This window comes from Crossiella sp. NPDC003009, assembly GCF_053591555.1.
Genome location: NZ_JBSFUA010000001.1, coordinates 165,909 through 219,647 on the forward strand (window position 1 = coordinate 165,909; position 53,739 = coordinate 219,647).

Genomic DNA, 53,739 nt, shown 5'->3' on the forward strand with positions numbered 1-53,739 from the left:
TGCGTGGCCTACCGGGAACGGGACCTGGCGGTCAGCCGCGCGCTCGGCGACGACAGCGCCATCGGCACCTCGCTGCTGCACCGCATGGTCACCAGCTGCCTGATCCAGCTCAGCCAGGCCCGCCGCGCCGCAGGCGATATCGAGCAGGCGAACCGGGAGCTGCACGAGGGCCTGACCAGCCTGACCGAGGAGCTGGCCGAGGTCTACCGCACCATCGGCCGCTACCACGAGCGCCGCCAGCGCCTGCACGACACGGTCCGCACGCTGGCGGAGTTCCTGCGCGAACCCCTCACCGGCGCGGACTGGCCCGACCGCGCCACCAGGGTGCTCGACACCTCGGTGACCGCGGCCGTGCAGATGGGATTCGGGGCCTACATCCTGGAGTACTGAACTACTCCGCGAGCACCTCGTCGGCGAACCGGTTCAAATTGGCCAGCATCCGCTCCGCGCGTTCCTCGGTGCTCAGCGACTCCTTCGGATTCGGCACCGAGGGCTTGCGCCGTCCGCGCACGTACAGCGAGCAGGCCAGGTCCGCGCACAGGTAGGTGCCGACGGTGTTGCCCAGCTTCCCGGCCGCCCCGGCCCGGCGCGCGGCGAACAGCGCCACATCGCCGGTGCCGTGCGTGGTGAGGCAGAACGCGCACATGGACTGCTTGATCCGGCCCGGCGTGGCCGCCAGCGCCAGCCCGACCACCTCGCCGGCGCGCGGGAAGACGACATAGCCGTTGTTGGTGGCCTTCGGATCCCGCCAGCCGAGGAAGTCCAGCTCGGTCCAGTCGATCTCGGTCAGCTTCCCGGGCAGCGCGAGCCGCTTGGCCTCGCCCTTGGAGCAGTTGGCGAAGGACGCCCGGATGGTGTTCTCAGCTAGCGGTTCCACCGCCCGATCATCAGCGCGCGGCCGGAGCCCGGCAACTCATTAACCCGCCAGCTCGCTGCCCCAGTCGTGCAGCGCGACCAGTACCGGCCACAGCGCCCTGCCCCGTTCGGTGAGCTCGTACTCCACCCTCGGCGGGATCTCCGGGTACAGCGTGCGGGTCAGCACGCCCTCGTACTCCAGCGCCCGCAACCGGTCGGTGAGCGTCTTGGCGCTCGGACTGCCCAGCGCGGTCCGCAGCTCGCCGAAGCGCAGCGGCCCGCACATCAGCTCGCGCACCAGCAACGTGGTCCACTTCCCGGTGAGCACCCCCAGCGCCCGCTCCACCGCCCCCGGCTGGGCCTGCCCGCAAACTCCCTGCTCAACCCCAGTTGCCATACCGAAACTATGCCACTTGCTGGGTACCGTTGGCCGCCCGCGCCTAGCGTCCCCGGCATGATCATCGCAGTGCACGGGGCCACCGGCCTCCAGGGCGCACCGGTCGTCCGCCAGCTCCTCGCCCAGGGCCACGAAGTCCGCGCCCTCGCCCGCAATCCGCACCGCGCGCCCGCCGGTGCGCACCCCACTCCCGTCGACCTGGCCGACCCCGGATCCCTCGCCGCCGCCTACCGCGGGGCCGACGCGGTGGTCGTGCAGTTCCCGGTCATCTTCAGCGAGGTGATCCTCGCCCAGGCTGACGCCATCCTGGAAGCCTTGTCCGGCAACAAGGTTGAGCATGTCATCTTCAACACCAGCGCCGGCATCCAGCGCACCGAGACCGGACATCCCTTCCTGGACGCCAGGTACCGCCTCATCCGCGACCTGCCCAAGCTCGCCCCCACGGTCTCCGTCCTCGGCCCCGCCGCCCTGTACAACGAGGTCCTCGCCGACCCGTGGACGTTGGCGGGCAACGAGATCCGGCATCCGCTGCCACCCGAGCTGGCCCTGCCGTGGGTGGCGGCCGAGGACGTGGCCACCGCGATCGGCGAACTGCTCACCGAACCCGTGCCCGCCCAGCTGATCGGCGGCCCGGAAGACCTCACCGGCTTCCAGGTCGAGCAGGTGCTCTCGGCAGTGCTGGGCCGCGAGCTGCGCTGGCGCACAACGGAGATCGAGGAGTTCCGGGAGCTGATGACCCCGCACCTGGGCGCGGAGGTGGCGGCTGGGGTGGCCGGGTCCTACACGGTGGTGACCGCCGACTCCATGGACCCGTCGCTGATCCGGCGCGGCACCACGACACTCCGCGACTGGGCCGGTCGGTGGCCCTGGACGGCCGTTTGACCCAATTTGGCTCCGCGCGGTGCTTGACCGGATACCCTCGGTCACCATGTCGGAGAACGAGGTTGTCGGTTTGGCCGGGCCGGTGGTCCAGGCCGGCATGGTGACCAGCTCGGTCGTGATCACCCAGGCCCCCGGCAACCTGCCGCCGCCGCCGGCCCCCATGGTCAACCGGACCGCGGAACTCGCCACCCTCTCGGAGCTGGCCGGTCCGCGGCCCCTGGTGATCGGCGGCGCGGTGGGCGTCGGCAAGACCAGCCTGGTCCTGCACTGGGCCGAGCGGCACGCGCACCGGTTCCCCGACGGCCGGTTCTACTTCCGCTCGGCCCGGCTGCCGCTGCGCCGGCTGCTCGTCCAGCTCGGGGTGGACCACGCGGCAGTGCCCGAGGGGCTGGACGCGCAACTGGCGGTGCTGCGGCGCACGACAGAGCGGCAGCGGATCCTGCTGGTGCTGGACGAGATCGAGGACCCGGCTCCGGTTCGCGAACTGCTGGACGGTGTGCCCGGCCTGACCACGCTGATCATCAGCCGGACCGAGCTGGATGCCGCGCTGGTGCTGCCGCCGACCGGCCTGCCCTTCGCGGTCGAGGAGGCATGGCAGGAGCTGACCGAGGCAGGCCGGGAGGCGCTGTACCTGATCGCCCACCTGCCCGGAACCGACCTCAGCGAGGAGACGTTCCGGGAACTCACTGGCGACCCGAGCACCGATCTCCGGATGGAGGAGCTGGTGCGGGCGCGGTTGCTGGAGCGGCACGGCCGACGGCTCCGGATCCCGTCGGCGGTCCGTCGCCACCTGCCGTCGCTGGACCAGCGGACTGAGGCCGACTACTACCTGCGCCACGCTCTCGCGGCCGACCAGGAACTGGCCCCGCACCGCCCATCACCGCGGCGCGAAAGCAGAAGAACCGCGCTTTTCACCAGCGCGGAAGCCGCACTCGCCTGGCTCGACGAGGAGCACCACAACCTGCTCGCCGCCCAGCACCGCTACCTCGCGCTCCATCTGCACACCGAGGCCTGGCGACTGGCCTGGGCGCTGGCGACCTACCACCGCCGCCGAGGCTTACTGGGCGAGCCGATGACGCAGTGGCTCGCCGCGCCGCCGACCTGGACCACCCGGTCGAACGCACGCCGGAAGCGGCGGCCCTGGAAGGCATCGCCGCCGTGCACGCCGAACTCGGCGACTACCCCGCCGCCAAGCTCAACTGGGACCGCGCCCAGGACCTGAGCCGCGGTCCGGCCACCGAGGTCACCGTCTACACCACCTCCGACAACGGGGAGCAGCTGTGCCAAGCGGTGGCCGAGCTGCTCCAGGTCGCCGGGTTCGAGTTCGCTGGGGCCGAGCCGCCGGTGCGCGGGTCCTGGTTCCAGCGGTTCCGGGTGCGCGGGGACAGCAAGGCCGTCGACAAGCTCGGTGAGCTGGCCGGGAAGCTGGAGCGGGCCGCGGAGCTGAAGTACATCGCCACCCCGCGCTCCGAGAACGACGAGCGGGAGGCCGGCGCGATAGCCAAGCTGGCCGAGGCGATGAAGGAGGTGGACGAGGTGGTGATCCGGACGTCCTCCGTGCTGTTCGTCAAGACCGGCGGCTGTGTCATGTCCATCGTGCTCAGCGAGGACCAGATCCGCTGCCTCGACCGCAACCCCCAGCTGATGCGCGCCCCGGGTCAGGTGCTGGACGCGCTCGCCGAGCTGGTGCGCGCCGAGCCGGTGCCGCTGGCGGTGGAGGGACAGACCGGGTAGGGGCGGCCCGGATGGGGTAGACCGGTGGTATGCCGAGACGAATCCTGCCGGTTGTGGGGCTGGCGGTGCTGCTCGCGGGCTGTGGCGGCAACCCGACCGCACCCGGTGGCAGCACCCCAGCGCCCACCAGCAACCCGGCCTCCGCGACCAGCGCGCCGCCGCCGACCTCCGAGCCGGGGGAGCTGACATTGCACGGCAAAGTCAGCGCGGGGGTGGAGGCGAACTGCCTGGTCATGGAGTCCGGCGGCAAGCAGTACCTGCTGGTCGGCGGGGACCCCTCGGTGGTCAAGCCCGGCGCGGAGGTCGAGGTGCGCGGGGTGGTCAAGCCGGACCTGGTCTCCACCTGCCAGCAGGGCGAGCCGCTGGAGATCAGCTCCGCGAAGGCGCGCTGAGCCTCACTCCTCGATCGCGCCACCCACCGCGCGCAGGTGCTCGCGGAAGGTCAGCGCCGGGTTGTCCCGCCGCGCCGCCAGGTAGCCGTCGAAGCCGACCTGGGCGCGCAGCGACACCCCGGCGCGGATCCGCTCGGCCTGCTGCCGCTCGGTGTCCCGGATGCCCTCGGCCAGCGCCAGCAGTTCCCCGGCCCGCTCGGCCGGCGCGAACAGCACCCCGTCCTCGTCGCCGAAGACCAGGTCCGCGGTGGTCACGGTGCACTCTCCGACCCTGGCGGCGGTCAGCGCGTCGGCCGGGCGCGGGTCCAGGCGCAGCGGGCCGGTGGCCAGGCTGCCCTGGCTGAACAGCGGCAGGCCGATCGCGCGCAGGTCCGCGGTGTCCCGGTGCAGGCCCCAGATCACCACGCCCTGGACTCCGGCCAGCTGTGCCTCCAGTGCGGCCAGGTCGCCGACGCAGGCCTCGTCGGTGCGGCCGCCGTTGTCCACCACCAGCACGTCACCGGGCTCGGCCCGTTCGTAGGCCTCCAGGAAGATGTCCACGCTGCCCACGTGCCGGGCGGGCAGCGCGCGGCCGGCCACCCGTGCGCCGGGGAACAGCGGGAGCATCGGCGCGGGGGCGCAGCGCACCGGGACCCCGGCCCGCACGCAGGCGTCGGCCAGGTGCGCGGTGGTCAGTGTGGCGAATCGGCGAACCAGCTCATGAGTGTCCATGGTTTCCTTTTCCAGCAAGGGTTTTCTCGAACCAGTGGTGGGCGTAGGGCTCCTCGTTGAACGCCGGGACCTCGCGGTAACCGGCCGCCCGGTACAGCCCGATCGCCTCGGTCAGCGCCCGGTTGGTCTCCAGCCGCACCGCCCGCGCCCCGTGCGCGAGGGCCCTGGCCTCCAGCTCTGCCAGCAGCCGCCGCCCCAGGCCGAGACCGCGGACCGACGGGGAGACCCACATGCGTTTGATCTCCGCGTACTCCGGCGGGTGCGGCTTCAGCGCGCCGCAGCCCACCGGCTCCCCGTGCAGCGTGGCCACCAGCAGCAGCCCGTGCGGCGGGGTCAGCTCCGCGTCCTCGGCCGGGATGCTGCGTGCCGGGTCGAACCCGCCGTCGAACCGCCAGGCCAGCTCCGCGAAGTAGGCGGCAAGGCAGTGCCGTGCGGCGGGCTGCCACGGGTCCACCACCGCCACCTCGACCATCGAGGCCGCCAGCAACCGCTCCACCTCGGCCATCGCCGAGATCAGCCGGTCCCGCTGGGCACCGTTGAGCGGTGTCAGCATCGAGGCAGCCAGCTCATCGGACAACCGGTCCAGCTCGGCCCGCTCGGCCAGCCCGGCTGCGGTCAGCCTGGCCACCCGGACCCGCCCGTCCGCCCCGTCCGGCCCGACCTCGACCAGGCCTTCGGCGGTCAGCGCGCGCAGCATCCGGCTCAGGTACCCGGAGTCCAGGTCCAGCCGCGCCCGCAGCTGCCGCACCTCGCGGCCGTCCGCGCCGATCTCCCACAGCACCCGGCACTGCCCGAGCGGCCGGTCCCTGGACAGGTAGGCCTCGTCCAGCGCGCCGAGCCGCTGGGTGACGGTCCGGTTGAACCGCCGCACCCCCTCGATCAGCCCACGTTCCATTCTCTGACCTTAGTCAGCAAATCAAGCCCGTGGTGAGCTGTGTTGTGGATAAGATCGAGACCGACGCGGCGGGGGAGGATCAGCATGGTGTTGCCCGTGCCCGGCTGGCTGTGGGCCGCCACCATCGCCGCCCTGCTCCTGCTGCTGGCGGTGGACCTGTTCCTGGCCGTGCGCCGCCCGCACGCGGTCGGGGTGCGTGAGGCGACCGCGTGGCTGGTCTTCTACTTCGGGCTGGCGGTGGTGTTCGCGGCCGGGGTGTGGGTCTTCGGCGGGGCCGGGCCAGGGGTCGACTTCGTGACCGGCTACCTGACCGAGTACTCGCTCAGCGTGGACAACCTGTTCGTGTTCGTGGTGATCCTGTCGGCATTCGCGGTGCCCGCGGTGCACCAGCAGCGGGTGCTGCTGTTCGGCATCGTGATCGCGCTGGTGCTGCGGGCCGCGCTGATCTTCCTCGGCGGCGCGGCGATCAACCAGTTCAGCTGGGTGTTCTGGATCTTCGGCGGGTTCCTGGTGTTCACCGCGGTGCAGCTGGCCCGGCAGCGGGAGCAGAGCCACGAGTACCAGGAGGGCGCGCTGGTCCGGTTGCTGCGCAAGCGGTTCCGGGTCACCGAGGACTACGTGGGCGGCCGGTCGCTGGTGCGCATCGACGGGGAGCTGTGGCTGACCCCGATGTTCGTGGTGATGGTCGCGGTCGGCTCGGCCGACCTGCTCTTCGCGGTGGACTCCATCCCGGCCATCTACGGCATCACCCAGGACACCTACCTGGTCTTCGCCGCCAACGCCTTCGCCCTGCTCGGCCTGCGCCAGCTGTACTTCCTGATCGGCCACCTGCTGGACCGGCTGATCTACCTCTCCTACGGCCTCGCGGTCATCCTCGGCTTCATCGGTGTGAAGCTGATCTTCCACGCGCTGAAGAAGAACGAGCTGCCGTTCCTCAACGGCGGCGAACCGGTCGGCTGGGTGCCCGAGATCAGCAACTGGCTGTCGCTGGGCGTGGTGGCCGGAGTGCTGGTGGTGACCGCGGTGGTGAGCCTGGTCGCGACCCGGCGGCGGGCGGCCTGAGCGCGGGTAGCGTGCGGATCATGACCTCGCGCCACATCCCCTGCCAGGCCGTGCTCTTCGACTGCGACGGCGTGCTCGTCGACTCCACCGGCCCCGCCGAGGACGCCTGGCGGCAGTGGGCCATCGAGCACGGCCTCGACCCCGAGGTGGTACTGGACGGCATGCACGGCGTGCGCTCCCAGGACACCGTGGCCAAGTACCTGCCTGAGGATCAGCGGGCAGCGGGCAACGCGCGGATCGAGGAGATCGAGGTCAACGGTGCCGAGGGCACGGTGCCGATCGCCGGCATCCCGGCCCTGCTGGCGAGCCTGCCGGCGAACTGGGCGGTGGTCACCTCGGCCACCCTGCCGCTGCTGCGCGCCCGGCTGGCCGCGGCCGGGCTGCCGCTGCCCTCGGTGGTGGTGACCGCCGAGCTGGTCGGCGCGGGCAAGCCGGACCCGGAGGGCTACCTGCTCGCCGCTGAGCGGCTGGGCGTGCCGATTGGGGAGTGCGTGGTGGTGGAGGACAGCGCCGCGGGCATCCGGGCCGGGCTGGCCGCCGGCGCCGGGCACGTGCTCGGCGTGGGCAAAGAGGAGCACCTGGACCTGGCGCACAGCGCGGTCCCCGACCTGACCGGCGTGACCTGGGACGGCACCGGCCTGCGGGTCGGCTGACCCCCTGACGCGCGCCGGCGCCGACCCGCGGTAGTCGCGGATCGGCGCCGTGGCGCGCGCGAAGCCAGGTCAGCCGCGCTGCTCCTGGTTGCGGTCGAGGAACTCGCCCGCCTTCTCCTGGGCCTTGTCCACCTTGTCCGAGTGCTTGCCGCCGGTGCGCTCGTCGAGCATGTCGCCGGCCTTCTGCACGCCGTCCTTGGCCTTGTCGGAGTGCTGGCCGAGCATGTCCTTGGCCTTGTCCATGAAGCTCATGGCGATGTGCCTTCCTGATCGGTCGGTACCACCCGTCCTGCGTTCCCGTTCGGCCGGGAAAACCACCTCTCCTACCGCATCAGCGGTCACTCTTTTGGGGACTAGACCCCGGCGCTTGCCCGAACGCGCGTCCTATGGTTCATTAGTGGAGTAACGAACCACAGGACCGGAGTCCGGATGTTCAACGACGGCAGTCCGATCTACCGGCAGATCGCCGAGCGGATCGAGGCGGACGTGCTCAGCGGGGTGCTGGCCGCGGACGAGCAGGTCATGTCGACCAACCAGTACGCGGCCTTCTACCGGATCAACCCGGCGACGGCGGCCAAGGCGTTCCAGCAGCTGGTCGAACGGGGTGTGCTCTACAAGAAGCGAGGTCTGGGGATGTTCGTCAGTCCGGATGCCCGCGAGCTGTTGCGGGCCCGGCGGGGGGAGCGCTTCTTCGCCGACGTGGTGGACCCGATGGTCGCGCAGGCCAAGGCGATCGGGATCCCGGCCGAGCAGATCGTGCGGCGGATCCGGGAGCTGACCGAGGAGGAGGGGGCATGACGCTCACGGTGGAGGTGCAGGGGCTCGGCTTGCGCTACGGCGCGACCACCGCGTTGCGGGACATCGGGTTCCGGCTGACCGGGCCGGGCATCTGCGGGGTGCTGGGCCGCAACGGCTCCGGCAAGACCAGCCTGCTCTCCGTGCTGGCCGCGTTCCGGCGGCCCAGCGAGGGGACCGTGCTGCTGGACGGGGAGCCGGTGTTCGAGAACCCGCGCAACACCAGGCGGATCTGCCTGATCCGCGAGGCCGGGGACACCGTGGAGAGCGATGACCGGGTGGGCGGTGCGCTGGACCTGGCCGCGGAGCTGCGCCAGGACTGGGACCAGGAGTACGCGGAGGAGTTGCTGGCCAAGTTCAGCATCGGGCTGAAGCAGCGGCTGAGTGAGCTGTCCAGGGGACGGCGGTCGGCGCTGGGCGTGGTGCTGGGACTGGCCAGCCGGGCGCCGCTGACCATCTTCGACGAGACCTACCTCGGCATGGACGCGCCCGCGCGGATGACCTTCTACGACGAGCTGCTCGCCGACCACATCGCGCACCCGCGCACCTTCCTGCTGGCCAGCCACCTCATCGACGAGGTCGCGCCGCTGCTGGAACGGGTGCTGCTGCTGGACAACGGCAGGCTGGCCGCCTTCGAGGAGGCCGAGGACCTGCGGGCGCGCGGGGTGTCGGTGACCGGAGACGAGGACGCGGTGGCCCAGGTCGTGGTCGGGCTTGAGGTCATCGGCGAACGGCGGCTGGGCCGGACCTTGCAGGCCGTGGTGTACGGGGAGCTGGACGCCGACCGGCGGGCCGCGGCCGCGGTGGCCGGGGTCGAGGTGGGGCCGTTGTCCTTGCAGGAGCTCATCATCCACCTCACCGGAGCGGAGGAGCGGGCATGAGCGGGTATCGGCTGACCCGGTTCCCCCTGCCGGGGATCTTCGCCTTCGTGGCGCTGCTGTGGCTGGCCTTCGCGGTGGTGATCGGCCTGGTGCTGACCGCGATCGCGGTCTTCGGCACGGTCACCGAGAGCGTGTGGGACAACGCGGTGCAGGTGACCATGTGGTTCGCCTTCGGCTTCACCGCGTGGATGACCTACAAGTACCTGCCGGTGTACGTGGCGCACGGGATCACCCGGCGCGAGTACGCGGCGCGGGTGCTCGGCTTCGTCGGGGTGCTGGCGGTGCTGATGGCGGTGCTGACCGCGATCGGCTACCTGGCCGAGGCCGGGGTGTACGCGCTGGCCGACTGGCCGCATTCGCTTGCCGCGGAACGGCACTTCCGCTCCGCCACCGAGGTGCCGCTGGTGCTGCTGGTCCAGCTGCTCAACTTCGGCGCGGTCAGCGCGATCGGCGCCCTGCTCGCCGCCGCCACGTACCGCAACCACCTGCTCGGGGTGCTGTTGCTGCCGGTGGCCGCGGTGGCGGTCGGCGCGGCCAACGTGCTCACCGGAACTGGGGCCGGGGTGTTCCTCGGCAAGTTCGTCCAGCTCGGCCCTGGGTCGCTGGCGGTGGGCGCGCCGGTGTGCCTGGCGCTGATCGCGCTGGTGCTGGCCGGGACCTGGTTGCTGCTGCGCGGTGCCGACATCAGACCAGTGACCACTTAGGACTATCCACAGAGGAGATTGGGGGAGTATGGCCGTCATCGAGGTGGAGAACCTGCACAAGCGGTACCGGGACACGGTCGCGGTGCGGGACATCGGGTTCCGGATCGAGGAGGGGGAGATCTTCGGCATCGCCGGACTGAACGGCGCCGGCAAGACCACCACCGTGGAATGCGTGGAAGGCTTGCGCCGCCCGGACGGCGGGCGGGTGCGGGTGCTCGGACTGGACCCGTGGCGGGACCGGGCCCGGCTGCGGCAGGTGGTCGGCTCCCAGCTACAGGACAGCATGCTGCCGGAGAAGATCCGGGTCGGCGAGGCGCTGCGGCTGTTCCGCGCCTTCTACGCCGAGGGCGCCGATCCGGACGAGCTGCTGGCCGAGCTGGGCCTGGAAGCCAAGCGGGACACCGCCTTCGAGGCGCTCTCCGGCGGGCAGCGGCAGCGGCTGTCCATCGCGCTGGCGCTGATCGGCGCGCCGCGGATCGTGGTGCTCGACGAGCTGACCACCGGCCTGGACCCGGCGGCCCGGCGGCGCGCCTGGGCGCTGATCGAGAAGATCCGCGGCACCGGGGTGACCGTCGTGCTGGTCACCCACTTCATGGACGAGGCCGACCGGCTGTGCGACCGGCTGGCCATCTTCCACCGGGGCCGGGTCGCGGCCCTGGACACCCCGGCCAGCCTGCGCGCCGAACTCGCCCGCAGCCGAGGCGTGCCGGACGTGCCCCTGGAAGAGGTCTTCCTGGACCGCACCGGCGAGCTCCCCGAGGCAGTGGAGGCAGAGGCATGACCACCCTGACCGCGTTACCCCGCACCACCGGCTGGCGCGCCCTGGTCCTCAGCGAGGCCCGGCTGCTCTGGCGCGATCCGGGCGGCCTGGTCCTGCCGGTCGCCCTGCCGTTGCTGATCATGGTGATGAACGGCATGGGCGCCAAGGCCCTCACCCCGCCGGGCGCGATCCGCGCCTTCGACACCCTGGCCACCCCGGTGGCGCTGGGCATGATCGTGGCCACCACCGGGCTGGTGAACGTGCCCGCGGTGCTGGTGGCCTACCGCACCACCGGGGTGCTGCGCCGGATGTCGGCCACCCCGGTCAGCCCGGTGGTGCTGCTCGGCGCCCAGGTCCTGGTCAACCTGGCCCTGTCCGCCTTCGGCATCACCCTGGCGCTGACCGTGGCCGCGCTGGCCTTCGACCTGCGCGCCCCGGCCGCGCCGCTGGCCGCCGGGATGGCTTTGCTGCTGGGGGTTTTCGCCAACTACGCGCTCGGCGTGCTGCTGGCCGCGGTGGTGCCGTCGGCGAACGCGGTGGTCGGCATCGGACTGGTGGCCTTCTTCGCCACCTTCGCCGCCGGTGGTGGGTTCCTGCCCGCGGAACGGCTGCCGGGGTGGCTGGCCGCGATCGGCGAGTTCACCCCCTTCGGCGCGATGCTGCGGGCGATGCGGGACGCCTGGTCGGGGGCCGGGTTCTCGGTCTTCCACCTGGTGGTGCTGGCCGCGCTGGGGGTGCTGCTGACCGCGCTGTCGGTCCGGCTGTTCCGCTGGAGCTGAGTCACGAGTGCGCCTCCGTCATCGGGCGCACCGAACGCAGCACCACCAGCACGAACCCGGCCAGCACCAGGCATCCGGCCACGCCGATCCAGGCCACCCAGTGCAGCCCGCTGACGAAGGACTCCTTGGCCGTGGCCAGCAGCGCGGCGCCGAGCGCACCGCCCAGCTCGCCGCTGAGCCGCACAGCCGCGGCCAGGGTGTCCCCGGCGATGGCCAGCTGCTCGCCGGTCAGCCCGGCCGGCGGCGAGCCGAAGAGTCCGGCCCGGTAGATCACCGCGCCCAGGCTGCCCAGCAGGGCGATACCGGCCGCGCCGCCGAACTCGTTGGCGGTCTCGGACAGGGCGGCCGCCGCGCCCGCCCGCTCAGGCGGGGCGGTGGCCAGCACCAGGTTGGTGGCGATGGCCGCGACCGCGCCGATGCCCGCGCCCATCACCACCTGGGAAGCCAGCACCCACAGCACCCCGCGCTCCGCGCTGACCTGGGCGAAGAGCAGGAAGCCCACGGAGCCGACGGTCAGTCCGGCGGCGACCAGGTAGGCCGGGCGGACGGTGCCCGCGATCGCGGTGGCCAGGCTGACCCCGGCCAGCATCCCAGCCATGCCGGGCAGCGACCACAGCGCGGATTCGAACGGGCTGTAGCCCAGGATCAGTTGCAGGTACTGGGAGACGAACAGGCCGATACCGCCGAGCACCAGGTAGGTGATGGTGCAGGCGACGATCGAACCGCTGAACCTGGCGTGCCGGAACAGCCGCACGTCGATCATCGGGTCAGTGGCGCGCAGCTGCCGCCGCACGAACAGCCAGCCGACCGCCAGCCCGGCCACGATCGCCCCGACGTGCGCCCACGCCAGGCCGTCTACGGCGATCTTCTTGATGCCGTAGATCACCGGCAGGATGGCCGCCAGCGACAGCAGCGCGCCGAACAGGTCGAACCGGCCGGCCTCCGGGTTGCGCGCCTCCGGCAGCAGCACCGGGCCGAGCACCAGCAGCACCAGCATCACCGGCACGTTGAGCAGGAACACCGAGCCCCACCAGAAGTGCTCCAGCATCAGCCCGCCGATCACCGGGCCGACCATGGTGCCGCCGGCGAAGCCCATGGTCCACACGCTGACCGCGATCTGGCGTTCCCTGGCGTCGGTGAACATGGTGCGGATCAGCGAGAGCGTGGACGGCGCCAGCGTCGCCCCGGCCACGCCGAGCAGCGCCCGCGCGGCGATCAGCAGCTCGGTGCTCGGCGCGTAGGCGGCCAGCACCGAGGCCGCGCCGAAGAGCGCGGCGCCGGCCAGCAGCACCCGCCGCCTGCCGAAGCGGTCGCCGAGGGTGCCCATGGTGATCAGCAGTCCGGCCAGCACGAAGCCGTAGAGGTCCAGGATCCACAGGAGCTGGCCGCTGCTCGGGCGGAGCTCGGCGCTGAGCGCGGGCACCGCGTAGAAGAGCACCGACAGGTCCATGGACACCAGGATCGTGGGCAGGGCCAGTACCGCGAGGCCAAGCCAGCGCATGGGAGCTCCCCCAGGTTTACGTCGTAAACATCGTGGACGCTTACAACGTATACTTCGAACCGCGACTGAGGCAACCGAGTGGAGGAGCATGCGCGAGACGGCGACCCGGCGACCCGGCCTGAGTCAGGAGCTGATCGTGTCCACCGCGATCGAGCTGGCCGATGAGGGCGGCCTGGACGCGGTGACCATGCGCGGGGTCGGCCAGCGCCTCGGCGCCTCCGGCATGGCGCTGTACCGGCACGTGGCCAACCGGGAGAAGCTGGTCGAGCTGATGATCGACCGGGTGGCGGGGGAGTACGCCTACCCGGAGCCGCGACCGGGGCACTGGCGGGAGTCGCTGGCCGCGGTGGCCCGGCAGGACTGGCGGTCCTTCTTCGCGCACCCGTGGATGCTGGCCGCGACGGCCACCGCCCGGCCGCCGCTGGGCCCCAACCTGATGGCCAACATGGAGTGGGCGCTGGCCAGCTTCGACGGCCTCGGCCTGTCCGCGCGGGAGCGGCTGTACCTGCTCGGCGTGGTCACCAGCCACGGTCACGGGCTGGCCATGGTGTGGCTGGGCGGGGACGCGGTGCCCGACACCAAGGCCACCACCGGCTGGTGGCGGGAGCGGGTCAGCGCGGCCGAGGGCTGTCCCCGGCTGCTCGCGATCACCGAGGAGCTGGGCGAGGAGGTCTACGTGCAGGAGGAGTTCGAGTTCGGGCTGGAACGCCTGCTCGACGGCCTCGCGCTGTACCTGGACCGCCGGGGTCAGTGAGCCGGGCGCACCGCCGCTGACCTGGCGTGTTCCAGTGCCAGTCGCAAGGCCCCGTGCGCGGGAGCGGCCGTGCCGAGCGTGCCGTGGCTGAGCCGGACCGGCGCGGGGGAGCGCTGGGCCACCGCCGCGCGCACCGGTTCGAGCAGCGCGGGATGGGTGCCCACCGGGCCGCCCAGCAGCACCAGGCCCGGATCGACCACCGCGGTCACCGAGGCCACCGCGCGGGCGATCGCGGCGCTAAGTGTGCCGATCGCCTTGCGCCGGGCCGCGTTGTCCTTGCCGGACAACAACTCCAGCACCGCGTCCACGTCACCGCGGCCGAACCCGGCGTCCGCGAGTTCGGCGGCCAGGGTGCCCTCGCCCACGCCCGGCAGGTAGCCGATCTCCCCGGCCAGCCCGTGCGCGCCGCGGATCAGCGTGTCTCCCAAGCACAATCCGACGCCCAGGCCCGCGCCGACGTAGACGTAGGCGAAGCTCTCCGCGCCGACCGCGCCGCCACCGCGGTGTTCGGCCAGCGCGGCCAGGTTCACGTCGTTGTCCACCAGCACCGGCGCGCCGGTCACCTCGGCCAGCACCTCCGCGGGGCTGACCAGGCCCTCCGGGAACGGCGAACCGGGCAGCGCGACCACCGCGCGCGAGGCGGGCGCGACCGGGTTGGCCACCGAAACCCCCACCGCCCGCAGCGGCCCACGCCGTTGCGCCGCCTGCGCCTCCTGGACCACCTCGCGCAGTGCGGCGGCCAAAGCCTTGCTGTCACCCGGTTTCCCCGGCGGCCGCAGGTGCTCCCGCCGGACTTCGCCGGCCAGATCCGCTGACTGGGCCCGGACTCCGGACTGGTCCAGCACCACCGCGAGCACCCAGCCCGCGGCCACGCCCAGCTCGTAGAAGGTGCCGACCCGGCCGCGCCGCCCGGTCTCGGCCAGCCCGGTGGCATCCAGCAAGCCGGAGTCGACGAGGCGGCGCACCGACTCCGACACCGTCGGCTTGGAGATCCCGGTGACCGCGGCCAGCTCCGCCCTGGTCACCCGGCCGCGGCTGATCACCTCGGCGAGCAGTCGCGCGTCGGTGCCCGTGCGGAGCACCGACTGCGGGAGAGCTCTTGCGCTGTCTCGGGTCACCGGCCTAGCCTGCCACCAGCATCTAGTTAGGTGAGGTTACCAAATGGGATCAAGTATCGCACCCGCTGACTTCCCGGCCGCCATCCGCGCGGCCAAGACCGAGCTGCGCGCCCGCATCGGCGACGTCCGCGGCGCATTCGCCCAGGTCGAAGCCCGGATGCGGGAGGAGGTCGCGGCCGTGGTCGCTCAGCGCGAACGCGGCGAGCAGGTCTGGCCGGTGCTGGAGCTCGCCGAGCTGGACCGGGTCACCGAAGCCCAGCGCGCGGCGATCCGCCGCCGCGGCTGCGCGGTCATCCGCGGCACCTTCCCGCGCGAGCGCGCCGAGTCCTGGGACGCCGAGCTGGTGGACTACCTGGCGCGCAACGACTTCGAGGGCAGCTACCGCTATCTGGACGACGGCGTCTTCGGCGGCCTGGCCGCGGGCAAGCCGTCGATCTTCCCGATCTACTGGTCCGGCCCACAGCTGGCGGCGCGCTCGGACCCGGACCTGGCCGCGGTGCGCACCTTCCTCAACGGCTTCTGGCGACACGAGTCCGAGGGCCGGGTCTGGTTCGACCCGGCCCGCGACACCGCCTACCCCGACCGGGTCCGCCGCCGCGCGCCCGGCGCGAGCTCCGCGGGCCTGTCCCCGCACACCGACTCCGGCTCGGTGGAACGCTGGCTGCTGCCGGCCTACCAGCAGGTGTTCCGGCATGTCTTCAGCGCCGACCCGCTGCGCTACGACCCGTGGGACGGCGCCTACCGGACCGAGGTGCACGAGTACCCCTCCACCGTGATGTGCTCGGCCTTCCGCACCTTCCAGGGCTGGACCGCGCTCTCCGACATGGCCCCGGCCGAAGGCGTGCTGCACGTGGTGCCGATCCCGTCGGCCATGGCCTATCTGCTGCTGCGCGCCCTGCAGGAGGACGTGGCCGAGGACGACCTGTGCGGCGCGGCCAACGGCCAGGCCCTGCCGATCAGCGAACGCTGGCACAGCCTGCTGCTGCCCGCGCTGACCCCGATCCCGGCGGTCGAGCCGGGCGACACGGTGTGGTGGCACGGCGACCTGATCCACTCCGTCGGCCCGGTGACCGGCCAGCGGGGCTGGGCCAACGTCATGTACATCCCGGCCAGCCCGCACTGCCCGAAGAACGCCGAGTACGCCGCCCGCTGCGGCCAGGCCTTCCTGACCGGGGCCAGCCCCGCCGACTTCGCCGCGGAGGACTACGAGACCACCTGGACCGGCCGACCGGGACTGGCCGAGCTGAACCCGTTGGGGCGCAGGCAACTCGGCCTGGACCAGGGTGTGTCCGCCGGGTCACGCCCGCGATAGCCGCGCCGGTTTGGCCGCTGGCGGCGCGGCCGGAACACCCGGATACGCCCGGTATGAGGGCGTCCCGGCCGCGCCGCCAGTGGCCAAACCGATCACGACTCTCGCAGACGTGACCCGGCGGACACACCCTAGCCGCGCAGCACGGCCAGCTCTCGCTCGATGTCCTCGGCCAGCAGGTGGTGGTTGATCGCGATCGCGGTCACCGACCCGGCCGCGGCGGCCTGGATCGCCTGCGCGCTCTCGCTCACCACGTTCCCGGCCGCCCACACCCCTGGCACGCTGGTCCGGCCCGCGCCGTCCACGCTGACCCAGCCGTTGTCGCCGACCCGGCAGCCCAGCTTGGTGAGCAGCTCGTCCCGTGGCAGGAACCGCGGTCCGACGAACACCGCGCGGCGCGGCTCCACCCGGCCGTCGGCAAGTTCCACCGCGCTGAGCCGGTCCTCCTCGGTCCGCACCCTGGCGACCTCGCCCTCGACGACCCGGATTCCCCTGGCGGACAGGCGTTCCCGCTCCGGCTCGGTCAGGGTGATCCGGTGCGGGAAGAAGACCACGTCGGCCGAGAACTGCCGGAGCAGCACGGCCTGGTGCAGGGTGAACGGCCGGTTGTCCCCGCCCAGCACGGCGATCGGGGAGTCCCTCACCTCGTGACCGTGGCAGTACGGGCAGTGCAGCACATCCCGGCCCCAGCGCTCGCGCAGGCCGCCGATCTCCGGCAGCTCATCGCGCAACCCGGTGGCCACCACCACGTTCCGGCTGGTCAAGTCCTCTGTGGACAGTCGAACGAGGAACCCGCCCTCGACAGGCTCGATCGCCTGCACCCGCTCGGCGCGCAGTTCGCCGCCGTACCTGGTCACCTCGGCCCGGCCGGTGGCGAGCAGTTCGGCGGGCGGGGTGCCGTCCTGGCCCAGAAAGCCGTGCAGGTGCGCCGAGGGCGCGTTGCGCGGCTCGCCCGCGTCCAGCACCAGCACCCGGCGGCGGGCCCTGGCCAGCATCATCGCCGCGGTCAGCCCCGCCGTGCCGCCGCCGACCACCACTACGTCGAAGTCCATGACAAAGCTCCCCCACAGCGGCGCGCGCCACTGTCAGCTGTGTGTGAACTGCTCCCTCGGCCGGTCGAACGCCAGGCCCGGGTCTCGCCCCAGAACGGGTCGCCGGGGCACGCTATCACCACACCGGATCAAGTTCGAGCAGTTTCAGCGTGCGCAGCCACAGCTCCGGCCCGAACGCCGGATCGTGCGGCTGACGGCCCTTGGGCGGCTGACGGCGCATCAGGTGGAAGTAGGCGCCGTTGACCGACTCCGCCTCCGCGGTGGCCAGGTGCACCAGCGGCGCGGCCCCCTGGTCCGGGCTGACCGCCAGCCGCTTGCCCAGCGGCGAGTTGATCATCACCTTGCCGAACAGCCCGAACACCCCGTCGTTGCGGAAGAACTCGCTGGCGACCAGTCCGGGGTGGAAACAGGAGGCGGTGAGCCCGCTGCTGGCGGCCCGCCGGGCCAGCTCCTGGGTGAAGAGCACGTTGCCGAGCTTGGAGCAGGCGTAGGCGTGGGTGCTGCGGTAGCGGCCGCGCGCGGAGCCGAGGTCGTCGAGGTCCAGCCGCGCCCAGGAGTGCGCCGCGCTGGCGGTGGAGATCACCCGCGCGCCGCCCAGCGCGGGCGCGAGCAGGTGGGTGAGCAGGAACGGGGCGAGGTAGTTGGTCTGGAAGGTCAGCTCGTGGCCGTCCGCGCTGAGGGTGCGCCTGCTGACCTGGCGGCCCGCGTTGTTGGCCAGCACGTCGATCACCGGATAGCGCGCCAGCAGTTCCCCGGCCAGTCGCCGGACCTCCGCCAGCCTGCTGAAGTCGGCCACGAACGGTTGCCCGCCAACCTCTTCCGCCACCGCCGCGGTCTTCTCCGGCGACCGCCCGACCACCGCGACGGTGGCCCCGAGCTTGCTGAGCTGCCGCGCCCCGGCCGCCCCGACCCCGGCGCTGGCTCCGGTGACCACCACGATCCGCCCGTCAAGATCAGCCATGTCGAAACGACCTTCCCCCAAGGAATGTGACCGCTCGATACTGCCAGCACCTGCGCGTTGTTGTGCACTATGATTTCAGTGTTGATCGAAATTGATAGAGTGGGACAAGAAAAGCGAAAATCGCCGGGAGAGGGCTGTCGGGCCGACGTGCTCGGTCGCCGGGAGAGACTGGGGCGTATGAGAATTGCGGAACTGACCGCACGGCAACCGCTGCTGCGCGCCGGAGTCGCGGCGGTGCTGCTGTCGGTGGCCGCCTGCACCGGCCCGCCGCCACGGCCGCCAGCCCCCGCACCTTTGGCGGCGGCCATCGACCAGGTCGGCAAGTCACCGGTGCCGCGCCCGGACAACCTGGAAGACGTCCCCAACGCCACCCCGCAGCGCTCACCCCGCCTGGAAGAGGAGCTGCGCCGAGCCCTGCCACCCGGCCTGCGCGTGGTGCGGACGAACTCCGCGGTCGAGCCCGCCCTGTCCGCCCGCCACTACGAGATCGGCGCCCTGGTCACCGACGGCACCGGCTACGGCACCATCCTGGTCACCTTCGACAGCCCGCCGATCACCTCAGGCGAACCCGGCTGCCTCAAACCCGACCGGCAACACTGCCGCATCCTGCCGCGCCCCAACGGCGACACCGTGTCCATGGCCGACCGCAGCGGGGACGCGGAACGGCGGGCCATCACGGCCGAGCGGTTCCGGCCCGACCAGAAGCTGGCGCTGACGGTGCGCTCGCTGGACGGGGCCGACGAGCGGCCGTCGCGGTTCTGGCGGGGCGGGCCGAGGCTGGGGCGGGTGCCACTGGACGCGGACCAGGTGACGGCACTCAGCGACCACCCGGGGTTCACGCCTGACTGATGCCGGGCTCCGGCGGCGGGATGGGCGGGGTGGGCAGGGGGTGCCCCGGGTCCGGGTCCGGAAGTGGTTGGGGCGTACCGGGTTCCGGCTTTGACGGCACGGGGCCGGGGTTCGGCTGGGGCGGCACGGGGTCCGGCACCGGCATGGGCGGGACCGGCTGCGGTTCGGGCTGCAGCGGCGGCGGTGGCGGAGGCGTCGGCTGGGTCATCTCCTGGGAATACCCCGTGTCGACCGTTCCCACCATTCACGGCCGGTAACATGGGCCGGTCTGGGAAACCGTTGCGATCGGGGTGGTCGTCCGATGGATCCGATCTCGCTCGCCGTCGGTGGGGGACTACTGCTGTTCGGCTACGTCGCCGGGCTGCTGACCCGGCGCAAGCGCCAGCCGAAGCCGCTCACCGCCGACTGCGGCTGCGGCCACTCCATGGCCATGCACGATCCGGAGAACGGCAGCTGCCACGCCGAGGTGCAGCGGAAGGACTCCTACGGCAAGGACGGCACCTATGTCGGCACCACCTATGCGCAGTGCCCGTGCCGGCAGTACGTGGGGCCGCGGCCGATCGAGGAGTTCCTGGCGCCGAGGTACCTGCCGCCTGCCTGATTCCTAGCGGACCGCGCGGAGCAGGCGCGCCACGTTGATGCGGGTCGGGTTGAGGCCCTTTTCGATCTTTTCCAGCATGAGTTCGGCGTTGAGCCTGCCGTAGGCGAGCAGGTCGATGTTGGCCAGGCTGAACTCCGGCCAGGTGTGGATGCTCAGGTGGGACTGGGACAGCACCAGCACCGCGGTCACCGCGCCGTTGGGGAAGACGTGCCCGGTCTCGCCGAGGATGGTCGCGTTGCCGGCGGTGGCCGCCGAGCGCAGCAGTTCCACCAGCGCGGTCTCGTCCACCAGGATCGCCGGATCGCGCACCCACACGTCGACCGCGTAGGAGCACAGCTCGTCGACCTGGACCTCTTCCTGTTCGGCCATGGCGCCCAGGCTAGGGCGGATCGGGCCGGGGCGCAGCGAGAACACTGGCGCGTCAGGGTGACCCGGCCAGGTGGTAGGCCGCGACCACCAACTCTTGGAGGTGCAGCGCTTCCGCGGCCGGGACCACCGCGCCGGGGCCGCCGCCGACCGCGTTGTAGAAGGCGGTCATGGCCGCGAGCTCGGGGCGGTGGGTGGCTTGGCGGACCGTGCCGTCGGCCAGGCGGAGCTCGCCGCGCCGGAAGTCCAGCAGGTGCTTGCCCTCGGTGGTGTGCGCGATGATCGCCATGGTCACGGTGCGCGCGGACCGGTCCACCCGCAGCGCCGCCGGCACTCCGGCGAAGGACAGGGTCAGCTCTGCGCGTTCCTCCACCGGGCCGCCTGCCACCGAGCAGGTGCGCAGCTCCGGCTCGCCGAAGACGGTGCGCAGCACGTCGAGGGCGTGGGTGCCCAGGTCCAGCAACGCGCCGCCGCCGGCCAGCCGGGGATCGCGGTACCACGGGGTGAAGGCGCGCCACAGGCGGTCGCCGGGGGTGCTCATGCCGAACTCGATGCCGGTGACCTCGCTGCCGCGCACCGCCTCGGCGAACGGGGGCAGCAGCTCGTGGAAGCGGTAGGGCAGGTTGACGCCGAAGAGCGGGTCGCCGGTGGCGTGCGCGGCGAACAGCCTGGCCTGCTCGATGTCGGCGGCCAGTGGTTTTTCCGACAGGACCGCGATGCCCGCGCTGAGGGCGGTCAGGGCGGGGGCGACGTGGTCGTTGTTGGGGGTGCAGACCACCAGCACGTCCGGGTTGGTGCGGTCCAGGATCTCGTGCACGGAGCCGGCGACGTGCACGCCGGGCTCGTTGGCGAACAGCTGGGCGGTGCGGGCCGGGTTGCGGTCGCAGGCCCCGACCAGCTCCAGGTCCGGGCGGGCGTCGATGAAGGGCAGGTGGTAGCGCTGGCACACCCGGCCGCAGCCGATGATCGCGACCTTGGTCATGGCGCGGCCTGCGGGGCCGGGGCGAGCTCGGCGGCGAGCTGGTCCAGGCCGATGTCGCCGCGCAGGAAGTCGCCGACCCGCTCCAGTCGTGGCCTGCCATGCCGTTGCGCCACCAGGGCCCAGAACAGCCGCAGGTCCGCGCCGGTGTGGTGGCGGGCCTGCGGCAGGTGGAACGCGGAGGGGTCCAGCAGCCGGAACTCCGCGCCGGCCGCGGCCAGTCGCAGACCGAGCTCGAGGTCCTCGCCGCCCCACAGCGCGCCGAAGCCCTCGTCGAAACCACCGGCGCGCTCGAACAGCGTCCTGGACATGCTGGTTCCGGTGCCGACACAGGCCAGCCAGCGCAGCTCCTGGTAGGCGGGGACGCCGGTGACCGCGCGGGCCACCCCCTCGATGAAGGAGCGGCGCGGGCCGAGCGTGCGGGCCAGGCGGGGGAGGGCGGGCAGGTCGGCGGCGGCGAGGGTGCGGCCGCGGGCGCCGACGAGGGTGCGGCTGAAGCGGAGGGGGTCCGCGGTGAAGAGGAAGGCGGTGAGGTCGGTGACCCGGCTGTGCGCGACGGTGTGGGTGAAGGGCAGCGGCGGCGGCGCGGTGTGCGCGGCCAGGTGTGCGCGCAGCAGGTCCGGGTCGGCCAGGGTGTCGTCGTCCAGGAACAGCAGCAGGTCGCCGAGGGCGAGGGCGGCTCCGGTGTTGCGGGCCGCGGCCACGCCCCGGCCGCCGGAGCGGGCCAGCCGCAGCGGCAGGCCGGTGGACAGCGCGGCCAGCACCGTCTCCACCGCACCGGACCGGGGCGCGTCATCAACCAGCAGCACCTCGAAGGAGTCCCGGTCCAGGGTCTGCGCCAGCAGTGCGGACAGGGTCAGGTGCAGGCGGGTGGTGCGGTCCCTGGTCGGGATCACGACGCTGATCATGGGGCGAACAGGTCCATGTGGCCCTCTCCAGGTTTTTCGGATACCCATAACGGGCGCGAATCTCTGGCAGGCTGCGAATTGACACGTCGATTTGCTGGCGAATCGTCATCCGGCATTCCGGTCAAGATAGCGCAGAACAGTCGGCGTCACTACCTTGTGCTGGTGTCACTGGGTAACTCAAGGGATTGCTAGGCCGACTGAATTAATTCGAGAAGCGCGCCGTAATGGGATGCGGGAAAACGCTAGGATGCGCGAACGGCGGAGAGGGGGCCCCGGATGCACGTGCTGGCCGCGACACTGGAGTGCGACGGCCTGGCCGTGCGGCACACCGACCCGGGGACCGAGGTCCCGGTGCCGGAGGTGCTCCTGGAGTCCTTGCGCCGCAACGCTTTGGGGGAGGCGCGACCGCCGACGGCGGAGGTCTGGCGGCGCGGCGGCCACCCCATCGCGATGCCGGGTAGCCGTCCGGGCCGGGCGGACCTCCTGGGATACCAGGTGGAGCCGCCCGGCCCGGGCTGACGGCGGAGACGTCAGACCACGACCTGCTTCCACTTCTGCCACGCCGCGCCGGGCACCTCGTTGCGCATGTTGATGCCGCCGCCACCGCCGTTGTCCTCGATGCCCATCACCTGCAGCGTGCTCAGGGTGCGCACGAAGGCGTCGTTGTTGACGTCGCCGTTCCACTGCCAGCGCTGGTTGGCGTGGTTGTGGCAGGCGCCGGTGGCCTGCACCGCGCCGTTGACCTGGCCGTGCTTGACGTCCAGGCAGCGCCCGTTGAGCGCGCTGCGGATCTTCTCCCCGTCGATCTTCCACATTTGGTGGGCGTTGTAGCCGCCCGGGTCGCAGCCGGTCATGCGCACGTTGTCAGCCCCGTCCACGGTCAGGCAGGCGCCGTTGTGCAGGCTCCGGATCTGGAAGGCGGGCGCGGGCGCCGCCTGGGCAACCGGCGCCACCACTCCGATGGCGAAGCCGGACAGGCCCAGGGCCAGGACGGCTGCGGTCATTCTGCGTCGCATGGTCGATCCCCTTGTGTCGATGTCATCCGGGTTCGTGGCCCGGCTGGCATCAACAACGTTCGGTGATCTGCCCGATGGGGAGCAGGTGTTGCCCGTATCCCCGCCTACGCTCCTCCGGGATACCCCAGTTGATCAGGAGGAACGGGTTGGCGGAGGCGACGGGTTTCGGTGCCGGGCTACGCAGGCTGCGCACCGAACGGGGACTGTCCCTGACCCAGGTGGCGCAGCTGGTGCACTACAGCAAGGGATATCTGAGCAACATCGAGAACGGCCGCAAACCGGTCAACCCCGGCCTGGCCCGCAGGTTGGACGAGGCCCTCGCCGCCGACGGTGAGCTGACCGGCCTGGTTGGCCTGGACCACCCGCGCTGCCCGTACCAAGGCCTGGCCGCCTTCGAGGCCGAGGACGCCGGCTGGTTCCACGGCCGGGAGCGGGCCACCGCCGCGCTGCTCGGGCGGTTGGCCGAGGCCAGGGCGACCGGGTTGCCGCTGGTGGTGTTCGGGGTTTCCGGCGCGGGCAAGTCCTCGCTGCTGCGGGCCGGGCTGGTGCCCGTGCTGGGCCGGGGCGCGCTGCTGGTGGACGGGCCGCTCCGGGTGCTCACCCCGACCGCCACGCCGATGCGGGTGCTGCCCGAGCCCGGCGGGGTGCTGGTGGTGGACCAGTTCGAGGAGGTCTTCACCCTCTGCGAGGACCCCGACGAGCGCCGCGAGTTCATCACCGCCCTGTGCGCGGCGGCCAAGAAGGGCACCCTGGTGGTGCTGGGGGTGCGCGCGGACTTCTTCGGCGCCTGCCTGGCCCAGCCGCAGCTGCTGGAAGCGGTGCGGCACAACCAGTTCACCGTGGGCGCGATGTGCCGCCAGGAACTCGTCGAGGCCATCACCGGACCGGCCAGGACCGCGGGGCTGGCGGTGGAACCGGGACTGGTCGAGCTGCTGCTGCGCGATCTGGGCCTGGCGGGGGAGGATCCCGGCGCGGCCTACGACCCCGGCGCGCTGCCGCTGCTGTCCTACGCGCTGCTGGGCACCTGGCAGCAGCGCAGCGCCGATGCGTTGACGGTGGCCGGATACCGGCTCACCGGCGGGATCGAGGGCGCGGTGGCGGCCGCGGCCGAACGCGCCTACGACCAGCTCGGCTCCGAGGCCCAGGACGCGGCCAGGCGGGTGCTGCTGCGGCTGGTCCGCATCGACGAGCGGGACGAGCCCGCGCGCCGCCGGGTCCAGCAGGCCGAACTGCTCGGCGGCGCGGCAAAACCGGCTCAGGCCGCGATCGAGACCCTGGTGGAGGCCCGGCTGCTGGTGCTGGACCGGGACACCGTGGAGATCGCGCACGAGGCCCTGCTGCGCGCCTGGCCCCGGCTGGCCGAGTGGATCGCCGCGGACCGGGCCGGGCTGCGCCTGCACCGCCAGCTCACCCAGGCCGCGCACGAGTGGGCCTGCCTCGGTCACGACTCCGGCGCGCTCTACTCCGGCCTCCGCCTCAGCGCGGCCGCGCAGTGGGCCGCCGAGCACGACACCGAGCTGACCGAGGGCGAACGGGACTTCCTGCGCGCCAGCGCGGCCGCCGGGCAGCGCCGGGTGCGCACCCGGCGCAGGCTGACCACCCTGCTGGTGGTGCTGCTGGTGCTGGCCAGCACGGCCACCCTGGTCGCCGCGCGCTCCCGCTACCTAGTGGCCGAGCAGCGCGACCTGGCCCTCGGCCGCAACGCGGTGGCTTCGGCGATCACCTTGCAGGAGCAGGAACCGGCGCTGGCCATGCAGCTGCGGCTGGCCGCCTACCGCCGATCCCCGCACCCGGAGCTGGCCGACGCGGTGCTGGCCGCGTTCACCTCGCCCTACCGCGGCCGGTTCACCGGGCACACCGGCGAGGTGGTCTCGGTCGCCTACGCGCCCTCAGGCCCGGTCGCGGCCACCGCGGGCTGGGACCGCACGGTCCGGCTGTGGGACATCGCCAACCCGAACCGCCCGGTCGAGCTGGCGGTGCTCCCGCTGGCCGCGGCCGCGCGCGAGGTGGCCTTCCACCCCGGCGGCAAGCTGCTGGCCACCGTGGACCACGGCGCGCTGCGGCTGTGGGAGATCGGCGATCCGCGGGTCCCGCTGCCGCTGTCCACCGTCCCGGCCGCGCTGAACTCGGTGGCGTTCAGCCCCGACGGCCGGAGCGCGGCCACCGGCGGCGGGGACGGCCTGACCAGGCTGTGGGACCTCAGCGATCCGCGCGGGCCAAGGGAGACCGGCGCCCTGCCCGGCCACTCCGGCCCGGTCACCTCGGTCACCTTCAGCCGGGACGGCGGCCTGCTGGCCACCGCGGGCGACCACACCGCCCGGCTGTGGGAGCTGGGCGGCACACCCCGGCTGCGCGGCCAGGTCAGCGGGCACACCGCCACCGTGCCGAGCGTGTCGATCAGCCCGGACGGCGCCACCATGGCCACCGCGAGCTGGGACCACACCGTGCGGCTGTGGCGCACCGCGGACCTGCGGCCGCTGGCCACCCTCGGCGAGCACAAGACCATCATGTGGTCGGTGGCCTTCAGCAAGGACGGGCGCAGGCTGGCCACCAACGGCAGCGGCAGCACCCTGCTGTGGGAGGTGACCGATCCGGCCGCGCCGCGCAAGGTCAGCACCCTGCCCGGCGGGACCTACCAGGTGGCCTTCGCCCCGGACGGCAACACCGTGGCCACCCCGCAGTGGATCAAGGACCTGCGCGAGCTGCCGCTCACCGGGCACGAGGACGTGGTCACCACGGCCACTTTCAGCCCCGACGGCAACCTGCTGGCCACCGGCAGCTGGGACCGCACGGTCCGGCTGTGGGACGCCCGCCACCCGCGCCCGCTGGCCCAGCTGACCGGACCGGGCGCCTTCGTCCGCGGCGTCGCCTTCCACCCCCGCGACCACCTGCTCGCCGCGGCCAGCGAGGACGGCTCGGTGTGGCTGTGGGACCTCACGAATCCGGCCGCCCCGCGCGCATTGCCGCCACTGGCGGGCGACACCGGGGAGATCACCGCGGTGAAGTTCAGCCACAACGGCCGGGTGCTGGCCGCGGTCGGCCTCAGCGCGGTGACCCTGTGGGACGTCACCGGGCGCCGGGTCCTGGCCCGGTTCGCCGAGACCCCCTACACCAACCTGGCCACCGCGTTCAGCCCGGACGATGAGGTGCTGACCCTGTGGACCACGAACACCCCGGTCCGCCAGTGGCGCATCACCGACCCGGCCCGCCCGGTCGAGCTGCCCCAGCCCGCGGGCGCCGCCGCGGCCAACGTGGGCGCGCTGAGCCCGGACGGCCGGTTCATGGCCAGCTACCAGCCGGGGGACAACACGGTGCGGCTGCGCGACCAGGGCGGTGAGCTGGCGGCGATCTCCGGCCTGCCGGTGGTGTACTGGCTGGCCTTCGCCCCCGATGGCAGGCGCCTGGTGGCAGGCGCCGAGGACGGTGTGGTGCGGGTGTGGGACCTGAGCGATCCGCACGTGCCGGTGGAGCAGGCCCGGCTGGTCGGCCACCAGGGACCGGTGCCGGGGGTGGCGGTCAGTCCGGACGGCACCAGGGTGGTCACCACCGGCAACGACCGCACGGTGCGGCTGTGGGACACCGACCTGGAGCGGGTGGCGGCCCGGATCTGCGCGGTGGCCCACCCGCGGATCAGCCGCGCGGAGTGGGAAAAGCACTTCCCGGGGATGGAGTTCCGGCCGCCCTGCTAGGACACGGCCTTGGCACCGCTCCTGGCGGAGAGCGGTGCCCGGTGACGACTCAGCCGTGCGGGTTGAACGGGATGCCGGCGGGCTTGGCCTTCTCCAGCTCCCAGCCGAACGCGCTGTCCTTCAGCCCGAACCCAGCACTCCCGAAGTTCGCCTGCACCAGCTTGTCCCTGATCCCGGACGGGTAGTTGTCCCAGCCCACCAGGGTCGGGTACTGCCAGGCGCCCTTGTGGTTCTCCGGCGGCTCGGAGGCGCTGGCGTGCCGGAAGCAGTGCGTGCCGATACCGTCCTTGTGGTAGACGATCTTGGCGTGCGAGCCCTCCCAGGCGACCTGCGCGGAGGGCTTGGTGGTGTACTTGCCGTGCGCGGAGGTCGAGACGTGCTGGGCGGACCCGTTCTGCACCCAGACCACCACGTGCTCGATGTCGTGCCGGTGCCCGCTCTCGATCCCGGCCACCGCCTGGTCCTTCTCGAAGTACAGGTCGTACATGTAGGCGCACCAGCCGTTGTTGCAGCGGTTGCGGGAGTACATGTTGGTGTTGTTCAGGTCCGACAGGTCGCGGCAGTTCCCGTTGAGCGCCCCGGTCGGCTTCAGACCGGCGTTGAGGGTGCCGTCCGGGCCGATGGCCGGGGTCGGGTAACAACCGTCACCGTCGTAGTCGAACGCGGGCTGCCAGCGGGCATCCTCGGCCGGGGCGCTACCCGGCAGTGCCCTGGGCGGCTCGGCGAACGCGACGCCCGGCAACACCACCGCAAGCGCGGCAGCACCAACGATTGCGTTGCGCGCGACCGTGAACCATCGCGGCCTCCGGCGTGGGGGCACAGCGCTGCGCTGCATGGGCAGACCTCCGTGAACCGTGGTGGCGGCGGTTCTGGACGCGACCATGCTCCAGCGGGCACCCACACCCCCGTCAAGGGCCGTGCGTCGGTGGCTGTCCCGCTGGAGCACTGTCCGCGAAAGGTTCCGGAGCCGATCAACGAGCGTTCACCGGCTGGACCGGAGTGGATCACCTACGGCTTGCCGAACCCGCGCGCGATGACGCTGTTGCGTGCGCCTTCGTAGCCGCCGTAGCCGTTGACGTTGTGGTAGGCCACCACGTCGCCGGCGGGCAGCTGGGAGATGATCTCGGCCTTGCCGTCGCCGTTGATCTCGGCGAACTTGGTCCGGGCCGGGTCGGTGAAGCCGCGGGCGATGACGCTGGTGCGTGCGCCTTCGTAGCCGCCGAACCCGTTGACGTTGTGGTAAGCCACGACCTCACCGGCGGGCTGGATCACGATGAGCTCCTCCCGCCGGTCGCCGTTGATCTCGGCGAACTTCGTCCGTGCCGGGTCGTGGAAGCCACGGCCGACTACGCTGTTGCGGGCGCCCTCGTAACCGCCGAACCCGTTGACGTTGTGGTAGGCCACCACCTCGCCGGCGGGCAGGATCGAGATGATCTCCGCCTTGCCGTCCCCGTCGAGGTCGGCGAACCTGGTCCGGCCCGGCTCGGTGAAGCCGCGCGCGACCACGCTGGTCCGGCTGCCCTCGTAGCCGCCGAAGCCGTTGACGTTGTGGTAGGCCACCACGTCACCGCCGGGCTGGAAGGCGATGATCTCGTCCCGGCCGTCGCCGTTGACGTCCGCGAACTTGGTGCGGGCCGGGTCGGTGAAGCCGCGTGCGACGACGCTGTGCCGCGCGCCTTCGTAGCCGCCGTAGCCATTCACGTTGTGGTAGGCCACGACCTCGCCGCCGGGCTGGAAGGCGATGATCTCGTCCTTGCCGTCGCCGTCGATGTCGGCGAACTGGGTCGATCCGTCACCGCCGCAGTTCCGGCTGGTCACCCGCCACACCTTGCCGTTGGCCTGCCCGTACTCCACCCCGTCGAACCAGGGCCGCACCCGCTCGGTGCCCGGCGCGCCCCAGCTGGCCTGCCCGTCGCCGTTGGCGTCGATCGCGGTCTCGAAGTGCAGGTGCGGCACACCGTTGGAGCTCGGGCCGGTGTGCCCGGCCCGCCCGATGTCCTGTCCCTGCCGGACCCGCTGGCCGGCCTGCACCGCGCGGGACTGGAGGTGGATGTAGGTGGTGAACCAGCCACCGCCGTGGTTGATCTGGATCATATTGCCCGCGTTGCTGTGGTACTTCGACTGGTTGACCACGCCGTCCGCCGGGGCGACCAGCGGGCTGCCCTCGGTGGCCGAGCGCGGCACCCGGAAGACGTCCAGCGCGGGCGCGTGCCCGAAGCTGTGCATCTCCACCTGGTGTCCACACGGGAACGGCAGCTGGAACGCGGGCCGGGGACCGGCCGCGCTCGCGGTCGCCGAGCTCGCGAGCACACTCCCGGCGGCCAGTGCGACCGCGATGAGCACGCTGCTGAGTTTGCGGTTCATGACAGTTCCTCCCTCAGGGCTTGATGAAGCCACGGGCGATGACGCTGTGCCGCGCGCCCTCGTAACCCCCGAAGCCGTTGACGTTGTGGTAGGCGAGGACATCCCCGTTGGGCAGCAGGGAGACGAGCTCGTCCCGGCCGTCGCCGTTGATCTCGGCGAACCTGGTCCGCGCCGGGTCGGTGAAGCCGCGGGCGATCACGCTGGTGCGGGCTGCTTCGTAGCCGCCGAACCCGTTGATGTTGTGGTAGGCCAGCACATCCCCGGCCGGTGAGATCGAGATCAGCTCGTTCTTGGCGTCGCCGTTGATCTCGCCGAAGGTGGTGCGGGCGGTGTCCCGGAACCCACGCGCGATGACGCTGTTGCGTGCGCCTTCGTAGCCGCCGTAGCCGTTGATGTTGTGGTAGGCGACCACATCTCCGTTGTCCGGCAGGGAAACGAGCTCGTCCCGGCCGTCGCCGTCGATGTCGGCGAACCTGGTCCGCGCCGGATCGCCGAACCCGCGGGCGATCACGCTGTGCCGCGCGCCCTCGTAGCCGCCGAACCCATTCACGTTGTGGTAGGCCACCACCGCGCCGCCGGGCTGGAACACCACGATCTCGGCCCGCCGGTCCCCGTTGATCTCGGCGAACTTCGTCCGCGCCGGGTCGGTGAACCCGCGCCCGATGACGCTGAACCTTCCGCCCTCGTAGCCGCCGTAGCCGTTGACGTTGTGGTACGCGACCACATCCCCGTTGGACTGGAAGGCGATGATCTCCTCCTTGCCGTCCCCGTCGACGTCGGCGAACTGGGTCGCCCCGGCCGAACCGCAGTTCCGGCTGGTCACCAGGTGGTATCCCGGGGTGTACACCCGGGGCACCGGCGCACCGGCGAAGACCACCTGCACCGGATCGCCGTTGAGCCGCTGCTCGAAGTGCAGGTGCGGCCCGGTGGAGTGCCCGGTGTTGCCGACCCGGCCGAGCTGCTGGCCCTGTGCCACGAGCTGGCCGACCCGCACCGCGGTGCTGTTGTCCTGCAGGTGCAGGTACCGGGTGCTCCAGCCGCCGCCGTGGTCGAGCACCACGTAGTTGCCCGCCGCGCCTGCCTTGGTGGCCGTGGTGACCCGGCCCGCGGCCGAGGCGAGCGCGGGCTGGCCGTCGGAACCGCCGCCGAGCTTGAGCAGGTCGAGGTTGTCCGGGTCGCTGTGCCCGCTGTGGGTGAAGGTCTTCCACTGCTGCCCGCACGGCACCGGCAGCTGGAAGTCCGGCCGCGCCGACTCAGCGGCCTGTGCCGCCGGGGTCAGGCCGCCCAGCGCGCAGCCGAGCGCCACGGCGACCGTGGTCAGCGCACGCCGAAGAGAACTGTTGTGCATGAGGAACCCCCTGGAGAACCAGGTCCGGAACCGGGCCGTGGGTGCGATGCGTGGCCACGGTAGGCCGGGGGTCCCACCGGCCGAAGCCGGTCAATCAACCGTCATCACAGGTCGTTGACGTCCACCAGCCCGTCCTGGATCGCCCTGGCGACCAGTGCCGCCTTGGTCCGGGCGTCCCGGCCGGCGTTGGCGTACTTGATCCGCACCCGGTCCAGGTAGCTGTTGACCGTGCGCACCGACAGGTACAGCTTGCGCGCCACCATCTCCTTGGACTCGCAGTGGAACCACTCCAGCAGCACGTCCACCTCCCTCGGCGCCAGTCGCGGCCGCCCCGGATCGGTGTCGGTGGCCAGCGCGCCGGAGAGCGTCGGCGGGGTGTAGGGCCGGTTGTCCGCCGCGGCGTGGATCGCGGCCACCAGGTGGTGCTCGCCCTCGGCCTTGGTGACGAAGGTGTGCGCGCCGATGTCCAGGCAGGCCAACGCGGTCTGCCGGTCGGTGCGCATGGTGTAGACGATCACCTGGCGGCCCAGCTCGGCCAGCCGCTGCAACTCCGCGAAGGCCAGTGGCGCGCCCGCTTCCAGCTGGAGGTCGAGCAGCACCACGTCAGCGGTGTCGGTTTCGGTCGGCGGCACCACCTCGATCGGCGGGTCGGCGCTGGCGCACCAGGCGCGCACGCCCGCGATCACCACCGGGTGGTCGTCCACCACGGCGACCTTGATCATGTCTTCGGATCCCATGTCGTCTCAACCCATACGCGATCTGGAGAACGGAGAACGGAGGTGCTGATCCCGTCGGCGGCGCCGGCGGGCAGGTCGGGTTCCGGCGCGTCGGCCAGCACGCTGACCGTCACCGCGCCGTCCCGCCCGGCCACGGTGACCCTGGCCGTGCTGCGCGCGGAGGCCAGCAGCACCACGGCCGCCTCGGTGAGCCGCCTGCGCGCGGCCACCGGCACCGGCGCGCGCTCGCCCTGCTCGGCGAACTGCACCGTGATCCCGTTGCGCTCGGCCAGGTCGATGCAGGCGTGCAGCTCGTGCGCCAGCGGGTCGGCGACCACCGCGCCCTCGGCGAACAGCCGCCGCATCCGGGCCCCTTCGATCGCACAGGCCCGCCGCACCGACGGCTCGGCCGGGTCGGCGGTACCCTCGGCCAGTCGGGCCAGCAGCGGCACCGTGGTGGTGGCCAGTGCGGCGTAGCGGTCCTTGCGGTCGGCGTGCACCCGCTCCCTGATCGTCTCGGCGGTGCGCAGTTCCTCCTCCTCGCGGGAGATGTCCGCGGCCACCACCGCGATCCGGCGCAGGATGGTCGCCGCGCAGCCCACCGCGAGCTGGAACACCGCGGTGATCAGGGTTTGCAGCAGCGCCCCGCCCAGCGTCACCGAGGTCTCGCCGATGACCGCCAGCTGCGCGGTGGTCAGCGCGTACTGGGCGAGCAGCAGCGCGGCCAGCGGACCGATGCCGCGGCTCATGGCCAGCACGGTCAACGGCCAGCCCGCGGTGCCGTTGGACCAGTGCGGCATGCCGAGGTACTGCTCCGGCAGCACGGTCGCGTTCGCCACCGCCGAGGCCGCCAGCGTCACCCCCACCAGCGCCCACCGCCACCACCCCAGCGGCCGGTCCAGCCAGGTGGCCACCGCCACCCACACCGCGACCCCGGCGAAGACCCCCAGCGCCAGGTACTGACCCGCCACCGGCCGGTAGAACTCCTGGTGCGCCAGCACGATCGGCAGCTGCAACCCGAACAGCACGCCCAGGGTGATCACCACCGCGGCCAGGTGCAGCTGCCGGGACAGCTGCGCGGCCGTGCGCACCGCGTCAGACTCCGGCACCGGGCCACTCCAACCGCACCCGCGTGCCCCGCCCGGGACTGCTGGCGACCTCGGCCCGACCGCCGACCCTCGCCATCCGCTCCCGGATCGACCGGGACAGCCCGTACCGGCTCGCGGGCACCTCCGCCGGCCGGAACCCGCGTCCGTCGTCCAGCACCTCCAGCACGATCCGGCCGTCCACTTCGGACACCCGCACCACGGCCGAACCGACCCCGGCGTGCCGCACCACGTTGGTGAGCGCTTCCTTTGCCCCGTAAGCGAAAGCGTTCGCCACGACCGGGGGAGCGGTCAGCGCCTCCCCGGCCTGCCATTTGATCCACAGTGGACTGTCCCCGACCGCGGCGCGGACCGCCGCCACCACCTCGACCGCACGTTCCGCGGCTGGGTCCGCCTGCCCCTGGATCACCCGCACATCCCGGGCGGCCTGCGCCGCCAGCCAGGGTTCCTGCCGCCGCACCACACCCAGTCCCACCAACAGCATCGTCGCCGAGGCCGTGTCGTGGATCGCGGCCAGGTGCTCCCGCTCGTCATCCCGCCGCGCCGCGGCCAGCGCCGCCGCCCGCCGCGCCCGCCCGGCCTGCGCCGAGGCCAGATCCGCCACCCGCGCGCCCCGCCCCACCAACAGGAACAGCGCCCTGGACAACACCGCCTCCGCGATCATCCACAGCCCCAGCGGCACCGCCCCGGCCCACCCGGCGGGCCTGCTCAGCGCCGCGCCCAGCAGGTAGCCGGACACCACCACCGCCGTGGCCAGCATCGCCGGGGCCACCGGCAGGTGCCACTGCCAGGCCACCACCACGATCGAGGCCACCACCAGCGACCAGTTCGTGCCGTCCTGTAGCGCCCCGGCCGCGATGGTCCACACCTGCGCCAGGCAGGCCGCGCTCACCGCCAGCGTGTCCACCGCGAGCAGCCACCACCGCGACCCGCGCCGCAACAGCACCGCGTAACCGACGTTCCAGCCGGTGAACCCGACCAACACCACCACGGCCAGTCCCGGCTCCCGTGGCGTGGCCGCGAGCAGCGCTACCACGGTGGCCACCGCGACCACCACAACCCGCAGCACGGCCGCATACCGCAACCCGAGCCGCGCCAACTCCCGGCCAGCCGGCCCCATCCCCGCCCCCTGCACCCCGCGTCACACGGTATCGCGGAGGCTACCCGGAGTGAGATCCGGGAACTGCTCTAGACCGGTGGCGCGCCCCGCCACCGCCACCCGGTCTGCTGCTGCTTGCCCGGCAACGAGATCCGGTCCGTCGCCCACCGCAACCCCAGCCATGGATCGACCTCGCCCAGCTGTCCGGCGCGGTGCGGGAACATCCGGTCCAGCACCCGGGCACACGCCTCCCGCGGCGGATCCAGCGCCAGCCCCAGCCCACGTGCGATGTCGTGGCCGTGCACCAGCACCTCCACGCAGCCCATCCCGGCGAATCCAGCTGGATCCGCCAGCCCCGTCGGGTGATAGGCGCGCACCCCCGGCTCGGCCGTGCGCACGGTGGAGGCCAGGATCCGCGCGCCGGCCACCGCGAACTCCAGCACCTCCGCTGCCCTGGCGTCCTTGTCCGCGAACGCCTCGAAGCGCACGTACCGGCCGCTGGGCTGGGCGACCAGTTGGGCGGCGTAGGACAGCAGGCAGTCGCCGAGGTGTTCGGCGGTGTGCCAGGCGGTCCAGTCGCCGGTGCCCGGGTGGGCCGACCAGTCGCGGGTGGTGGCCGGGGCCAGGGTGGTGGCCAGGTGGGTGGTCAGGGCGTCCAGGTCGTCCGGGCTGACTGTCACCGGGGCAGCGTAGGGTTCCGGCAGGAAAGTCTTGACTGGGGAGGACCCTGCCATGGCCAGCAAGTTCGCCGAGCTCGCCATCGACTGCGCCGATCCCGTGGCTCTGGCCCGGTTCTGGTGCGCGGTGCTCGGCTACGAGGTGCTGCACCAGGACGAGGAGATCGTCACCATCGGCTCCCCGCTGGTGCCGGAGGGCAAGAACCGGCCCGGCCCGGTGCCGCCGGTGCTGACCTTCGCGCGGGTGCCCGAGGGCAAGACCGCCAAGAACCGGCTGCACATCGACCTCAACCCGACCGACCGGGAGCAGGCCGAGGAGGTCCGCCGCCTGATCGAGCTGGGGGCCCGGCACGCCGATGTCGGCCAGGGTGAGGGCGTCAGCTGGGTCACCCTGGCCGATCCGGAGGACAACGAGTTCTGCGTGCTGGCCACCCGCTGTCCCTGAGCGTCAACCGGCCGGAGCCAGCCGGGCGGTGAGCTCGGCGCGGTCGGCCAGGAACCACACGTGCTTGCCGCGGTTGGTCTCGCGCAGGTAGCTGGTCAGCGCGCTGCTGCGGGCGGCGTGCGCGGACACGTCGCCGAGGAAGACCAGCCGGATGCCGTAGTTGACGAACTTCTGCGCGAAGTCGCCGAGCAGCCTGGTCTCCAGCCGGAAGAACTCCTCGGACAGCCGCGCCACCGGGATCACCACCGTGTTCGCCTGCTGGGACCAGGCCTCGCCGATCAGGTCGGTGGCGTCCCGCTCGGCGCCCAGCCGGTGGCCCTCGGGCGCGCAGTGCAGCACCGGGACGCCGTGGATCTGCTCAACCATGTCGACTCCCTTCGGCGGTGAGGAACTCCAGTTCGGAGTCCTGTGGTGGCACCAGGTGTCCGATGCCGGGCAGCAGGCGGACGGTGGCCTGCGGCACGTGGGTTTCCAGGCGCTGCTTGGTGATCGCGGCATCCCACATGACGTCCTCCGCGCCCACCACGACGTGCACCGGGATGTTGAGGCCGGCCAGCTCGTCGTCGGTGAAGACCGGGAGCTCGCCGCTGCGGTGCCGGTAGTTCGCCGACATCCGCACGGTGTGCTCCACCACCGCGTCCAAGTCCACAGTGGACAGTCCGCGGCCGAGCATGCCGATCACCGTGCGGCGCTTGCCCCAGCGGCCGAACGAGGCCAGCAGCACCGCCTTGAGCAGGTAACCCTTCAGTGGTCTGCTCAGGCCGGGCGGACAGGTCAGCGCGAGCCTGTGCACCCTGGCCGGGCGGCGGATCGCGTAGTCCAGGGCCAGCCAGCTGCCCAGCGAGTAACCCATGATGGCCACTTCGGCCAGACCCAGCTCGTCCAGCACCGCGTCCAGCCACACCGCGTACCGGTCCGTGCCTGGAACCGGCCGGGACGGCGCACTCAGGCCCGGCTCGCCGATGATGTCGACCGCGTGCACCCGGAAGTGCGGGGTCAGCTTGGCGAAACGGGCCATCCACTGCGCCGAGTTGCTGCCCGAGCCGTGCAGCAGCACCAGTGGCGGCGCGGTGCGCGGGCCCGCCGAGACCACGAAGGTCTCGCCCTCGGGGGTCGGCACGTGCCGCTGTTCGGGTGTCCCCGGCCAGGCCGCCAGCTGTGCCCGGTAACTGTCGAGCAGCAGCTGGCGGCCGGATGGGGAGCGGTAGATGTCGTGTTGCGGCATGAGAGCTACCGTAACATGCCGTAAACTTCCTTCAAAGGTCGTTGATAGGGAATGTTAGGGAGTGTGAGCGGCGCCATTGATGACGAAGGTGGAACCGGGTTCGCGGACGATGTGGCCGGTGGCGGAGTTGGTGATGGTGACGTTGGTCAGCGTGGCGCTGCCCCGTGCCCCGCCCATGGCCAGGATCCCGGCCCCGTTGTTGGACTTGTCGATGCGCACGTTGGTGATCGCCACGTTCGGCATCTCCCCGCCACCGGTCTTGAACTGGATGCCGTCGTAGGTGGAGTCCAGCACCTCGGTGTCCCTGATCACCACGCCCGGGATGGGCAGGTTCTGCGGGAACAGGGTGATCGCGCCGAACTTCTGCGCCTCGCCCCAGAACACCCCGCCGCAGCGGTGCAGCGCGTTGTTGGCGATCAGGGTCTGGCCGGAGAACGGCAGCGGGTCGTGGTCGGTGGCCAGCATGATCCCCGGGTAGTTCATGGTGTCGTAGATCAGATTGTTCTCGATCCGGTTGCCGTAGCCGCCGTAGACCGCGATCCCGTTGGCGCGCCAGGGCAACTGGATGGTGTTGTTGACGAAGTGGTTGTCGTGCGCGATGTCTGTCGACTGGTTCTTCACGTACTTGTTGGCCCACACCGCGAGCGCGTCGTCACCGGTGGTGCGGAAGGAGGAGTTGAACACCTTCGAGTTGCGGGTGCCGTTGGTGAAGTTGATCCCGTCGGCGTAGGTGTTGCGGATCCGCATGCCGCTGAACTCCAGCCCGTCGCCCGGCCCCCACAGCTCGGGGATGTTGTCGAAGTCGCGGCCGACCCAGACGCCCACGTTGGCGTGCTCGATCCAGACGTTGCTGATCTTGGTGCCGGTGTCGAAGCGGCCGTTGAGCCCCACCCCGCCCTCGGCGTTGCCGTCCCCGCCGCGGATCCGGCCGGAGCCGAAGATGGCGATGTCGGAGATCTGGGTGTTCTTGTCGATGTCGAAGCCGAAGTTGCCCTCGTGCGGGTGGTTGATGCCGCCGGTGGCCAGGTGCGGCTCGGTCAGCGTGTACAGCTGCGAGTGCCACATGCCCGCGCCGCGGATGGTGACGTTGCTGATCCCGACCTGGTTGTACTGACCCCGGTTGTGCGGGTCGTCGGTGAGGATCTTCTTCTCCTGCCGCCACTGCCCGGCCGGGATCCACACGCAGCCGATCACGCCGTTCTGGTCGTCGGTGACCGCGCGCTGGATGGCGTCGGTGTCGTCGTTGCCGTCATTGGGCACCGCGCCGTAGTTGGTGATCGAGGTGCAACCCGCGGGCTGCTGGGCCGGGGGCGCGACCTGCTCCAGGTCGATCAGGTCGATGATGTAGAACGCGGCGGTGTCCCCGGCGTCGCGCTGCAGGCGGAACCGGGTGCCGGGCGGGTAGGAGCTGGCCAGCAGCGCGTGCGACTCGTCGAACAGCCGCCGGGCGTCGGCCTGCGGGCGGTTGGTCAGCGACTCGGGGCCGTCGCTGTTGCCGTAGAGCCAGCTGTGCCGCGAGGACAGGGTGAGCTTGCGGAGGAAGGTGTCGTTGACGTACAGGCTGATGGTGGCCTCGATGCCGCCGCCGCTGGGCGCGTCCGGGATCGAGTTGCGCACCACGATCGAGTTGGCCTGGTTGGCCGAGGTGAACTCCACGAACTGCCCGGTGCTGGTCAGCCGCACCGACTGCCGCCCCGATGACTCGGTGGCGAAGTTGGTGTGCCCGAAGGTTCGCAGCGGATCGGCGCTGAGCAGCTGGCCCTGGTAGCGGGCGGCCTCGGCCTCGTACTCCACGTAAGGCACCGCCGCGCCGCGGCCGACCACGATCGAGTGGGACAGCGAGTTGTTGTGCTCGTTGGTCTCGGCCAGCACGCCGGTGGCGTCCGCGGTGGCGGTGATGGTGGCCCCGCCGCTGGTGGCGGTCCAGCTGCCGTTGACCGCGACCGTGCTCTCCGCGCCCGCGGCGATCGGGCCGGTGGGGGTGTTCAGCGTGCTGCCGCCGACGGCCAGCCGGGTGACCGTGTTACCTGCGGTGCTGGTGCCGCGGTTGCGCAGCCGCACGGTGAAGCTGACCTGCGCGCCGACCGGCGGGCTTGCCGGGTTCGAGGCGACACCGAGGACCTCCAGGTCGGGGCCGGGGGCCTGGGCCACGGCGAGCTGGTTCGGCGCGGTGTGGCTGTTGTTGGCGTCGTTCTGCTCGACCACGGTGTTGTTCGGGTCGACCAGCGCGGTCACCGGGTAGCTGCCCACCGGCCTGGTCCCGGCGCTGACCGAGACGCTGGCCGAACCGCCCGCGGCCAGCGCGCCCACCGGGGCGCTGCCGACCACCGCGCCGCCCAGGCTGAAGTTCACCGTGGTCGCGCCGGCCGCCGCCGAGCCGGTGTTGCGGACCTGGGCGGTCAGCGTGATCTGGTCGGTCTCCACCGGGCTGGGCGGGTTCCAGCTGACCGAGGCCACGGTCAGGTCCGGGTTGGGCGCGGGGGTGCCGATGATCTGGAGCTCGCCGACCTGGCCGCCGGGCGCGCCGGTGTTGCCGAAGAACTGCAACCGCAGGTCCGCGGCCCGGCCGGTGACCGGGATGGTGACGGTGTTCTGGTTGCCGTGCGGGTCGAAGCGGTAGTCCGCGCGGTCGCGCAAGGAGGTGAAGTCCGCGCCGCCCTGGTCCCGGCCGAGCACCTGGATGCTCTGCGTGCGCGCGGCCCAGATCGGGTCTGGGTTGAGCTTGAGCACCACCGAGTCCAGGTCGGCGTTGGCGCCGAGCTTGACCGTCAGCGTGGCCGGGTAGCCGGCGGACTCCCAGTAGCTGCCGATGTTGCCGTCGTTGGCGTGGCCGGCCAGGTAGTTCTGCGTGGTGGAGGAAGCCTCGATCGCCTTGCCCCTGGCCAGGTCGGCGGGGGCGGCCAGCGCGGTCGCGGCCGGGAGCCCGGCGCTGAGCAGGCCGATGGCGAGCAGGGCGGTGGTCAACCGTCTACTGAGCTGCTTCCAGTGCATGGGGACCTCTGTTCGGTTTTCCGCGCAGGGCGTGACAGGGCTCGTGCTGAAGTTGCAGTTGATCGCTAAGGATTTAAGCGATCACAGTCGACTTTTTGCGGTCAGGGGAGTCAAAGGTTGCAGACCGATGACGGTGGCGTCAACGGTTCGTGCTGAATCGGTGCGGGTGCGCTCAGGCGCTGGGCCGGGCCGTCGCCGTGATGAGGGTTGAGGAGATGTACGCCCGCTCGGGACTGGCCGGGACGAAGACCGTGTCGAGGCCGCTCAGGTGACGGTGTCATGCTGCCAATCGGCGGTGGCCGGTGCGGGTGGTTCAGGCCCCGAGCGCGGTGGGCAGCTGCTCCCTGGACTGGATGCCGAGCTTGCGGTAGGCGCTGGTGAGGTGGACCTCGATGGTGCGGCGGCTGACGAACAGGGTCTGCGCGATGGCCCGGTTGGAGTCGCCGCCCGCGGCCAGCCTGGCCACCCGCAGCTCGCTCGCGGTGAGCGCGTCGACCCCGGTGAGCAGCTCGCGGCGGGGCCGGGCCCCGGTCGCGGCGAGCTCCTGTTTCGCTTGCGCGGCAAGGGGAAGCGCGTGGTGCCGGGCGGCCAGGTCCAGGCCTTCGCGGAGCTGGCGCTGAGCGTCGGTGCGGTGCCCGGCGCGGCGCAGCGCGCTGCCGTACTCGATCAGCGAGTGGCCGAGTTCGAGGGTGCCGGTGGAGCCGCGCAGCACCTGGACGGACTCGGCGAGCCGGTCCAGCCGGGTGCCGCCGCCCTCGATCAGGCCCAGGGCGCGCAGCGCGATGCCGATCGCGCGGGGCGCGCCGAAGCCGCGGGCCAGCGCCAGCTCCTCCTCGGCCAGCGACCTGGCCTCGGCCGGTTCGCCCAGCGCCAGCCAGGCCAGTGCGGCATCGGCCCGCCAGTGCGCGAAGCCCGGGTTCACGCACCCGGCCCTGACCAGGCCGTCGCCGCAGGCCAGCAGGTCGGCCAGGGCGGCGCGCGGGCGTTGCTGGCGGAGCCGGAGCCTGCCGCGGGCCAGGTGCACGAAGTGGCCGATGAGCATCCGGACCTCGTCCTCGGCGTCCAGCTCGTGCTCGGTCAGCACGGCTTGGGCCTCGTCCAGGTGGCCCTGTTCGGCCAGCGCGTCCACCAGCACCGCGGCCGCCAGCGGCAGCTCGCGGTCGCCGTCGACCTCGTGCAGGGCCAGCGCCGCCCGGCCGTCGGCCTCGGCCTCGCGCAGGTGGCCCGCGGTGAGCGCGGTGCGGGAGCGCAGCACGGCGAGGTAGCGGAACTCGGCCAGGTTGCCGCGCGCCTGCGCGTGCTCGATCCCGCGGTCGAGCACCGCGAGGGCTTCGGGCAGGCGGTCGGCCATGACCAGTGCGGTGCTGGCGAAGTTGGCCAGGATCCACTGGTCGCGTTCGGCCAGCGGGCCGTGCGCGGCGCTGGCGGCGAGCTCGCCCACCACCGAGGCCGGGCGGTCGGCGGTGGCACAGGCCCCAAAAGCCAGGCAGGCCAGCACCATCCGCCCGGCCTCGGACTCGGCCGAGACGGTGCCGGCCAGCTGGTCCAGCCGGGCAATCCAGGAGGTGGGCGGCCGCATGCTGACGAAGCTGGCCATGGAAAAGGCCACGGTCAGCCGCAGCGGCAGCTCGCCTTCGGCCAGCGCCTCGGTGGCCAGCTCGAAGGTCTCCAGAGCCGCGTCCGGCCGCCCGGTCTGCACCATCACCGCGCCCAGGTCCAGCGCGAGCTCGCCGCGGGTGACCGGGTCCTCGGTCAGCTCCAGGGCCGCGCGCAACGCCTGCGCGGCCTCGACCGGTCGGTTGGCCATGCCCAGCGCCCGGCCCAGTTCGGCGTGCAGCCGGGGCCGGTCGGCGGCGGGTGGTGGTTCGGCCAGCGCCCGGCGCAGGCAGCTGGCCGCGGCCTCGGGCGCACCCCGGCCCAGCGCGGCCGCCGCGGCCGCGCACAGCGCGGTGACCACGGCGGGGTCGGCGGCCGGGGCGGCGGCCAGCAGGTGCGGCACGAGCTGTTCGGCCGGGGCCGCTTCGGCGGTGAGCAGCTCCACCGCGCGGCGGTGGTCGGCGGCGCGGCGGATGTCGGTGCCGTCGGCGTAGACCGCGGTGCGCACCAAAGGATGCGCGAACTCCACCGGGTAGCCGCCGGTGAGCAGCGACTCCTGGGCGAGCAGGTCGGCCAGTTCGCTCGCCCGCGCCAGTGACACCTCGGCGAAACGGGCCGGGCGGGTGAGGTCGGCGGCGGGTCCGAGCACGGCCAGCGCCCTGGCCAGCCGGACCGCCTCGGGGCCGAGCCGGTTCAACCGGGTGAGCACGGTGCGGGCGATCGGGGCGGCCTGCAACCCGGGAATCCGGTCGGCCTGGGCGGCCACCGGGGGCACCCTGGCCGCGCGCAGGGCGGTGATCGCCTCGGTGAGCAGGAACGGGTTGCCGCCGGTGGCCTCGGCGCAGGCGCGGCAGAACTCGGGGTCGGCGGCGGGGGAGAGGCGGTCCCGGACGAACCGGCTCACCGCCTGCCCGGACAGCGGCCCGAGGGTCAGCAGCACCGGCTCGACCCCGCTGAGCGCCCTGGTCAGCGCCGAGTCCATGGCCACCGGCCTGCCACCGAGCAGGAGCAGCACCGGCAGGTCGCCCACCCGGCGGGCCAGGTGGGAGAGGAACCGCAGCGAGGCCTCATCCGCCCAGTGCACGTCGTCCACCGCGAGCAGCAGCGGCGCGGGCTCGGCCAGGTTGGAGCACAGCCAGTACAGCCCGTGCACCACGTTGCCCACCGGCACCTGGTCCCCGTCGGCGGCGAACACCGGCGCGGCCAGCGCCGCCGCCCCGGAGCGCACCTCGGGCTCGGCCTCCCGCAGCGCGGGGTCGAACAGCTGCCGGACCATGGCGAAGGGCAGGTCCTGCTCCAGCTCGCCGCCGCTGGCGGTGAGCACCCGGAACCCGCGCCCGGCCGCCAGCTCGCCCGCCGCGGCCAGCAGCGCGGTCTTGCCGATCCCCGGCACGCCCTCGACCAGCGCGGTCCTGCCACGACCCGCCGCGGCCGCGGTCAGCAGCTCGCCGATCCGCACCAGCTCGGCGTCCCGCTCGAACAGACCCACCCGCACCCCTGCCCCGGCCAAAGACTTCGGTGCTGACCACAATGCCGAGCCGGTCGCGCAAAGTCATCGTGGGGATTCAGGTTGTTACCAGCCCGGGAGGGGCTATGCGTAAAACCGTGATCGTGGGGATGGCGATCGCACTGGTCACCTTGCTCAGCGGCTGCGAGGAGACCACCGGTGGTTTCAGCCCGGGGACTTCGGTCAGCGAGGCGGCCGCGACCAGCAAGAAGAGCGGTGGCACTACCACCACGGGGGACTGTTCGCGCACCGGGCCGAAGATCCGGTCGGTGCTGCCGGTGCTCTCGGCCAAGTTCCAGATCGCCAAGGCCAACCCGTGCGTGCCACTGGCAGGCCTGGTGAACGAGGTGCTGGAGGTGGTGCCGAGGTCGCAGCGGGCCGCGCTGGCCCAGTTCCAGGACCGGGTGGGCAGGCTGGTCGGCGCGGCCAGCCACGTCAACACCGTGCTGACCTGCGCCTACCAGACCGACCGGGTGGGCATCGTGCTGTACCAGGAGAAGGCCAGCCCGCTCTCCCTCGGCCTGGTGGTGGCCATCCGCGGCAAGCTGGACGCCGCCGCCGAGGTCGCCGCCTGCTTCCTGAAGGTGACCATTCTCGGCGTCAGCGCCGATCCGCCGCCGGGCGCGGCCAAGGCGCCCTGCTTCCACAAGGGCTCGCGCAAGCAGGGCGGCGAGGACTACTCGCTGTTCTGGATCGGCTCCAGCGAGGCCATGTGCACCGCGCTGGCCCGCCTCGGCGGCTAGCACGGACCGGGTATCGCGAACGTATCGAAAATCGGATACGCCACCGCAACAGCCCGCCGTGTGGGGTGGTGGCGCGGACGAGGTGCCGGTCACCACCGGTTGAGGGGAAACGGAAACGGCGTGCTCGACAAGTGGCAGGACTGGATCGGCACGTTCACCGGCGTGGTGGCCAGCACGGTGGTCATGCTGCCGGTGGCCCTGGTGGCGGTGTGGGCGCTGGCCCGCCACCGGTGGCTCATCGGCAGCCCGAGGGCCCAGGCGTGGCGCTGGTCGCTGGCCGAGGTCGGCCTCGTCTACGGCACGGTGCCGTTCGTCTGGATGACCCTGATGCCGGGCAGCCGGGCGGGCCTGGTCCCCGGCCGGCTGAGCCTGGTGCCGCTGCAGGACCTGTTCGCGATGGGCACCGCCCAGATCGTCGGCAACCTGCTGGTGTTCGTGGCACTGGGTTTCTTCGCCCCGCTGCGGTTCGCCGCGCTGGCCTCGCTACCGCGGATTCTGGCGCTGGCGGTGGGCTGCTCGGTGCTGATCGAGGCCGGGCAGTACGTGCTGCGGCTGGACCGGGTGTCCTCTGTGGACGATGTGCTGCTCAACACCGCGGGCGCGGTGCTGGCCGCGCTGGCCTCCCGCCGCTGGTGGCGCGCAACGGCAAGCCCGCCGCCGCAGCGACCTCGGCTGACCCTGGTGCCGGGTCGCTGAACCGTTCCCGGGCCTAGGCTTCCGGGTATGCGCGTGCTGATCGTGGAGGACGAGCTCTACCTGGCCGAGGCCGTCCGGGACGGGCTCCGGCTGGAAGCGATCGCCGCCGACATCGCCGGTGACGGCGACACCGCGCTGGAGCTGCTCAGCGTCAACTCCTACGACCTCGCCGTGCTCGACCGCGACATCCCCGGCCCCTCCGGCGACGAGATCGCCCGGCGCATCGTCGCCGCCGGCAGCGGCATGCCGATCCTGATGCTCACCGCCGCCGACCGGATCGACGACAAGGCCTCCGGGTTCGAGCTGGGCGCCGATGACTACCTGACCAAACCGTTCGAGCTGCGGGAGCTGGTCATTCGGCTGCGGGCGCTGGACCGCAGGCGCGCGCACGCCCGGCCCCCGGTGCGCGAGCTCGCGGGCCTGCGGCTGGACCCGTTCCGCCGGGAGGTCTTCCGCGATGGCCGCCACGTCGCGCTCACCCGCAAGCAGTTCGCCGTGCTCGAAGTCCTGATCGCCGCCGAGGGCGGGGTGGTCAGCGCCGAGGACCTGCTGGAGCAGGCCTGGGACCAGCACGCCGACCCCTTCACCAACGCCGTCCGGATCACCGTCTCCGCGCTGCGCAAACGACTCGGCGAACCCTGGCTCATCGTCACCGTGCCCGGCGTCGGCTACCGGATCGACACCGGGGCCCGCGGCTAGACGGCGGCGTCCTGGTCACGGTCCGGCTGCCCGGTCCGTCCCGGTCGACCGGGGTCCCCGTGGGCTCCGGCGGCGCACCTCCGGGGACGGCGGGGTGGGCAGACCGTGCCGGATGGCGTGGCCCGCGTGCACCCCGTAAGCCAGCTCGGCGAGGAACTTTCCCAAGGAACGCAACAACTTTCGCATGCCTCCACCCTCGCCGCAGGGCCGTCGCCGAACCAGTGGCGGTAACGACAACCTTCGCTAAGATTCCGCCATGGCCAGATCAGTGGCGGTGCTCGCCTACCACGGCATGACCTCCTTCGAGACCGCGATCGTCACCGAGGTCTTCGCCTTGCGCTGGCCGGAACTTGACTTCGGCGAGGACTGGTACGAGGTGCGGATCTGCGCGGAGCGACCCGGTCCGGTGCCGGTGCTCGGCGGCGCAGAGCTGCTGGTGCGCTACGGCCTGGACACCCTCGCCGAGGCCCAGACCGTGGTGGTGCCCAGCGTGGCCGATGTGCACGCCGAGCCCTCGCCGGAGGTGGTGGCCGCGCTGCGGCTGGCCCGCAGCCGGGGCGCGCGGATCGTCTCGATCTGCTCAGGGGCGTTCGCGCTGGCCGCGGCCGGGCTGCTGGACGGGCTGCGCGCCACCACGCACTGGCGGTACACGGAACTGTTGCGGCGCAGGCATCCGGCGATCGAGGTGGACCCGCACCCGCTCTACATCGACAACGACTGGATCCTCACCAGCGCGGGCTGCGCGGCCGGCATCGACCTGTGCATCCACTTGCTGCGCAAGGACTTCGGCGCGGAACTGGCCAACGCGGTGGCGCGGCGGCTGGTCATCCCGCCGCACCGGGACGGCGGGCAGGCCCAGTACATCGAGAGCCCGGTGACCGCCGAACCCGGCGACGACCGGATCACCGGCAGCATGGCCTGGGCGCTGGAGCACCTGACCGAGCCGATCTCGGTGCGCACCCTGGCCGAGCGGGCCCGGATGTCCGAGCGCAGCTACCTGCGGCACTTCGCCAAGGCGGCGGGGGTCAGCCCGATCCGGTGGCTGATCAGCCGCCGGGTGCAGGCCAGCCTGCCGCTGCTGGAGACCACGGACACGCCGATCGAGGAGGTGGCGGTCGCGGTCGGGTTCGACACCGCGGTCACCTTCCGGCACCACTTCACCTCGGCCATGCACACCTCACCCTCGGCCTACCGCCGGACCTTCCGCGCCTAGGGGCTAGCCAAGTTTGGCTAGCCCTGGGTAAGCTCGCCGCCGCAGGTAGCCAAATTTGGTTAGAGGGAGTGTCTGTGTCTTCTGTGACCCCGTACGTGATGGTGCGCAGTGCCAACGAGTTCATCGAGTTCATCGGGGCGGCCTTCGAGGCCGAGGTGGTCAACCGGGTCCCGCTGTCCACCGACCCGGAGCGGGTGATCCACGCCGAGGCCCGGATCGGCGAGAGCACGCTGTTCTTCGCCGACGGCGGCGCGGACGGCCGCCAGTGCCTGCCCACCCCGACGGAACCGGTACACGTCCAGCTGTGGACCACCGTGCCCGACCCGGAAGCGGTGCACGCCAGGGCGGTGGCCGGTGGCGCCAACTCGGCCATGCCGGTGACCGTGCAGGATGACGGCAGCCGGATGGGCGGCTTCGTGGACCCGTTCGGCACGCTGTGGTGGGTGAGCTCCACCCGCCCCTGAGGGAGGACGACCATGTCGGCGGTTCGGCTGCTGGTGCTCGGCGCGGTGCGCAGGCACGGACGCGCGCACGGCTACCAGGTTCGTGCGGACCTGGAGAGCTGGGGCGCGCACGAGTGGTCCACGGCCACCTCGGGCTCGGTCTACCACGCCCTGAAGGCGATGACCGGCCAGGGATTGCTGCTGCTGCACGAGACCACGCCGAGTGCGGCCGGCGGGCCGCCGCGCATGGAGTACGAGCTGACGCAGCAGGGCGAGGAAACCTACTTCGCCCTGCTGCGCAAGGCCCTCACCAACCACGACCCCGGCCTGGACCTGATAGCCGCCGCGGTCGGCCTGATCGAGGACCTGCCCCGCGCGGAGGCGATCTCATTGCTGCGCAAGCGTTCCGCGGCCATGGCGTCCTGGCGGATCAGCGTGCGCGAGGGGCTGCCCGCCGAGGCCGACCTGGACGAGTGGGGGCCGGTGGGCGAGGTGCTCGGGCTGTGGCTGCACACCGCGGACAGCCGCGCGGAGTGGACGGACCGGCTGATCCGCAGGCTGGAGTCGGGCGCGTTCCGGATGGCGGGGGAGTAGCCGCGCCGGGTCAGGCGAGCTGCTGGCGGATCTCCCAGTCCAGCTGGCCGTGCGCGGTGACCTCGGGGACCAGCCGATAGCCGGTGCGGCGCAGGCCGGTCTCCGGGTTCGCCAGCGCGTCCGCGACCGCGGCGAGCATGTCGGCCACGCTGTCCCAGACCGGAGCGTAGGTCACCAAGTCACCCTTGAGCCACTCCATCAGACACCCTCGTCGCGGGCCGGGGCGCAGGTCGACGAACAGGTTGTTGCCGCAGAGGTCGCCGCCCACCGGCACGAAGGCGTGCGAGTACGGCCCGGCGAACGCTCCGGCGACCTCGCATTCGGGATCGGGCTGCACGACCACTCTCGCCTGCTCGCCGACGAACCACTGGCGCATCTCCAGCGATTCCCGGACCGAGAGCGGGCGGTAGGACGCCAGCAGTGAGTTGCTCGCGCCGGCCCGGTCCCGGATGCCGTCGGCCAGCGACCACCAGCGCCGCAGTCCGGCAGGCAGGTCGAGATCACCGTGGCGGGCCAGGGCGGCCAGGTCGGCCGCGGTGGCGGGCGGGTTGATGTCGCGGTGGGTGACTGGGGCGTGCGTGGCCAGCCAGCCGGTGATCCGTTGCCAGGACTCGCCGATGCCGGGGGTCATGCGCCCAGGATGGTGTAGTTCAGCTCCTGCCCCGCGCGCCCCAGCGACAGGTCCAGCCCGGCGTGGTCGAGCGGGTGCAGCACATCCGGCCGGGCAGGCAGTGCGGAGGCCGCGGGCGGATCCCACAGGCACAGCGCCGGATTGCCCGCGTCCACCCCGGAGCGGTACCACAGGCCGTCCAGGTCGGGCATGGCCGCGCGGATGGCGCGGGCCCAGGCCTGGGTGCGGTCGGTGCTGTCCTGCCAGATCGCCTGCGAGGCGCCGACCTTGGTGGGCCACAGCCCGGTCAGGTCCAGCAGCCGCAGCGCCCGTCGGGGCCGGGTCATCACCAGGTGCGGGGCGCGGGTCTGCCGGTCCACCACCGCGGTGGCCTGGAAGACCTCGGCGATGGAGGTGCGGATGGACAGCGAGAAGTAGACCACGCCGTGCTCGTCGTCCCGGGCCGGCAGCCCGTCCTCGGTGGGCGGCTGCGGGTCGAAGAAGGCGTGCGGCAGCGGGCCGACGTGCCGGAAGGAGTTCCACCGCTGCGGGTGCCTGCCACCGGCGAAGAACAACCGGACCAGGCGGGTCGAGGAGGACAGGCTGAGGATGTCGGTCGCTGGATCGACCGCGCTGGTCAGCACCTCCGGCGAGGGAGGCGGCGGTAGTCGGGTCATCAACGAGCAAGTCTACGAGGCGGGAACGGGATCCGTCCCCGCCTCGCGACGGTCACTTGCCGGCGTCGTTGAGCGCCACCAGCGCGGCAGCCAGCTTGAAGTACTTGTTGGTGCCGAGGTCGCGGACCGTCTTGACGCCGAAGGCGGCCGCCAGCTTCTCGCCGTCGCCCTCGCTGACACCGGCCAGCGCGGCGACCGGCGCGTCGAGAACCTCGGCCACGGTCAGGTTCTCGTAAGCCTTGTCGAGCTGCTTGGCCAGGTCCACGGATACAGCCACAGGTGTTCCCCTTCAGGAGTTGCCGGACAATCGCGGTCAGGTTATCCACGGAGCGTGCCACTGTGGTGACTCTGCGGGATGATCTCGGGCTCAGCACAAAGGGGGATTCGCGGGTCTACCTCGGACGACAGGGCTGCTCTGGGTGCGAACCGCTACCTGGACAACAGCTCCCGCAGCGCCGCGATCACCACCGAGGGCGCCTCCTCGGCCATGAAGTGCCCGCAGCTCACCGTCTGGTGCCGCAGGTCCGCCGCCCACGCCCGCCACAGCCCGGCCGCGTCGAACCCCAGCGCGGCACCCCAGTCCTGCTGCAACACCGTCACCGGCATCCGCAACCGGTTCCCGGCCGCCCGGTCTGCCTCGTCGTGCTCGACGTCGATCCCGGCCGAGGCTCGGTAGTCCGCCACAATCGAGGGCACCGCGGCGCGCGCGGCGGCCAGGTAGGCGGCGCGGATGTCGGCCGGGATCGCGTCCGGGTCCCTGGTCCACAGGTCCAGGAAGTAGCCGAAGAACTCGTCCGCGCTGGCCGCGATCATCGCCTCCGGCAGGCCGGGCGGCTGCGCCATCAGGTACAGGTGGAAGCCCACCGCGGCCGAGCGCCCGCGCATGACCTCCCACATGTCCAGGGTGGGCAGCACGTCCAGCGAGGCCAGGTGGGTGACCGCGTCCGGGTGGTCCAGCCCCGCGCGGATGGCCACCAGCGCGCCCCGGTCGTGCCCGGCCAGCGCGAACCGGTCATGGCCCAGTTGCCGGGCCAGCGCGACCACGTCCGCGGCCATGGTCCGCTTGGCGTAGTCGCCGTCGGGCTTGTCGCTGTCCCCGTATCCGCGCAGGTCAGGCACGATGACGGTGTGGTCGGCGGCCAGGTCGGCGGCCACGTGCCGCCACATCAGGTGGGTCTGCGGGAAGCCGTGCAACAGCACGATCGGGCGACCTTCGCCGCCCACGGCCACGTTGAGCGCCACCCCGTCGGCGACGGGCGCCCGCTGGTAGTCGAATCCGGTGATCTTCGGTGTCATGACCGCAGCGTGCCGTCGGCCAATCAGCAACCGGTCAGCACGCGCTGACTAGGCTCAACGGCCGTGATGACCTTCGGCGTGCTCGGCCCGTTGGTGGCCGCGGACGAGCACGGGCCGGTCGCGCTGCGCGGGCCCCGGCACCGGGCGGTGCTGGCCCGGCTGCTGATCGCCCGCCGCCGGGTGGTCCCGGTCCGGGTGCTCGCCGACGACCTGTGGCCGGACCCGCCGGAGGGCGCGGTCGGCGCCATCCAGACCTTCGTCGCCGCCCTGCGCCAGTCCCTGGAACCCGGCCGCCCACCGCGAACCCCGGCCACCCTGCTGGTCACCGAAGCCCCTGGCTACGCCCTGCGCGCCGGCCCCGAGGCCGTCGACGCCTGGCGCTTCGAGGCCGCCCTCGCCAACCCGGACCTGCCCGCCCTGGACGCCGCACTCGCCCTCTGGCGCGGCCCCGCCTACTCCGAGTTCGCCGAGGAACCCTGGGCCCGCGCCGAGATCGCCCGCCTGGACGAGCTCCGCCTGCTGGCCGTGGAACGCCGCGCCGAGGCCGCCCTCGCCCAGGGCCAGGCCGCCGCGGTCGCCGCCGAGCTGCGCGCCCACGTCACCGCGAACCCGTGGCGCGAACACGCCTGGCAGCTGCTCGCCCTGGCGCTCTACCGCGCGGGCCGCCAGCGCGAAGCTCTGGACGCCCTGCGCACCGCGAAGCACGCGCTGGCCACCGAGCTGGGCGTGGACGCGGGCACAGAGCTACGCCGGCTGGAGTCGGACATCCTCGCCCAGGCGGCGCATCTAGACGCCCCCGCCGCCCCACTCCGCTTCCCCCCGCCCGGTTCACTCCCGCCGCCCGCCACGCCCGCCACGCCCGCCACGCCCGCCACGCCCGCCACATCCGCCTTGCCCGCTGCGCCCGCCGCGTCCGAGTGCCCAGCCCCGCCACCCCTCTTCGGCCGCGCCCCCGAGCTCGCCAAGCTCGCCGCCACCCCGCCCCGCCTGCACCTCGCCCTCATCTCCGGCGAAGCGGGCTCCGGCAAGACCGCCCTCGGCGAAGCCCTCACCGCCACCCTCGCCGCCCGGGGCTGGACCACCGCCTGGGGCCGCAACCCCGAACACCCCGACACCCCGGCCACCTGGCCCTGGACCCAGATCCTGGACACCCTGGCCACCCACACCCCGATCCCGCCCAGCACACCGCCCGCCGACCCCGCCGCCGCCCGCTTCCACCTGCACCGCACCGTACTGTCCTATGTGGACACCGTGGCCCGGCCTGCCCCGCTGCTGCTCGTGCTCGACGACCTGCACCGCGCCACCGAGGAAACCCTCGCCCTGCTCGGCACCCTGGTCACCGAAGCCCCGCCCCGGCCGGTCCTGATCGTGGCCACCCTGCGCTCCACCGAGATCTCCGCCGCGCTGACCGACCTGCTCGCGAGTGTCGCGGCCGCCGAACCTACCCGCGTCTACCTCACCGGCCTGCCCGAACCCGCGACCGCGCAGCTGCTCCGCGCCACCACCCAGCGCGCGGTCCCGGACCGGATCGTGCGCGCCATCCACGAACGCAGCGGCGGCAACCCGTTCTTCGCCCGCGAACTGGCCCGCCTGTACGACGCCGACGGCGACACCGCGCTGACCGCCGTGCCCACCGGTGTCCGGGACGTGCTCCGCCACCGCCTCACCGCCCTGTCCGAGGACGCCCGCACCGTGCTGCGCCAGGCCGCCGTGATCGGCAGGGAAGCCGACCTGGACCTGCTGATCACCTTGGCCGGCAACGAGAACCTCGTGCTGGACACGGTCGACTCCGCGCTGCTGCTGGGTTTCCTGGCCGACTCCGGCCCGGACCGCATCCGGTTCGCGCACGCCCTGGTCCGCGACACCCTCTACGAGGAGGTGTCCGCCGCCCGCCGCGCCCGCTGGCACGCCACCATCGCCGAGTCCCTGGAAACCCTGCGCCCCAAGGACATCGACGCCTTGGCCCACCACCACCTGCGGGCAGGCAACCGCGCCCCGGCCGACCGGGTGGCCCACTACACCGCCGCCGCGGCCCAGCGCGCCGAAGACCGCTTCGCCCCGCACGAGGCCGCGCGGCTCTGGCAGGCCGCCCTGGCCGCCCACGACGGCGATCCGCGCACCCGGCTGGAACTGCTCATGGGCCTGGTCCGCGCCCAGGCGGTCACCGGCAACCTGGAAACCGCCCGCCACCACCGCGCCGCCGCCCTCGCCCAGGCCGAAGCCCTCGGCGACCCGGAGCTGACCGCCAGGGTGATCGGCGCGTTCGACGTCCCGGGCATCTGGACAACCAACGACGATCCCACCATCGCCGGAGAGGTGGTCGCGACCACCGAACGCACCCTCGCCGCCCTGCCGCCACACCAGATCGCCCACCGCGCCCGCCTGCTCACCACCCTGGCCATGGAGCTCCGCGGCACCCGCTCCGCCCGCGCCACCGCCGCGGCAACGGAAGCCGAAGCGCTGGCAAGGGAAACCGGCGACCCGGCCCTGCTCGCCTTCGCGCTCAACGGCCGCTTCCTGCACACCTTCGACCGCGCCGGCCTGGCCCCGCAACGCGCCGCCCTGGGCCGTGAGCTGCTCGACCTGTCCACCGCGCACCACCTGGTCACCTTCCAGGTGCTGGCCCACCTGATCCTGCTCCAGGCCCACTCCGCCCTGGCCGAGTTCAGCACCGCCGACCGGCACGCCACCGCCGCCGACCAGCTCGCCGACCGGCACCACCTGCCGCTGGTCGGCGTGTTCACCGAGTGGTACGCCGCCCTGCGCCTGGCCGCCACCGGCCACCGCACCGAAGCCGGGGCCGCCTACCGGGCCGCCGCCACCCGCCTGCCAGGCACCGGCATGACCGGCCTCGAACCGGGCCTGCTGCCACTGGCCTTGCTGTCGCTGGACTTCCCACTGTCCACAGTGGACCTCAGTCTGGACTGGGGACCCTACCTGGACTGGGTCCGCCCACTCGCCCTGATCGCCGGCGGCGACCGCGCCGAGGCTCGCGCCGCGCTGCACGCCCTCCCGGACACCCCGGCCGACCTGCTCACCGAAGCCCGCCTCTGCCTGCTCGCCCACGCCGCCATCGCACTCGAGGACCGGGATGCGATGGCCCGCGCCCACGAGGAGCTGCGGCCCGCCGCCGCCGAACTGGCGGGAGCGGGCAGCGGGCTGCTCACCTTCGGCCCGGTGGCCGGTCACCTCGCGAAGCTGGCCACCGCACTGGGTCGCTAGATCGGCGCGACTGGCGGGCAAGATCAATGCGCGTACCGCCCGGTCAGCTCCGCGCCGATCCTGGCCAGTTCGGCCCGCACCTCCGCCGGCTCCAGCACCTCCACCAGCCCGCCCCACCCGGCCAGGTTGCGGGCCAGGTCCAGCGGTGTCGGCGCGGCCAGCCGGACCTCGGCCCGGTCGCCGGTCTCCGCGCCGACCTCGCAGTGCCGCCCGAACTGGTTGCGCAGCACCGCGAGGAACCGCGACTCGATGAGCACGGTGGCCCAGGTCCGCGAGCGTTTCAGCTCCACCTCGCCGACCACCTCGTGCCAGGCCGCGGCCAGCGTGAAGTCGTCGGGGCGTTCGGCGGGCTCCTCGGTCAGCTCCGCGGCCACGATCCGGTCCACCCGGAACGTTCGGCGGCCCTTCTCGGTTCCGGCGAGCAGGTACCAGACCTCGTCCTTGTCGACCAGGCCCCACGGGTCGACCAGGCGCTCGGAGCGCTCCCGCGCGCCGCTGGTGTAGGTCAGCCGGACCTTGCGGCGGCCGACCACCGCGGACTGGAGCCGGTCGACCAGGTCGGGGCGGCGGCGGTCGCGTTCGCCCCAGCGGGTCGGGTCGATCATGGTGGCGCTGGCCGCGGCCTCGGCGTCGGCGCGGAAGGTCTGGGGGAGGGCCCGCACCAGTTTGCGCAACGCGGCTTTGGCTTCGCCGGAGACCGCGGCGGCCGGTCCGACCAGCAGGAACAGTGCCTGCGCCTCGGTGGCGGACAGGCCGCTGAGGTCGGTGCGGGCCCCGCCGACCAGCGACCAGCCGCCGCCCCGGCCGGGCTGCGGGTACACCGGGATACCGGCCGTGGACAGTGCCTCCAGGTCCCGGCGGGCGGTGGCCACCGAGACCTCCAGCTCCTCGGCCAGCTCGGCGGCGGTCACCCGGCCGCGGGACTGCATCAGCAACAGGGTGGCGACAAGCCGGTCAGCGCGCATGAGTTCCAGCTTCCCCAGAAAAGTGCTCAGTTGATGAGCACTTTAGGGCGCAGCATTGGTCTCATGTTGCGAGGACTCACCACCGTCAGCCACTTCTCCGACGACGTCCCGGCCGCCGTGGCCTGGTACGCCGAACTGCTCGGCATCGAGCCGTACTTCCAGCGCGAGTTCGACGGCAGGCTCGCCTACGTCGAGTTCCGCCTCGGCGACTACCAGCACGAGCTCGGCATCCTGGACCGCCGCTTCGCCCCGCCCGGCGCGGGCAACTCCGGCGGCACCATGACCTACTGGGCCGTGGACGACGTCGAGGCCGCCTACCAGCGGTTGCTCGACCTGGGCGGCACCGCGCAGCAGCCGCCCACCGAGCACGGGCCCGGCTTCGTCACCGCCTCGGTGATCGACCCGTTCGGCAACTCGCTGGGCGTGATGTTCAACCAGCACTACCTCGACGTGCTCACCCGTCGGCCCGCTTGAAAGTTCGGCCAGCCGAACTTTAGTCTTCCAGTGACCGAACTCGGCACCGGGAGGCGCGGACCCAGATGCGCAAGACACCTTCGCGGTTAACCCGCACCTGGCTGGCCGCGGCCTGCGCACTCGCGCTGGCCGCGACCGGCTGCAGCTCGCGCGCCGCCGACGGCTCCGGGGACGGCAGGCCCGTGGTGCTGACCACCTTCACCGTGCTGGCCGACATCGCGGGCAACATCGCCGGCGACAAGCTGCGGGTGGAGTCGATCACCAAGGCGGGCGCGGAGATCCACGGCTACGAGCCCACCCCCGCCGACATCCGCAAGGCCTCCCAGGCCAAGCTGATCCTGGACAACGGGCTCAACCTGGAGGCCTGGTTCGCCAAGTTCGTCGCCGAGCTGGACGTGCCGCACGCGGTGGTCAGCGAGGGCGTCCAGCC

The 53,739-nt window shown here is 72.4% G+C and carries 58 protein-coding genes (2 of these 58 running past the window's edge); 28 read left to right on the forward strand and 30 right to left on the reverse strand.

The genetic code is table 11. From position 1 onward, the window contains the following. On the forward strand, positions 1-390 hold the end of the coding sequence (locus tag ACWDY5_RS00810; protein ID WP_449720279.1) for a BTAD domain-containing putative transcriptional regulator. It extends 2,580 nt beyond the left edge of the window; only the last 390 of its 2,970 coding nucleotides appear in the window; its start codon lies off the left edge, out of view; its stop codon occupies positions 388-390. A gap of 1 nt (position 391) precedes the next feature. Here ACWDY5_RS00810 and ACWDY5_RS00815 read toward each other — a convergent pair whose 3' ends face one another. Both ACWDY5_RS00815 and ACWDY5_RS00820 read right to left on the reverse strand, forming a co-directional pair. Further along, a complete protein-coding gene (locus ACWDY5_RS00815) occupies positions 392-877 on the reverse strand; it encodes an FBP domain-containing protein (protein ID WP_449720280.1) in 486 nt (161 codons plus the stop codon). 39 nt (positions 878-916) lie between these two features. Next, positions 917-1,252 (reverse strand): winged helix-turn-helix transcriptional regulator, encoded by a 336-nt coding sequence (locus tag ACWDY5_RS00820; RefSeq protein WP_449720281.1) that lies wholly within the window; start codon positions 1,250-1,252, stop codon positions 917-919. A gap of 57 nt (positions 1,253-1,309) precedes the next feature. Between ACWDY5_RS00820 and ACWDY5_RS00825 the strand changes: the two genes are divergently transcribed. The 4 genes from ACWDY5_RS00825 to ACWDY5_RS00840 are packed head-to-tail and all read left to right on the forward strand — an operon-like array spanning position 1,310 to position 4,260. After that, the gene (locus ACWDY5_RS00825) at positions 1,310-2,134 is read left to right on the forward strand and encodes an SDR family oxidoreductase (RefSeq protein WP_449720282.1); all 825 of its coding nucleotides are present in this window, start codon (positions 1,310-1,312) and stop codon (positions 2,132-2,134) included. Between the two features lie 46 nt (positions 2,135-2,180). Continuing rightward, positions 2,181-3,356 (forward strand): hypothetical protein, encoded by a 1,176-nt coding sequence (locus ACWDY5_RS00830; RefSeq protein ID WP_449720283.1) that lies wholly within the window; start codon positions 2,181-2,183, stop codon positions 3,354-3,356. After that, positions 3,293-3,868: a hypothetical protein gene (locus ACWDY5_RS00835; protein ID WP_449720284.1), complete on the forward strand. Its 576-nt coding sequence runs from the start codon at positions 3,293-3,295 to the stop codon at positions 3,866-3,868. The genes ACWDY5_RS00830 and ACWDY5_RS00835 overlap by 64 nt, the downstream gene beginning before the upstream one ends. A gap of 29 nt (positions 3,869-3,897) precedes the next feature. Beyond that, positions 3,898-4,260, forward strand: coding sequence for a hypothetical protein (locus ACWDY5_RS00840; protein ID WP_449720285.1), 363 nt, complete (start codon positions 3,898-3,900; stop codon positions 4,258-4,260). A 3-nt stretch (positions 4,261-4,263) separates the two neighbouring features. Here the strand turns inward: ACWDY5_RS00840 and ACWDY5_RS00845 are convergent, their stop codons facing one another. Both ACWDY5_RS00845 and ACWDY5_RS00850 read right to left on the reverse strand, forming a co-directional pair. Continuing rightward, positions 4,264-4,971 carry an RraA family protein gene (locus ACWDY5_RS00845; RefSeq protein WP_449720286.1) on the reverse strand — a complete coding sequence of 236 codons (708 nt, stop codon included), beginning with the start codon at positions 4,969-4,971 and terminating at the stop codon, positions 4,264-4,266. After that, the gene (locus tag ACWDY5_RS00850; RefSeq protein ID WP_449720287.1) at positions 4,958-5,866 is read right to left on the reverse strand and encodes a bifunctional helix-turn-helix transcriptional regulator/GNAT family N-acetyltransferase; all 909 of its coding nucleotides are present in this window, start codon (positions 5,864-5,866) and stop codon (positions 4,958-4,960) included. The genes ACWDY5_RS00845 and ACWDY5_RS00850 overlap by 14 nt, the downstream gene beginning before the upstream one ends. An 84-nt stretch (positions 5,867-5,950) precedes the next feature. Here ACWDY5_RS00850 and ACWDY5_RS00855 point away from each other — a divergent pair, with 84 nt between their 5' ends. Together ACWDY5_RS00855 and ACWDY5_RS00860 are read left to right on the forward strand one after the other, a co-directional pair. Further along, entirely contained in the window at positions 5,951-6,928 is a 978-nt protein-coding gene (locus ACWDY5_RS00855; RefSeq protein WP_449720288.1) for a TerC/Alx family metal homeostasis membrane protein, read from the forward strand. A gap of 20 nt (positions 6,929-6,948) precedes the next feature. Beyond that, positions 6,949-7,581: an HAD-IA family hydrolase gene (locus tag ACWDY5_RS00860; protein WP_449720289.1), complete on the forward strand. Its 633-nt coding sequence runs from the start codon at positions 6,949-6,951 to the stop codon at positions 7,579-7,581. A gap of 69 nt (positions 7,582-7,650) precedes the next feature. Here the strand turns inward: ACWDY5_RS00860 and ACWDY5_RS00865 are convergent, their stop codons facing one another. After that, the gene (locus ACWDY5_RS00865; protein WP_449720290.1) at positions 7,651-7,833 is read right to left on the reverse strand and encodes an antitoxin; all 183 of its coding nucleotides are present in this window, start codon (positions 7,831-7,833) and stop codon (positions 7,651-7,653) included. Positions 7,834-8,010: 177 nt separating this feature from the next. Between ACWDY5_RS00865 and ACWDY5_RS00870 the strand changes: the two genes are divergently transcribed. The 5 genes from ACWDY5_RS00870 to ACWDY5_RS00890 are packed head-to-tail and all read left to right on the forward strand — an operon-like array spanning position 8,011 to position 11,500. Continuing rightward, entirely contained in the window at positions 8,011-8,379 is a 369-nt protein-coding gene (locus ACWDY5_RS00870) for a GntR family transcriptional regulator (RefSeq protein WP_283665661.1), read from the forward strand. Next, entirely contained in the window at positions 8,376-9,257 is an 882-nt protein-coding gene (locus ACWDY5_RS00875) for an ATP-binding cassette domain-containing protein (protein ID WP_449720291.1), read from the forward strand. Before ACWDY5_RS00870 ends, ACWDY5_RS00875 begins: the two co-directional genes overlap by 4 nt. Next, positions 9,254-9,961, forward strand: a complete 708-nt coding sequence (locus tag ACWDY5_RS00880) for a hypothetical protein (protein ID WP_449720292.1) — start codon at positions 9,254-9,256, stop codon at positions 9,959-9,961. The genes ACWDY5_RS00875 and ACWDY5_RS00880 overlap by 4 nt, the downstream gene beginning before the upstream one ends. A 28-nt stretch (positions 9,962-9,989) precedes the next feature. After that, entirely contained in the window at positions 9,990-10,742 is a 753-nt protein-coding gene (locus ACWDY5_RS00885) for an ABC transporter ATP-binding protein (RefSeq protein ID WP_449720293.1), read from the forward strand. After that, the gene (locus ACWDY5_RS00890) at positions 10,739-11,500 is read left to right on the forward strand and encodes an ABC transporter permease (RefSeq protein ID WP_449720294.1); all 762 of its coding nucleotides are present in this window, start codon (positions 10,739-10,741) and stop codon (positions 11,498-11,500) included. Before ACWDY5_RS00885 ends, ACWDY5_RS00890 begins: the two co-directional genes overlap by 4 nt. 1 nt (position 11,501) lies before the next feature. Here the strand turns inward: ACWDY5_RS00890 and ACWDY5_RS00895 are convergent, their stop codons facing one another. Next, positions 11,502-13,001 (reverse strand): MFS transporter, encoded by a 1,500-nt coding sequence (locus ACWDY5_RS00895; protein WP_449720295.1) that lies wholly within the window; start codon positions 12,999-13,001, stop codon positions 11,502-11,504. An 88-nt stretch (positions 13,002-13,089) separates the two neighbouring features. Between ACWDY5_RS00895 and ACWDY5_RS00900 the strand changes: the two genes are divergently transcribed. After that, positions 13,090-13,755: a TetR/AcrR family transcriptional regulator gene (locus ACWDY5_RS00900; RefSeq protein WP_449720296.1), complete on the forward strand. Its 666-nt coding sequence runs from the start codon at positions 13,090-13,092 to the stop codon at positions 13,753-13,755. Here the strand turns inward: ACWDY5_RS00900 and ACWDY5_RS00905 are convergent. Next, positions 13,749-14,873, reverse strand: coding sequence for an ROK family protein (locus tag ACWDY5_RS00905; protein WP_449720297.1), 1,125 nt, complete (start codon positions 14,871-14,873; stop codon positions 13,749-13,751). The genes ACWDY5_RS00900 and ACWDY5_RS00905 overlap by 7 nt on opposite strands. Positions 14,874-14,916: 43 nt before the next feature. Between ACWDY5_RS00905 and ACWDY5_RS00910 the strand changes: the two genes are divergently transcribed. Next, positions 14,917-16,185 carry a YbiU family protein gene (locus ACWDY5_RS00910; protein WP_449720298.1) on the forward strand — a complete coding sequence of 423 codons (1,269 nt, stop codon included), beginning with the start codon at positions 14,917-14,919 and terminating at the stop codon, positions 16,183-16,185. Positions 16,186-16,313: 128 nt separating this feature from the next. Here the strand turns inward: ACWDY5_RS00910 and ACWDY5_RS00915 are convergent, their stop codons facing one another. Beyond that, positions 16,314-17,234: an NAD(P)/FAD-dependent oxidoreductase gene (locus tag ACWDY5_RS00915; RefSeq protein WP_449720299.1), complete on the reverse strand. Its 921-nt coding sequence runs from the start codon at positions 17,232-17,234 to the stop codon at positions 16,314-16,316. 115 nt (positions 17,235-17,349) lie between these two features. Further along, on the reverse strand, positions 17,350-18,195 hold the full coding sequence (locus ACWDY5_RS00920; RefSeq protein ID WP_449720300.1) for an SDR family NAD(P)-dependent oxidoreductase: 846 nt from the start codon (positions 18,193-18,195) through the stop codon (positions 17,350-17,352). A gap of 177 nt (positions 18,196-18,372) precedes the next feature. Here ACWDY5_RS00920 and ACWDY5_RS00925 point away from each other — a divergent pair, with 177 nt between their 5' ends. Next, positions 18,373-19,044 carry a hypothetical protein gene (locus tag ACWDY5_RS00925; RefSeq protein ID WP_449720301.1) on the forward strand — a complete coding sequence of 224 codons (672 nt, stop codon included), beginning with the start codon at positions 18,373-18,375 and terminating at the stop codon, positions 19,042-19,044. 301 nt (positions 19,045-19,345) lie between these two features. Continuing rightward, positions 19,346-19,645 (forward strand): hypothetical protein, encoded by a 300-nt coding sequence (locus ACWDY5_RS00930; RefSeq protein WP_449720302.1) that lies wholly within the window; start codon positions 19,346-19,348, stop codon positions 19,643-19,645. Between the two features lie 3 nt (positions 19,646-19,648). On the opposite strand, the gene ACWDY5_RS00935 is transcribed toward ACWDY5_RS00930, so the two are convergent. From ACWDY5_RS00935 to ACWDY5_RS00945, 3 genes are read right to left on the reverse strand one after another with little or no spacing between them, the layout of a single operon-like run. After that, the gene (locus ACWDY5_RS00935) at positions 19,649-20,014 is read right to left on the reverse strand and encodes an S-adenosylmethionine decarboxylase family protein (RefSeq protein ID WP_252478600.1); all 366 of its coding nucleotides are present in this window, start codon (positions 20,012-20,014) and stop codon (positions 19,649-19,651) included. A gap of 52 nt (positions 20,015-20,066) precedes the next feature. Beyond that, on the reverse strand, positions 20,067-20,993 hold the full coding sequence (locus tag ACWDY5_RS00940) for a Gfo/Idh/MocA family protein (protein ID WP_449720303.1): 927 nt from the start codon (positions 20,991-20,993) through the stop codon (positions 20,067-20,069). Continuing rightward, a complete protein-coding gene (locus ACWDY5_RS00945; RefSeq protein WP_449720304.1) occupies positions 20,990-21,898 on the reverse strand; it encodes a glycosyltransferase family 2 protein in 909 nt (302 codons plus the stop codon). The genes ACWDY5_RS00940 and ACWDY5_RS00945 overlap by 4 nt, the downstream gene beginning before the upstream one ends. 276 nt (positions 21,899-22,174) lie before the next feature. On the opposite strand from ACWDY5_RS00945, the gene ACWDY5_RS00950 reads away from it, so the two are divergent. Continuing rightward, positions 22,175-22,417 carry a hypothetical protein gene (locus ACWDY5_RS00950; RefSeq protein ID WP_449720305.1) on the forward strand — a complete coding sequence of 81 codons (243 nt, stop codon included), beginning with the start codon at positions 22,175-22,177 and terminating at the stop codon, positions 22,415-22,417. Between the two features lie 11 nt (positions 22,418-22,428). Here ACWDY5_RS00950 and ACWDY5_RS00955 read toward each other — a convergent pair whose 3' ends face one another. Then, on the reverse strand, positions 22,429-22,902 hold the full coding sequence (locus ACWDY5_RS00955; RefSeq protein WP_449720306.1) for an RICIN domain-containing protein: 474 nt from the start codon (positions 22,900-22,902) through the stop codon (positions 22,429-22,431). 158 nt (positions 22,903-23,060) lie between these two features. Here ACWDY5_RS00955 and ACWDY5_RS00960 point away from each other — a divergent pair, with 158 nt between their 5' ends. Further along, complete coding sequence (locus tag ACWDY5_RS00960; protein ID WP_449720307.1) at positions 23,061-26,603, forward strand: nSTAND1 domain-containing NTPase; 3,543 nt, start codon at positions 23,061-23,063, stop codon at positions 26,601-26,603. A gap of 49 nt (positions 26,604-26,652) precedes the next feature. On the opposite strand, the gene ACWDY5_RS00965 is transcribed toward ACWDY5_RS00960, so the two are convergent. From ACWDY5_RS00965 to ACWDY5_RS00995, 7 genes are all read right to left on the reverse strand, one after another. Then, positions 26,653-27,348 carry an NPP1 family protein gene (locus ACWDY5_RS00965; RefSeq protein WP_449720308.1) on the reverse strand — a complete coding sequence of 232 codons (696 nt, stop codon included), beginning with the start codon at positions 27,346-27,348 and terminating at the stop codon, positions 26,653-26,655. A gap of 263 nt (positions 27,349-27,611) precedes the next feature. Then, positions 27,612-28,967, reverse strand: a complete 1,356-nt coding sequence (locus tag ACWDY5_RS00970) for a peptidoglycan DD-metalloendopeptidase family protein (protein WP_449720309.1) — start codon at positions 28,965-28,967, stop codon at positions 27,612-27,614. 13 nt (positions 28,968-28,980) lie between these two features. Next, positions 28,981-30,315: a peptidoglycan DD-metalloendopeptidase family protein gene (locus tag ACWDY5_RS00975; RefSeq protein ID WP_449720310.1), complete on the reverse strand. Its 1,335-nt coding sequence runs from the start codon at positions 30,313-30,315 to the stop codon at positions 28,981-28,983. A 104-nt stretch (positions 30,316-30,419) separates the two neighbouring features. Continuing rightward, entirely contained in the window at positions 30,420-31,052 is a 633-nt protein-coding gene (locus tag ACWDY5_RS00980; protein ID WP_449720311.1) for a response regulator, read from the reverse strand. Further along, positions 31,034-32,140, reverse strand: a complete 1,107-nt coding sequence (locus ACWDY5_RS00985; protein WP_449720312.1) for a hypothetical protein — start codon at positions 32,138-32,140, stop codon at positions 31,034-31,036. Before ACWDY5_RS00985 ends, ACWDY5_RS00980 begins: the two co-directional genes overlap by 19 nt. Beyond that, a complete protein-coding gene (locus ACWDY5_RS00990; RefSeq protein ID WP_449720313.1) occupies positions 32,127-33,257 on the reverse strand; it encodes a sensor histidine kinase in 1,131 nt (376 codons plus the stop codon). The genes ACWDY5_RS00985 and ACWDY5_RS00990 overlap by 14 nt, the downstream gene beginning before the upstream one ends. Positions 33,258-33,325: 68 nt before the next feature. Beyond that, positions 33,326-33,916 (reverse strand): hypothetical protein, encoded by a 591-nt coding sequence (locus tag ACWDY5_RS00995; RefSeq protein WP_449720314.1) that lies wholly within the window; start codon positions 33,914-33,916, stop codon positions 33,326-33,328. 52 nt (positions 33,917-33,968) lie between these two features. Here ACWDY5_RS00995 and ACWDY5_RS01000 point away from each other — a divergent pair, with 52 nt between their 5' ends. Continuing rightward, positions 33,969-34,358, forward strand: coding sequence for a VOC family protein (locus tag ACWDY5_RS01000; RefSeq protein WP_449720315.1), 390 nt, complete (start codon positions 33,969-33,971; stop codon positions 34,356-34,358). Between the two features lie 3 nt (positions 34,359-34,361). On the opposite strand, the gene ACWDY5_RS01005 is transcribed toward ACWDY5_RS01000, so the two are convergent. The 4 genes from ACWDY5_RS01005 to ACWDY5_RS01020 form a co-directional block, all read right to left on the reverse strand. Next, a complete protein-coding gene (locus ACWDY5_RS01005) occupies positions 34,362-34,724 on the reverse strand; it encodes a DUF4180 domain-containing protein (RefSeq protein ID WP_449720316.1) in 363 nt (120 codons plus the stop codon). Beyond that, a complete protein-coding gene (locus tag ACWDY5_RS01010) occupies positions 34,717-35,583 on the reverse strand; it encodes an alpha/beta fold hydrolase (protein ID WP_449720317.1) in 867 nt (288 codons plus the stop codon). Before ACWDY5_RS01010 ends, ACWDY5_RS01005 begins: the two co-directional genes overlap by 8 nt. 54 nt (positions 35,584-35,637) lie before the next feature. Continuing rightward, on the reverse strand, positions 35,638-38,547 hold the full coding sequence (locus ACWDY5_RS01015) for a CARDB domain-containing protein (RefSeq protein WP_449720318.1): 2,910 nt from the start codon (positions 38,545-38,547) through the stop codon (positions 35,638-35,640). A gap of 340 nt (positions 38,548-38,887) precedes the next feature. Next, positions 38,888-41,659, reverse strand: a complete 2,772-nt coding sequence (locus tag ACWDY5_RS01020) for an ATP-binding protein (protein ID WP_449720319.1) — start codon at positions 41,657-41,659, stop codon at positions 38,888-38,890. A 104-nt stretch (positions 41,660-41,763) separates the two neighbouring features. Here ACWDY5_RS01020 and ACWDY5_RS01025 point away from each other — a divergent pair, with 104 nt between their 5' ends. From ACWDY5_RS01025 to ACWDY5_RS01035, 3 genes are all read left to right on the forward strand, one after another. Next, the gene (locus ACWDY5_RS01025) at positions 41,764-42,420 is read left to right on the forward strand and encodes a hypothetical protein (RefSeq protein WP_449720320.1); all 657 of its coding nucleotides are present in this window, start codon (positions 41,764-41,766) and stop codon (positions 42,418-42,420) included. Between the two features lie 120 nt (positions 42,421-42,540). Continuing rightward, on the forward strand, positions 42,541-43,116 hold the full coding sequence (locus ACWDY5_RS01030) for a VanZ family protein (protein WP_449720321.1): 576 nt from the start codon (positions 42,541-42,543) through the stop codon (positions 43,114-43,116). Between the two features lie 27 nt (positions 43,117-43,143). After that, positions 43,144-43,815 carry a response regulator transcription factor gene (locus ACWDY5_RS01035; RefSeq protein WP_449720322.1) on the forward strand — a complete coding sequence of 224 codons (672 nt, stop codon included), beginning with the start codon at positions 43,144-43,146 and terminating at the stop codon, positions 43,813-43,815. A 15-nt stretch (positions 43,816-43,830) separates the two neighbouring features. Here ACWDY5_RS01035 and ACWDY5_RS01040 read toward each other — a convergent pair whose 3' ends face one another. Further along, positions 43,831-44,001 (reverse strand): hypothetical protein, encoded by a 171-nt coding sequence (locus ACWDY5_RS01040; protein ID WP_449720323.1) that lies wholly within the window; start codon positions 43,999-44,001, stop codon positions 43,831-43,833. 70 nt (positions 44,002-44,071) lie between these two features. Between ACWDY5_RS01040 and ACWDY5_RS01045 the strand changes: the two genes are divergently transcribed. The 3 genes from ACWDY5_RS01045 (at position 44,072) to ACWDY5_RS01055 (ending at position 46,065) form a co-directional block, all read left to right on the forward strand. After that, positions 44,072-45,028, forward strand: a complete 957-nt coding sequence (locus tag ACWDY5_RS01045) for a helix-turn-helix domain-containing protein (RefSeq protein ID WP_449720324.1) — start codon at positions 44,072-44,074, stop codon at positions 45,026-45,028. A gap of 74 nt (positions 45,029-45,102) precedes the next feature. Continuing rightward, positions 45,103-45,492, forward strand: coding sequence for a VOC family protein (locus ACWDY5_RS01050; RefSeq protein ID WP_449720325.1), 390 nt, complete (start codon positions 45,103-45,105; stop codon positions 45,490-45,492). A 12-nt stretch (positions 45,493-45,504) separates the two neighbouring features. Next, positions 45,505-46,065, forward strand: a complete 561-nt coding sequence (locus tag ACWDY5_RS01055; RefSeq protein WP_449720326.1) for a PadR family transcriptional regulator — start codon at positions 45,505-45,507, stop codon at positions 46,063-46,065. Positions 46,066-46,075: 10 nt separating this feature from the next. On the opposite strand, the gene ACWDY5_RS01060 is transcribed toward ACWDY5_RS01055, so the two are convergent. The 4 genes from ACWDY5_RS01060 to ACWDY5_RS01075 form a co-directional block, all read right to left on the reverse strand. Next, positions 46,076-46,696 (reverse strand): SMI1/KNR4 family protein, encoded by a 621-nt coding sequence (locus ACWDY5_RS01060; RefSeq protein ID WP_449720327.1) that lies wholly within the window; start codon positions 46,694-46,696, stop codon positions 46,076-46,078. Continuing rightward, entirely contained in the window at positions 46,693-47,352 is a 660-nt protein-coding gene (locus tag ACWDY5_RS01065) for an RES family NAD+ phosphorylase (protein ID WP_449720328.1), read from the reverse strand. Before ACWDY5_RS01065 ends, ACWDY5_RS01060 begins: the two co-directional genes overlap by 4 nt. A 52-nt stretch (positions 47,353-47,404) precedes the next feature. After that, positions 47,405-47,629 (reverse strand): hypothetical protein, encoded by a 225-nt coding sequence (locus ACWDY5_RS01070; RefSeq protein ID WP_252478578.1) that lies wholly within the window; start codon positions 47,627-47,629, stop codon positions 47,405-47,407. Positions 47,630-47,781: 152 nt separating this feature from the next. Next, positions 47,782-48,648: an alpha/beta fold hydrolase gene (locus tag ACWDY5_RS01075; RefSeq protein WP_449720329.1), complete on the reverse strand. Its 867-nt coding sequence runs from the start codon at positions 48,646-48,648 to the stop codon at positions 47,782-47,784. Positions 48,649-48,714: 66 nt separating this feature from the next. Here ACWDY5_RS01075 and ACWDY5_RS01080 point away from each other — a divergent pair, with 66 nt between their 5' ends. Continuing rightward, positions 48,715-51,870, forward strand: a complete 3,156-nt coding sequence (locus tag ACWDY5_RS01080; RefSeq protein ID WP_449720494.1) for a BTAD domain-containing putative transcriptional regulator — start codon at positions 48,715-48,717, stop codon at positions 51,868-51,870. Between the two features lie 23 nt (positions 51,871-51,893). Here ACWDY5_RS01080 and ACWDY5_RS01085 read toward each other — a convergent pair whose 3' ends face one another. Beyond that, on the reverse strand, positions 51,894-52,835 hold the full coding sequence (locus ACWDY5_RS01085; protein WP_449720330.1) for a helix-turn-helix transcriptional regulator: 942 nt from the start codon (positions 52,833-52,835) through the stop codon (positions 51,894-51,896). Positions 52,836-52,898: 63 nt separating this feature from the next. On the opposite strand from ACWDY5_RS01085, the gene ACWDY5_RS01090 reads away from it, so the two are divergent. Beyond that, entirely contained in the window at positions 52,899-53,309 is a 411-nt protein-coding gene (locus tag ACWDY5_RS01090; protein WP_449720331.1) for a VOC family protein, read from the forward strand. Between the two features lie 65 nt (positions 53,310-53,374). Next, positions 53,375-53,739: the beginning of a metal ABC transporter substrate-binding protein gene (locus tag ACWDY5_RS01095; protein WP_449720332.1), read on the forward strand. It continues 568 nt past the right edge of the window; 365 of the gene's 933 nt are visible here — the first part of the coding sequence; its start codon is at positions 53,375-53,377; its stop codon lies beyond the right edge, outside the window.

Coding starts and splice junctions, on each gene's coding strand:
- ACWDY5_RS00885 (WP_449720293.1), top strand. CDS start 9,990: ATGGCCGTCATCGAGGTGGAGAACCTGCACAAGCGGTACCGGGACACG.
- ACWDY5_RS00890 (WP_449720294.1), top strand. CDS start 10,739: ATGACCACCCTGACCGCGTTACCCCGCACCACCGGCTGGCGCGCCCTG.
- ACWDY5_RS00940 (WP_449720303.1), bottom strand. CDS start 20,993: ATGACCAAGGTCGCGATCATCGGCTGCGGCCGGGTGTGCCAGCGCTAC.
- ACWDY5_RS00935 (WP_252478600.1), bottom strand. CDS start 20,014: ATGGCCGAACAGGAAGAGGTCCAGGTCGACGAGCTGTGCTCCTACGCG.
- ACWDY5_RS00840 (WP_449720285.1), top strand. CDS start 3,898: ATGCCGAGACGAATCCTGCCGGTTGTGGGGCTGGCGGTGCTGCTCGCG.
- ACWDY5_RS01005 (WP_449720316.1), bottom strand. CDS start 34,724: ATGGTTGAGCAGATCCACGGCGTCCCGGTGCTGCACTGCGCGCCCGAG.
- ACWDY5_RS01055 (WP_449720326.1), top strand. CDS start 45,505: ATGTCGGCGGTTCGGCTGCTGGTGCTCGGCGCGGTGCGCAGGCACGGA.
- ACWDY5_RS01025 (WP_449720320.1), top strand. CDS start 41,764: ATGCGTAAAACCGTGATCGTGGGGATGGCGATCGCACTGGTCACCTTG.
- ACWDY5_RS01075 (WP_449720329.1), bottom strand. CDS start 48,648: ATGACACCGAAGATCACCGGATTCGACTACCAGCGGGCGCCCGTCGCC.
- ACWDY5_RS00915 (WP_449720299.1), bottom strand. CDS start 17,234: ATGGACTTCGACGTAGTGGTGGTCGGCGGCGGCACGGCGGGGCTGACC.
- ACWDY5_RS00955 (WP_449720306.1), bottom strand. CDS start 22,902: ATGACCGCAGCCGTCCTGGCCCTGGGCCTGTCCGGCTTCGCCATCGGA.
- ACWDY5_RS01065 (WP_449720328.1), bottom strand. CDS start 47,352: ATGACCCGACTACCGCCGCCTCCCTCGCCGGAGGTGCTGACCAGCGCG.
- ACWDY5_RS00865 (WP_449720290.1), bottom strand. CDS start 7,833: ATGAGCTTCATGGACAAGGCCAAGGACATGCTCGGCCAGCACTCCGAC.
- ACWDY5_RS00970 (WP_449720309.1), bottom strand. CDS start 28,967: ATGAACCGCAAACTCAGCAGCGTGCTCATCGCGGTCGCACTGGCCGCC.
- ACWDY5_RS00870 (WP_283665661.1), top strand. CDS start 8,011: ATGTTCAACGACGGCAGTCCGATCTACCGGCAGATCGCCGAGCGGATC.
- ACWDY5_RS01000 (WP_449720315.1), top strand. CDS start 33,969: ATGGCCAGCAAGTTCGCCGAGCTCGCCATCGACTGCGCCGATCCCGTG.
- ACWDY5_RS00950 (WP_449720305.1), top strand. CDS start 22,175: ATGCACGTGCTGGCCGCGACACTGGAGTGCGACGGCCTGGCCGTGCGG.
- ACWDY5_RS01040 (WP_449720323.1), bottom strand. CDS start 44,001: ATGCGAAAGTTGTTGCGTTCCTTGGGAAAGTTCCTCGCCGAGCTGGCT.
- ACWDY5_RS01080 (WP_449720494.1), top strand. CDS start 48,715: ATGACCTTCGGCGTGCTCGGCCCGTTGGTGGCCGCGGACGAGCACGGG.
- ACWDY5_RS00980 (WP_449720311.1), bottom strand. CDS start 31,052: ATGGGATCCGAAGACATGATCAAGGTCGCCGTGGTGGACGACCACCCG.
- ACWDY5_RS00945 (WP_449720304.1), bottom strand. CDS start 21,898: ATGATCAGCGTCGTGATCCCGACCAGGGACCGCACCACCCGCCTGCAC.
- ACWDY5_RS00860 (WP_449720289.1), top strand. CDS start 6,949: ATGACCTCGCGCCACATCCCCTGCCAGGCCGTGCTCTTCGACTGCGAC.
- ACWDY5_RS00920 (WP_449720300.1), bottom strand. CDS start 18,195: ATGGCTGATCTTGACGGGCGGATCGTGGTGGTCACCGGAGCCAGCGCC.
- ACWDY5_RS01090 (WP_449720331.1), top strand. CDS start 52,899: ATGTTGCGAGGACTCACCACCGTCAGCCACTTCTCCGACGACGTCCCG.
- ACWDY5_RS00830 (WP_449720283.1), top strand. CDS start 2,181: ATGTCGGAGAACGAGGTTGTCGGTTTGGCCGGGCCGGTGGTCCAGGCC.
- ACWDY5_RS01045 (WP_449720324.1), top strand. CDS start 44,072: ATGGCCAGATCAGTGGCGGTGCTCGCCTACCACGGCATGACCTCCTTC.
- ACWDY5_RS00910 (WP_449720298.1), top strand. CDS start 14,917: ATGGGATCAAGTATCGCACCCGCTGACTTCCCGGCCGCCATCCGCGCG.
- ACWDY5_RS01010 (WP_449720317.1), bottom strand. CDS start 35,583: ATGCCGCAACACGACATCTACCGCTCCCCATCCGGCCGCCAGCTGCTG.
- ACWDY5_RS00825 (WP_449720282.1), top strand. CDS start 1,310: ATGATCATCGCAGTGCACGGGGCCACCGGCCTCCAGGGCGCACCGGTC.
- ACWDY5_RS00990 (WP_449720313.1), bottom strand. CDS start 33,257: ATGGGGCCGGCTGGCCGGGAGTTGGCGCGGCTCGGGTTGCGGTATGCG.
- ACWDY5_RS00845 (WP_449720286.1), bottom strand. CDS start 4,971: ATGGACACTCATGAGCTGGTTCGCCGATTCGCCACACTGACCACCGCG.
- ACWDY5_RS00850 (WP_449720287.1), bottom strand. CDS start 5,866: ATGGAACGTGGGCTGATCGAGGGGGTGCGGCGGTTCAACCGGACCGTC.
- ACWDY5_RS00820 (WP_449720281.1), bottom strand. CDS start 1,252: ATGGCAACTGGGGTTGAGCAGGGAGTTTGCGGGCAGGCCCAGCCGGGG.
- ACWDY5_RS00895 (WP_449720295.1), bottom strand. CDS start 13,001: ATGCGCTGGCTTGGCCTCGCGGTACTGGCCCTGCCCACGATCCTGGTG.
- ACWDY5_RS01035 (WP_449720322.1), top strand. CDS start 43,144: ATGCGCGTGCTGATCGTGGAGGACGAGCTCTACCTGGCCGAGGCCGTC.
- ACWDY5_RS01085 (WP_449720330.1), bottom strand. CDS start 52,835: ATGCGCGCTGACCGGCTTGTCGCCACCCTGTTGCTGATGCAGTCCCGC.
- ACWDY5_RS00925 (WP_449720301.1), top strand. CDS start 18,373: ATGAGAATTGCGGAACTGACCGCACGGCAACCGCTGCTGCGCGCCGGA.
- ACWDY5_RS00900 (WP_449720296.1), top strand. CDS start 13,090: ATGCGCGAGACGGCGACCCGGCGACCCGGCCTGAGTCAGGAGCTGATC.
- ACWDY5_RS01060 (WP_449720327.1), bottom strand. CDS start 46,696: ATGACCCCCGGCATCGGCGAGTCCTGGCAACGGATCACCGGCTGGCTG.
- ACWDY5_RS00875 (WP_449720291.1), top strand. CDS start 8,376: ATGACGCTCACGGTGGAGGTGCAGGGGCTCGGCTTGCGCTACGGCGCG.
- ACWDY5_RS00930 (WP_449720302.1), top strand. CDS start 19,346: ATGGATCCGATCTCGCTCGCCGTCGGTGGGGGACTACTGCTGTTCGGC.
- ACWDY5_RS00975 (WP_449720310.1), bottom strand. CDS start 30,315: ATGCACAACAGTTCTCTTCGGCGTGCGCTGACCACGGTCGCCGTGGCG.
- ACWDY5_RS00880 (WP_449720292.1), top strand. CDS start 9,254: ATGAGCGGGTATCGGCTGACCCGGTTCCCCCTGCCGGGGATCTTCGCC.
- ACWDY5_RS00855 (WP_449720288.1), top strand. CDS start 5,951: ATGGTGTTGCCCGTGCCCGGCTGGCTGTGGGCCGCCACCATCGCCGCC.